We start from the raw sequence: 56,395 nt of genomic DNA on the forward strand, positions 1-56,395 counted from the left end.
TCCGGCCGTCCTTGGCGCTCAGCACAGCGCCTTCGGGGTCGACGAGGACGAGGTCTTCCAGCACCATGTCGGCGTAGTCCACCGACGACGGCGTGATGACGATGTTGCCGTCCTCGCGCCTGGCCGAGATATTGCCCGCGGTGCCTTCGACGAGGCCGCGGCGCAGCATGTCCTTGGCCGCGTTGAGCACCGCGTCCTCGGGGTTGGCGACGTATCTCACCATGTCAGCACCTCCGGGTTGACGATGTGCGCTGGCGTGCGTCCGGACAACAGCATCTCGAGGCCGTCGGCGACGATCTGCGCCTGCCGCGCCTCAGTGTTCCACGTGGCGCCGCCGATATGAGGTGTGAGCACGACGTTGGACATTGCCGTAAGCGGATGATCGACGGGCAGCCATTCGCCGACGAAGTGATCCAGCCCGGCCGCTCCGAGCTTGCCACTGCGCAGCGCCTCAACCAGTGCATCGGTGTTGTGCAGTTGCGCGCGAGCAGTATTGAGGAACACCGCGCCGTCGCGCATCTTCGCGAATTGGTCGGCGCCGATCATGTCCACGGTGTCGTCGGTGACGGGCGCGTGCAGCGAGACGATGTCGGCCTCGGCGAGCAGGTCGTCGAGGCTGTGGGTGGCCTCGTCGTTGTACGGGTCGTAGGCGATCACCGTCAGGCCGAGCCCCTGCAGCCGCCAGCGCAGCGCTCGGGCCACGGCGCCGAGACCCACCAGCCCGGCCGTCATCCCCGCGACCTCCCATGCCCGAAACCGTTGGTAGGGGATGGTGCCGTCGCGAAACACCTCTCCGGCGCGGACGTCTGCATCGGCGGTCAGCACCTGACGGGTAGCCGCGAAAAGCAGCGCGATCGCCATTTCCGCGACGGCGTCGGCATTGCGGCCGGGCGTATTCAGCACCGGCACCTTGACCGCCGTCGCCGCGGCCACGTCGACATTGTTGGGGTCGCCGCGCGTGGACGCGACCGCCCTCAACGGCAGATCGAGTACCGGCCCGCTCACCGAATCAGCCTCGACGACAAGGATGTCGGCGTGCTCGGCGCTCGCACGCTCGGCGAGCTGTTCGGCCGAGTAGATCCGCAGCGGGCGCAGCTCGATCCACGGGTCGTACACGACGTCGACCAGTTGGTTCAGCTTGTCGAGGCCCGGACCGCGCAGTGGTGCGGTCACGAGCGCGCGAAGTCTGCTCACGTATGGACATGCTGGCGTACGGTGGCGCCCGTGTCAGCCAAAGCGGTCACTATCGGCATCGACATCGGTACGACGGCCGTTAAGGCGGTGGCCGCGGACGAGGACGGTCGGGTGGCCGCGCGGGTCCGGATCCCGCATCGACTGCTGGTGCCTGCACCGAATCAGTTGGAACACGACGCCGACGAGGCGTGGCGGCGGGGACCGTTGGCGGCCCTTGTCGAATTGCGTCGGCCCGATGCCGCGGCGTTGGCGGTCACCGCGATGGTGCCGTCGCTCACGGCCGTCGACGTCGATGGGCGTCCGCTCACCCCCGGCCTGCTCTATGGCGATGTCCGCGGTCGACGAGACGCCCGCCCGGACACCACGTTCCTCTCCGGTGAAGCAGAAGAGTTCCTGCGTTGGACGGTGGCCGAGGCGCCCGACGCCCACGGGTACTGGCCCGCGGCGGCGGTGGCCAATCACATGTTCGCGGGTGAGGCAGTCATCGACAATTCCACCGCCAGCACCGCTTATCCGTTGTTCGACGGTGAGCGATGGAGCGAATCGGTCTGCGCCGAGTGCGGTACGGAGCCGGCGGCGATGCCGCGCGTGGAGACGACGGGCGTCGCGGTGGGTCGGCTGCGGGACTCCGACACCGTGTTGGCCGCGGGCGCGGTCGATGCGGTGTGCGAGCAGATCGTCGCGGGCGCCGACCAGGACGGTGACGTGCTGGTGGTGTGCGGCACCACTCTGATCGTGTGGGTGACAACGAGTGAGTTCCGTGAGGTGCCCGGCCTCTGGACGCTGCCGCACACCGCGGCGGGCAAGCTCCAGATCGGCGGGCCGAGTAATGCGGGCGGTCTGTTCCTCGGCTGGGTGGACCGCCTTGTCGGCCCGGATGGCGACGTCGACCCCGGGCGGGTGCCGGTGTGGTCGCCGTACCTGCGCGGAGAACGCGTCCCGCTGCACGATCCCGATCGCCGCGGCGTGCTCGACGGGCTGGACCTCACCCACAACGGCGCATCGGTGCGACGGGCCGCCTATGAGGCGTCGGGATTCGTTGTGCGGCAGATCATCGAGATGAGCGGCGCCCGGGCGACGCGCATTGTCGCGACGGGCGGCGGCACGCGCGTCGCGCCGTGGATGCAGGCCATCGCCGACGCCACCGGGCTGCCCGTGAGCGTGTCGGGCGTCGCCGAGGGCGCCGCGCTGGGTGCGGCGTTCTTCGCACGGATGGCGGCCGGACTCGAAACCGCAGTCGCCGACGCCGCGCGGTGGGCCTCTGTCTGCCGCATCGTCGAACCCGACTCCGCGTGGACCGACCCGGTACAAGACCGTTACGCCAGGTTCCTCGAACTGGCAGGCGGACCTAGCGTTTGATCGCGGACAGGTAGCTCAGGTCGGCGAAGAAGCCCATCGCACTGTCCTCCGGGAATTCGAACCCGTTGGCGGCGTATGCGTCTCGCATCGTCTGAGCCGTGACATCCCAACCTCGCTCGGCGAGGTAGTCGATGACGTCATTGCGCTCGTCGCGATAGATCAGCTCCGACATCTCGATGTCGTGGCCGTACTTCTTGAGCCGGTCCGCGATCTCCTGCGACCTCTCGTCGGAGAATGCGCTGATGTCCGGAATGTGCTCGGTGGCGACACGGCTACCCGGCACGCTGAGCTCGTCGATGCGGTCGAACAACAGATCCTGTGCCTCGGGCGGCAGGTAGATCAGCAAGCCCTCGGCAATCCACGCCGTGGGCTGGGTGGGATCGAAGCCGTTGTCCAGCAGCGCTTTCGGCCAGTCCTCACGGAGGTCGATCGCAATCGGCCGACGGTCCGCGGCAGGCCTGGCACCCAACTGCGCCAGCGTCTCGCTCTTGAACGCGATGACCTCGGGCTGGTCCAGCTCGTAGACGGTGGCCCCCGCGGGCCACGCCAACCGATACGCCCGCGCGTCCAGCCCTGCGGCAAGGATCACGGCCTGCCGCACGCCGGCGGCGGCCGCGTCGGTGAACAATGTATCGAAATGGCGTGTGCGCACTGCCATTCCCTCTGCCGCGTTGCGCACGTTGAACCGAGGGTCGACCTCGTCGAGGTCGATCTCGCCGTCGAGTGCGCGGATGAAGAAGTCCATGCCGACCGCGCGTACCAACGGCTCGGCATACTGGTCGTGGATGAGTCCCTCTCGGTTGCTCAGCGCCCGTTGCGCGGCGATCATCGTCGCTGTCGATCCGACGCTGGACGCCAGATCCCATGAATCGTTGTCGGTGCGTGGCATGGATTCCTACTTTCGAGTCGCGATGACCGCAAGCGAATCGCGGAGTGGCACAAGGGCTTCGGTGTCGGGAAACTCGCGGCCGTACCCGGCGAACACCTCTGGGCGGCGACGGGCTGACACGTTCCAACCGTGCTCGCCCAGGTATTCGACCACCCCGTTGCGCTCACCGTCGTAGAACAACTTCGTGATGTCCATATCGGGGGCGTCACCCCACCGGTCCTTCATGTCCTTGAGCCGCGCGCCGATGCTGGCGGCGGCGTCCGGGTGGTACTCGGTGGCCAGCCGGCTGCCCCGCGCGCTGAGTGCCGTGATGTCGTCGAACAGGCGGTCCTGCGCGTCCGGCGGCAGATAGACCAGCAGACCTTCGGCACTCCAGGCCGTCGGCTGATGTGGGTCGAAACCGCTGGCGCGCAAAGCCTTCGGCCAGTCTTCACGGAGGTCGATGCCGACCGTGCGCTGTTCGGCGGCGGGGGTCGCACCGATGGACTCCATAGTCGCGGACTTGAACTCGATCACCTGGGGCTGGTCGATCTCGTAGACGACGGTGCCGTCGGACCATGACAGCCGGTAGGCGCGCGAATCCAGACCCGACGCCAAAATCACGGCCTGGCGTATTCCGGCCGCGCCTGCCTCGGCGAAGAAGTCGTCGAAGAATCGCGTTCGCACCGCGATCGAGGTGGCGAGGAACGCCGGACCGCCGGGCTCGCCGTCGTCGGGCAATTCGACCTCTCCGTCGGCGAGCTTTGTGAAGAAGTCCAGGCCGACGGCGCGCACCAGCGCTGCGGCATAGGGGTCGTCGAACAGCGGGTCGGCGTCACGGCTTGCCACCGCGCGTGCGGCGGCAACCATCGTGGCGGTGGTGCCGACGCTGGACGCCAGATCCCAGCTGTCGCCATCGGTTCGGCTGTCCGCCCGGCTCATGACTCGAGTATGCCCGTGACGTACTGCAGTTCACCGAAACGGGCGACGTCGTCGTCCTCCTCGGTGATGGGGGGCAGACCGTTCTCGCTCAGCAGTTGCTTGACGCTCTGGAAGGTGATGTGCCAACCGCGATCGGCCAGGTACGCCGACGCCTCGTTGCGGTCACCGAGGTAGATGAGGTCGGCGAAGTCGAGTTCGAAGCCGTGGTCGCGCCACTGCTGGGCGGCTTCCTGCATCCGCTCGATCGCCTTCTCGTGGTCTGCCGCGTCGATGTTCGGCGTGCTCTCGACCGCGACGCGACTGCCGACGGCGCTGAGCTCGGTGATGGTGTCGAGCAGCTTGTCCTGTGCCTCCGGCGGCAGATAGCCCAACAGGCCCTCTGCGCTCCACGCGGTGGGCCTGCTCGGGTCGAACCCGGCGGCGATCAGTGCCGAGGGCCAGTCGAAGCGAAGATCCACCGCGACGGTCCGGCGGTCGGCAGTCGGCTCGGCGCCGAAGTCCGCGAGCGTTCTGGTCTTGAACTCGATGACCTCGGGCTGGTCGATCTCGTAGACGGTCGTCCCCGCGGGCCAGGCCAGCCGGTAAGCCCGGGAATCGAGGCCCGACGCCAGGATGACCGCCTGCCGGATGCCCACCTCACCTCCGGTGGCAGAAGTGAAGAACTCGTCGAAGAACTTGGTCCGTACCGCCATGTTGTCGGTCATCCGCGCCATTCCCACGGAGGCGTGGTCGACGTCGAGATCCTCGGCGCGCAGCTCTCCACTTGCGAGTTTGGTGAAGAAGTCCACCCCGACCGCGCGGACCAGAGGTTCGGCGAACGGATCGTCGATCAGTGCATCGTCGGCCTTCGTCGCGATCGCGCGCGCCGCGGCGACCATCGTCGCCGTCGCGCCGACGCTCGACGCGAGATCCCACGTGTCCTTGTCAGTCCTAGCCATGATCAGCCCCTAGTCGAAAGCCATTTACTTAGTGGATATAACGAGACGAGCCCCACGGTATGTTCCCGGGCTGAGAAGGAACTGTGAGTGCACATCGGGGCAGCAGGATGCAGGGCGAAGGAGCTGCAACTGTTAGTCTCGTAGACTGTTTGACGCGTGACTTCGCAGGCTGCGCGCCTGACGGACGTCGCACCTGATCGATACCCAGACTTAACCAAGAACCCGCTGGTCAGACCAGCCACATTTGCATGCCGCTAGTCACAGGTCGGCTGCGCAGGAGGAAGAGTGCTTTCGGCTTTCATCTCGTCACTGCGGACAGTAGACCTGCGGCGCAAAATCCTCTTCACCATCGGCATCGTCATCCTTTACCGCGTGGGCGCCTCGATTCCGTCGCCCGGTGTCAACTACCCGAACGTTCAGCAGTGCATCGCGGAGGTCAGCGGCGGCGATTCGGGCCAGGTCTACTCACTGATCAACCTGTTCTCCGGCGGCGCACTACTGCAGCTCTCGGTGTTCGCGGTCGGCATCATGCCCTACATCACCGCCAGCATCATCGTTCAGCTGCTGACCGTCGTCATCCCGCGTTTCGAGCAGCTGCGTAAAGAGGGCCAGGCCGGCCAGACGAAGATGACGCAGTACACGCGTTACCTGTCGATCGCCCTGGCCCTGCTGCAGTCCACCAGCATCGTCGCGCTGGCCGCCAACGGTGGCCTGCTGCAGGGCTGCACGCTCGACATCATCCAGGGTCAGAGCGAAGGCCTGAACATCTTCACGCTCGTCGTGATGGTGCTGGTGATGACCGCGGGCGCCGCGCTGGTGATGTGGATGGGCGAGCTGGTCACCGAGCGCGGCATCGGCAACGGCATGTCGCTGATGATCTTCGCCAGCATCGCGTCGGCGATCCCGGGCGAGGGCAAGTCCATCCTGGACAGCCGTGGCGGCCTGGTGTTCACCATGGTCTGCCTGGCGACCCTCGGCATCGTCGTCGGCGTGGTGTTCGTCGAGCAGGGACAACGACGCATCCCCGTCCAGTACGCCAAGCGCATGGTCGGCAGGCGGATGTACGGCGGCACGTCGACCTATCTGCCGCTGAAGGTCAACCAGGCAGGCGTCATCCCGGTCATCTTCGCGTCGTCGCTCATCTACATCCCGCACCTCCTCACGCAGCTGATCACCAGCGGTGACCCGAACGCGGCCAACAGCGGCTTTTCGAGGTTCATTGCCGAATACCTCACGAACCCGGCCGACCCGGCCTATATCGCGGTCTATTTCGGGCTCATCATCTTCTTCACGTACTTCTACGTGTCGATCACGTTCAACCCCGAGGAACGTGCCGACGAGATGAAGAAGTTCGGCGGGTTCATCCCGGGCATCCGTCCAGGTGCGCCCACCGCCGACTATCTGCGATACGTGCTCAATCGGATCACCCTGCCGGGCTCGATCTATCTGGGTGTCATCGCCGTCTTGCCGAACCTGTTCCTGCAGATCGGCAACACCGGCTCAGTGCAGAACCTGCCCTTCGGCGGTACTGCGGTTCTGATCATGGTCGGTGTCGGCTTGGATACGGTCAAACAGATCGAGAGCCAGCTGATGCAACGCAACTACGAAGGGTTCCTGAAGTGAGAGTCGTTCTACTCGGACCGCCCGGCGCGGGTAAAGGCACCCAGGCGCAGAAGCTCTCTGAGAAGCTCGGAATCCCGCAGATCTCGACCGGCGACCTGTTCCGCAAGAACATCAACGAAGGCACCGACCTGGGGGTCGAGGCCAAGCGTTACCTCGACGCCGGCGACCTGGTGCCGAGCACTCTCACCAATGCACTGGTCGAGGACCGGATCGAGCAGGAGGACGCGGCCGCCGGGTTCATCCTCGACGGCTACCCGCGCTCGGTCGAGCAGGCCAAGGCACTCGACGAGATGCTGAAGAACCACAACACCAAGCTCGACGCCGTGCTGGAGTTCGCCGTCTCAGAGGACGAGCTCTTCACGAGGCTCAAGGCCCGTGGCCGCGCCGACGACACCGAAGACGTCATCCGCAACCGGATGCAGGTCTACCGGGACGAGACCGAGCCGCTGCTGGAGTATTACTCCCACAACAACCTCCAGACCGTCGATGCCGTGGGCCCGCTGGACGAGGTGTTCGCCCGGGCGCTACGAGCGCTCGGCAAGTAGTTCGGTCATGGGTCTGCCAGGGCTGCGGAGCCGCCGGGTCGTGCCGCAGCGCACCCCCGCCGAACTCGACGCGATGGCCGCTGCGGGGGCACTGGTTGCGTCCGCGTTGGCCGCGGTCCGCGAAGCCGCGGTCCCCGGTGTGTCCACGCTCGCGCTCGACGAGATCGCCGAAGCGGTGATCCGCGACGGGGGCGGCACCCCGTCGTTTCTCGGCTACCACGGCTTTCCGGCCAGCATCTGCTCGTCGGTCAATGATCGTGTGGTGCACGGCATTCCGTCCGCGGACGACGTCCTCGCATCGGGCGATTTGGTGTCCATCGATTGCGGGGCGATCCTCGATGGCTGGCACGGTGACTCCGCGGTCACCTTCGGTATCGGTCCGTTGATTCCCGTCGACGAAGCGCTGTCCGCAGCCACCCGCGAGGCCATGGAGGCGGGCATCGCCGCGATGGTGCCCGGCAACCGGCTCACCGACGTCTCACACGCGATCGAGGTCGAGTCGCATGCCGCCGAGAAGCGGTACGGCCGCAAGTTCGGGATCGTCGCCGGCTACGGCGGGCACGGCATCGGCAGGCAGATGCACATGGACCCGTTCCTGCCCAACGAAGGGGCACCCGGCAGGGGCCCGCATCTGGCGGCTGGCTCGGTGCTGGCCATCGAACCGATGCTCACCCTGGGCACCACGAAGACCGTTGTGCTCAAAGACCAGTGGACCGTCGTCACGGCCGACGGATCCCGCGCCGCGCACTGGGAACACACCGTGGCCGTCACCGACGACGGGCCGCGGATCCTCACGTCGCTCTAGATTTCGCGCCGAACGTGGGTTACCCGCACGCTTTTGCCGCCTTTTGCGTGTGACAAGTCCACACTGGGCGATGTATGGCAACGCGCCGACACTGAACCGGATGACCCGCAACCTCGTATTACCAACGGAGGTTGAAATTTGGACGACCCGGGGACCGCAGAAAGCCAGGTCATGCGGGTGCTCTATGAGGAGCATGCCGCAGTTCTTTGGCGCTATGTCGTGCGGCTCACCGGGGATGCAGCTCGAGCGGAGGATGTCGTGCAGGAGACGCTACTGCGTGCGTGGCGCCATCCCGAGGTGACCGGCGACAGCGAGAGATCCGCGCGGGCGTGGCTGTTCACCGTCGCGCGTAACCTCGTCATCGACGAAAGACGAAGCGCGAGGTTCCGCAGCGAAACGGGCACCCCCGACATGGAACAAGCGGCGGACCGCGCGGGACCCGATGAGGTGGAGACGGCGCTGGACCGCATGTTGCTCAGCGAGGCGTTGGCCCAGCTGTCCGAGGACCACCGGGCCGTCATCAGCCGCGCGTATTACCAGGGCGCTTCAACCGCCCAGATCGCTGCCGACCTGCAGATCGCCGAAGGCACCGTGAAATCGCGGCTGCACTACGGGATGCGGGCTCTGCGCCTGCGGCTGCAGGAGATGGGGGTGAGGAGATGACACTGTACGGGCTACCGAGGGGTGGTGACGAGGTGGACGACGATCGCTATGCGACGTGGGACGCTGCCTACGTACTCGGCGCGCTGTCCACCGACGAGCGCCTGGAGTACGAGGCGCACCTGCAGACGTGTCCGCGGTGCCGCGCCGCCGTCGACGAACTGGGTGAAATTCCTCCGCTGCTCGCCAAACTGGACAAGGCCGACGTGGCGTCGCTCGACGCAGAACAGTCCGAACCGCAGCGTCGGCCGCAGATGCTGGATTCGCTGTTGCATCGCGTCAACGCGAGCCGCAGGCGCTCCCGCTGGATGACGACCGCCGCGCTGGCCGCCGCGGCTGCGGTGCTGGCCATTGGACTGGTGATCGCCATTCGACCTGATGCGCTGGGTTTTGGGACCGGTACCGACCAGCTCGCCGGATCCGCGATGGAGATGTCGAAGGTGTCCGAGACACCGATCAACGCGACCATCAGCCTGACCGGCTACGGCTGGGGTACCCGCATCGACATGGCGTGCACGTACGGCGACTGGGGCAGGCGCGATGCACCGCCGCAGAATCTGGGCATGGTTGTGGTCGGCCGCGACGGTAGTCAGAGCCAGGTCGCGACGTGGCTGGGCTTGTCGGGCGCGACAGCGCTGCCCAGCGCGAACACGCCCCTCCCGATCGACGAAATCGCTGCTGTGCAACTGGTTTCACCCGATTCGGGCCAGGTACTGCTCGAAAAACAGCTGTGATTCCAGCCACGGGGTGAACCGAATCTCGTAGCCGTTCGTGTCCTCTATATGGCAAGGCATCGAGTTGTCGACCACATCGTCGGGTATCTCGCGTCGGTGGGGGTCGATTACATCTTCGGCGTCGACGGCGCGAATATCGAGGATCTGTACGACGCTGCGTTCTACCGGGCTGACATCACCGCGGTGCTGGCCAAGCACGAGTTCTCCGCTGCCACAATGGCCGACGGCTACAGCCGCAGCGGCGCCGGACTCGGCGTGGTCGCCGCGACGTCGGGCGGCGGATGCCTCAACACAATTCCCGGCCTGGGAGAAGCCTATGCCAGCCGGGTGCCGGTGCTGGCACTCATCGGGCAGGCCCCGACGACACTCGACGGTCGAGGTGCGTTCCAGGACACCAGCGGCCGCAACGGTGCACTCGACGGGCAGGCGCTGTTCTCAGCGGTTTCGGTCTATTGCCGGCGTGTGACCACCGCGGAGGACATCGTCACGGCGCTACCGGAGGCCATTGCCGCGGCGAAGACGGGTGGGCCCGCAGTGCTGTTGCTGCCCAAAGACATTCAGCAGGCAGCACTCGAGTCCGTGAACGGTGCCGACATCTCGCTCACCCAGCGCACCGTACATACCGGTGATCCGCATCCGATTGTTCGCGCACTTCGGCGGGTCGACGGACCGGTCACGATCATCGCCGGTGAGCAGGTGGCCCGAGACGACGCCCGCGCCGAACTCGAACAGCTGCGGGCCCTGCTGCGGGCGCGGGTGGCATGCGTGCCCGACGGCAAAGACGTCGCGGGCACACCGGGAATGGGCTCATCGTCCGCCCTTGGCGTGACCGGTGTGATGGGCCATCCCAGCGTGGCGACGGCCATCGCCGAGAGCGCGCTGTGTCTCGTGGTCGGCACCCGGCTGTCGGTGACGGCGCGGGCCGGTCTGGACCACGCGCTGCGGTCGACGAACGTCTACTCGATCGGCGCCGAGGCTCCCTTTCTCCCGTGGACCCACGTGCATACCGACGACCTCCGCGGGTCGTTGTCCAGGCTCGCCACGGCACTGTCAGGCCGCGGCAGGCCGCCCCGGCTCCGGGTCCCCGATGCGGTGCGCCGCGCGGAGCTGCACCCACCCGCGCACAGCGGGCCGGGGATTCGGTATCGCGACGCGATGACGTTGCTCGACCGGATGCTGCCCGACGGCGTGGACGTCGTCGTCGACGCGGGCAACATCGGCGCCGCAGCGATACATCACCTGCCGGTCCGCCGTGACGGCCGATTCATCGTCGCGCTGGGTATGGGCGGTATGGGGTACAGCTTCGGCGCCGGTATCGGCGTGGCGTTCGGCAACGCCGCCGACCTGCACAGCCGCACCGTCGTCGTCTCCGGCGATGGCTCGTTCTTCATGCACGGCATGGAGATTCACACCGCGCTGCAGTACAGATTGCCCGTCACCTTTCTACTGTTCGACAACCACGCACACGCGATGTGTGTGACGCGCGAACAGCAGTTCTACGGCGACCGGTACAGCTACAACCGGTTCGGGCCGAGCCGGCTGGGCGCCGGACTCGCCGCGATGTTCCCGGAGCTGCGATCCGTGGACGTCGACGATGTCGACGCCCTGCCCGCCGCGCTCGAGACCGCACTCGGCGTGGATGGCCCCTCGGTCGTGAGCATCGAGTGCTCTGCAGATGAAATCCCGCCGTTCGCAGCATTTCTCGGCAACGACGCCGACGCTGACAAGAAGTCCAACATAACCAAGGAGGAGCACTCTTATGTCGCTGCCCGCACTTGAGGACATCGCGGTCGACCGGGGCACCACCGACCCGATCGACGGCGTGATCCGCGTCGAAACCTCTCCGAAGGAGAAGGCGACACCGATCATCATGGAGATGATGCGGTCGGTGTACCCCCACGACGAGGTGTTCGGAACATACTGCACCGTCAACGATTACGTCGACTGTCCGCCCGACGAGCTCTACGAATGGCTGGCGGACACCCGCTGCCTCGAGGAGTGGACCTACAGCCTGCGCGGCTTCGAGCAGACCGATGAACCCGGACTCTGGGTGGCCTACGACAAACTCGGCGGCGACACGGGAAGCCCGATCTACACCCGAACCGTCGCCAACGCCGACGCGCGCACGATCGACTACCACTGCGCCTGGGATCAGGGCAAGCACCTCTGGATGATCTATCTGATGCGAATCGTCGACGCGCAGTTGGTGTTCGACAAGCCCGGCTCGGTGGTGCTGTGGACCAACTGCCATCATCCGTTCTACGACGAAAATCCCTACCCGGAGACCGCACCGCCCAAGCGCCCGGTGTGGGTCGGGGACTTCTGGGACATGTTCGGCCCCGGTCATCTGCTGGAGCTGAAGAACCTCAAGGCGATCGCGGAGTACCGCCACCACAACGGCCTCGCCGTCAAGCCGGATTGGATGAAGTGATGACTGTCAGTCTGATCGACGTGTCGACGTATCTGCCTGGGAAGCCGATCAGCGCCGACTACTACGCCCAGTTCGCCGAATCCGACGACCTGCGCGACAACGTGATGTTCCGGGCGCCGAAGTTCCGTCATCATGTGGCGGAGGACGAGACGGCCATCGACATGGTGGAAAGTGCCGCGGCCGGGCTGATCGAACGCCACGGCCAGGACGCGGTCGTGGACGCCGATATCCTGATCACCCACACCCAGATGCCCGACATGCCGTTCTACGGCGGTGGCGGCGGAATGGCGCATCGCCTTGGGATGAAACCGAATTGGGTTCTCGATCTGCACAACGGCGGATGTGCAGCGTTCGTGCTCGCGCTGAAGGTGGCGCGCAACCTGATCGAGTCGGGTGAAGGGCGCACCGCGCTGATCGCGATCGCTCAGAATGCGGCCGGCCAGGCGTTCGACCAGCCGACGATTCGGCGCAAGGCGCAGGCGTCAGTGCCCGGCGACGGTGCCGCGGTGGGGCTGGTGACGCTGTCCGACCAGTCACCGATCCTCGACATCGAATGCCGCACCTACGGTGAGTTCGCCGGCGATATGACGCTCGCGGTCGATCCGCCCCGCAAGTGGTGGCAGGCCGGTCCTGGGGAGGGCTGCATCGGGTTCACCGAAAGCAAGATCACCAAGGTGCTGGCCCGGGGCAACCGACAGGTGCCCGAGGTGTCCTACGCGGTGTGTGATCGAATCGGCGTGAAGCCAAGGGATCTCGACCTCCTGGTCACCAACCAGCCGAATCGCGCCTTCCTGCGGAACTGGCGCGAAGCGATGGAGCTTCCGAAGGAGCGGCACCGCGACACCTTCGAGGACTGCGGGAACCTGTTCGCCGCGGGTATTCCGATCAACCTGGACCGTGCCATCACCGACGGCCAGCTGAAAAAGGGCGATGTCGTCATGATGTCGGCGTTCGCGCACGCCGGCGACTTCGCGGGAGCCGCGGCGGTCAGGTGGGGTGGCAGAGGCTGATGTCCACCCCCAATCGCGATGTGACGGAGGCAGCCGTGGGCGCGCTACCCGGTGCGGTGAACCCAATGGCGCTGTCCCTCAATGAGAATCCGTTCCCGCCGCTGCCGTCGGTGCGGTCCGCGCTGGTGTCCGCCATCGATGCGGGCAACCGGTATCCGGAGTTCCTGCCCGAGCGGCTTCGTACCTTGATTGCCGGTCATCTCGGGGTACGCGACGAGCAGGTCGTCATCGGGGTCGGTGCCACGGGCGTGATCTTGCAGGTGCTCAACGCTGTCACCCGCCCCGGCGACAGAATGGTGATGACGTCGCCAACGTTCGACGGCTATCCGATCTTCGCCCATATGGCCCGGCTGGAGTCGGTCACCGTCGGACTCGACGAACACGGCCACCACGACCTCGACGCCATGGCCGACGCCGCCGCGAAGGCCCGAGTCGTGGTGGTGTGCCGGCCGCACAATCCGACCGGAACGGTTGAGCCGGCAGCCGACATCGAGCGGTTTCTTCAGCGCATCCCGGCCGACACCGTCGTCGTGCTCGACGAGGCGTATGTCGAGTTCCTCGCGCCTCACCATCGCATCGATGGTCCTGAACTAGTCGCCCGGTATCCGAATGTCGTTGTGGTGCGGACCTTCTCGAAGGCATATGGGCTCGCGGGGCTTCGCGTCGGCTACGGATTCTGTGCGCCCGAGCTCGCCCGTGAGCTATGGACCATGCAGCAGCCGTTCGGTATCGCCATCACCGGCATGGTGGCCGTCGCAGCGTCGTATGACGCGGAAAGCGAGCTGGAACAACGTATCCGGATGATCACCGCCGAACGCCGCTACCTGCGCATGCGGCTAAGGGCGATGGGGGTGTACAGCACCGATGCCCACGCCAACTTCGTCTACCTGCCACCCTGGGGCCGGCAGTGGCGCGAGGTGTTCGACGGCACCGGCCTGAAGGTCCGCGGCTACGCCGACGGCGGTGTACGAATCACCGTCGGCAGCCGTCAGTCCACCCGCGCGGTGGTGAGCGCTGTGCGGGCTGCGCTGCAGTGACTTCCCGGATCAGTATTGGACCCGGAATCCGCCGATCAGGCTGATCGTGTTGCCATCGGGATCGGTGAGTGCCGACAGGTGGACCCCCTTGCTGGCGCGCGCGGCGTCGACGAAGACCTGGACCCACGCACCGGGTAGGACCTGCCATTCGGCGAGGGTGGGCATGGGGTTGTTATCGGCGGGTCGCCCGAAGACCTGGACCCTCGTACCAGCGGCTGCTCACCTGTAGGTCGGACACCGGCACAACGGCGAGTACATGCTGGATGGACATCGATTCCCTTCCTTGTCGTGAGGACAGACTCGTGGAGGACGCGAGAGTCATCGCGCGGACCCGAGCCCGCCAGGTGCGGTATGAAGGGGCGTGCCCTCGCAACCGTCGTGGCCGCGCAAGCGCGACCCCATCGAGTTGGCGCGCGCCAACTGGGAGCGGTTCGGCTGGGGCGAGGTCGCCGACGGCATGGTGGCGGTCACGTCGGTGATGCGGGCCCACCAGATACTGCTGGCCCGGGTCGAGAACGCGCTGCGACCGTACGACTTGAGCTTTTCCCGATTCGAATTGCTGCGGTTGTTGGCCTTCAGCCGCGGTGGCGCGCTGCCGATCACCAAGGCATCGGACCGGCTGCAGGTGCACGTCACCAGCGTCACGCACGCGATCCGGCGGCTGGAGGCCGACGGCCTGGTGGAGCGCACACCCCATCCGACCGACGGCCGCACCACGCTGGTGCGGATCACCGATCTGGGCCGGTCGACGGTCGAGGACGCCACCGTCACGCTCAACAGCGAGGTGTTCGCCGACATCGGTATGTCCGACAGCGAGTCCCGTGCTCTCGCGGCCTCGATTGAGACGCTGCGCCGCAATTCCGGCGATTTCTAGGAGCGCGGAAGCGGGATCGTCGCGGTCACCGCGGTGCCCGAACCCGGGCGCGACCGGATGTTCAATCGGCCGCCGACGATCTCGGCTCGCTCGGCCATCGACAGCAGGCCGTAGCCGCCCATTTCGTCGCTGCCAAGGGGATGCTCGAAAGTGTCGAAACCGACTCCGTCGTCGACGATTTCGAGCCGGGCGACGTCCCCGTTCTCGCCCGCGACGACGGCAAAGGTGAGCCGCGCGGACGTGGCTTTCGCATGTTTGACGACGTTTTGCAGGCATTCCTGCGCGATCCGGTACAGCGCGAGCTCGATGTGGTCGGGCACGCGGGTCTCCACCAGCTCGACGTCGATGCCGATCTGGGGGATGGACCGCGCGAGGCTGGCGAGGCCACCCGCCAGCCCGAGATCGTCGAGCACAGGCGGACGTAGTCCGCTGATAGCGGCGCGCGCTTCCCCCAGCGTGAGGTCGACGAGTTCGCGGGCCTTCTCCAGCTGTTCGGAGGCAGCCTCTGGATCGTCGGACACCGCGCGGCTGGCCGCGTCGAGCCGGTACGACAAGGTGATCAGTCGCTGCGAGATGCCGTCGTGGATATCGCCGGCCAGCCGCCGCCGCTCGAGCTCCTGGGCCTCGATGACCTGCTCGACGAAGTTCTCGTGGGCCCGTTCGCGAGCGACCAGCTGGCGGTGCAAGCGGGCCTGATGGAGCGCACCGGCGATCAGCCTGCCGATCACCAGCAGCAGTTCGACGTCGCGAGCGGTGAAGTCGCGATGCTCGACGGTGTGCACGTTGAGCACGCCGACCAGCCCGCCCGGGTCGGTCTCCATCGGCACCGACACCATCGACGTGAAGTCCTTGCCGCGCAAGGATTCGAACGGCATGTAGCGCGGATCGGCTTCCTTGTCCTGCCTGATCACCACCGGCTCGCGGTGGCTGGCGACCCATCCGGAAATGCCTTGGCCCAACGGCAATCGGATCTTGCCCACCTCGGCGTCGAACGGCGGTGTCGCGCCCGCGAGCGTCAGCGACCGGTCGCTGTCGTCGAGGACGTGAACGAAGCACACGTCGCTGGCGGTGGCAGCGGTGATCATCCGTGCGGCCGCCGCGGCCAGCGGCTCGACCCCGGGCCCTTTGGACGCGGCCTGGATCAGTTCGCGCAGCAGTGCGAGTTCGCGGTCGGTGTCGACGAGGTCGCGGACCGCGTTTGGGGGGTTGGTGTCCGGGCTCATTGGTAGATGCCTTCGCGGAGCGCGGTCGCCACGGCTCCGGTGCGGTCGCTGACCCCGAGCTTGCGGTAGATCGAGCTCAGGTGCGTCTTGACGGTCTCGTCGCCGATCACCAGCTTGGACGCGATGGCGCGGTTGGACAGACCGTTCACGACGTACGAGAGGATCTCGCTCTCGCGCTGCGTCAAGCCTTGGCGCGCACCGGGCCAGAATTCGTCGCGCTGCATCCGCGCGGCGGTGTCGACCGCCCTGGCGGCCATGCTCGGGTCGATCGCCGTCTCACCGCGATGCACGAACTCGAGCTGACGGACGAGCTCGTCGCTGCTGATGCTTTTCAGGAGGTATCCGGAGGCGCCCACCCGCAGGGCCTGAAAGAGGTACTGCTCGTCGTCGTAGACGGACAGCATCACGACCTTGCGCTTGGGGTCGCGCCCGCGCAACGCCACGCAGAGGTCCAGGCCGCTGGACCCGTGCATGCGCACATCGGACAGCACGATGTCGGGGTTCAATTCGTCAACGACGCTGAGCGCACGCTCAGCGCCGATGGCCTGTCCGACGACCTCCACGCGTTCCCGAAACGCCGCGAGCATGGCCTTGAGGCCCTCGATCACCATCTCGTGGTCATCGACGAGCACCAGACGAACCGGTGGGCCCAGCTCTTCGGAAGCCATGTGCACCACCTTATGACCTGGCCTTTTCTGTGGGGAACGAAGTTGGCATCGACGATCCCCCAAATGGGGGAGGTTGGAACGCTGTGACGTGGGCCACCCTAGCTGCATGCCGACAACGCACGAGACGACTTGGCGCGCGGGCCGCTTCTGGTGGGACTCCGCATCGCCGGCAGGAACCCGATGTCCGCTGCGCGCGGTGATCTTCGACCTCGATGCCCTGACGGATATCGAATGCGAGGGCCACCGAGAGGCGTACAACGCCGCGTTCGCGGCGCATGGTCTGGACTTTCAGTGGTCGGTGACGCGATACCGGCAGCTACTCGCGCTCACCGATGAACGTCAGCGCGTCGCGGCCGAGCTGCGCAAGCGAGGGGTGGCCACCGAGTCCGATGTACTGACCAGGCTGTTGGCCGACGACATCTACACGACCAAGACGATGTTGTTCGACGAGCTGATCCTCGAGCGCGATCTCGCGCCTCGCCCCGGCCTTGTCGACTTCGTCGCCGAAACCTTCGGGGCGGGTGTGCAGGTCGCCGTCGTGACGAGCGGACAGCGCAGCTGGGCGGAGCCATTGGTGCGCCAGCTGGTCGGCGAGGGAATCGTCGAGACGGTGGTGACCGCTGAGGACGTCAAGAAGCCCATGCCCGATTCCGAAGCCCATCGCCTGGCACTCGCCGAGCTCGGGATCACCGCCGAGAATGCGCTCGCGGTCAGCGGCTCGGCCTGCGGGCTGCGCGCCGCGACGAAATCCGGGCTGGCCACGGTCGTTATCACCGGTGAAGGCGTGCCCGATATCCCGGCCGCCGTCGCGGTGCGGGAGGACTTCGCCGGCAGCGCTCCGCTGCATGTCGCCGACTGCCAGCGTATGCACGGCCGCTGGTGGGCGACGCACAAGCGGACCGCCGCTTAACCGAAAGTGCCGTTTCGGCACCGTCTGCGCAGATAAAATTCGCGCGCACGGCGGTGTGTCGTTGGCTGAGGCCGCCGTCGAGGCGGTGAACTAGGTCATGGCTCAGAAAACCGGGGTCGCAGCCGAGCTTGTCTGCGGCGAGGTCGACGAAGGCTACGGGAAAGTCGCCGACGCGTTTCGGCTGAACATGGCCGGCGGCGCGGAAATCGGCGCCGCGCTGACGATCTATCGCGACGGCCGCAAGGTCGTCGATCTCTGGGGTGGATTCCGCAATGGGGCCACTCGCGCGCCGTGGACGAACGACACCCTGGTCAACACCTTTTCGACGACGAAAGGTGTTGCCGCGCTGGCCGTCGCGCGAGCCGTTTCACGTGGGCTCCTCGATTACGACGCACGAGTGGCCGACTACTGGCCCGCGTTCGCCCAGGGCGGCAAGGAATCGGTCACCGTGCGGCAACTGCTGGCCCATCAGGCCGGGCTGCCGGTGATCAAGCCGCTGCTGACCCTCGCCGATATCGCGGTGCCGGAGCGTCTCTCGGAGCGCTTGGCCGCGCAGCCGCCCGCCTGGCCGCCGGGGACCCGCCACGGCTATCACGGCGTCACGCTCGGGTGGTATGCGTCCGAACTCATCCGCCACGTGGATCCCGAGCGGCGCACTCTCGGCCGGTATTTCGCCGAGGAGATCGCTCGACCGCTGGGCCTGGACTTCCACATCGGGCTGCCGGACTGGATCGATCGCGATCGGGTTGCGCATCTGCATGTGCCGTCCCAGGTCGCCACGTTGTTGCATCTGCATGTGCTGCCGCCGAGGCTGGCGGCCGCCTGGTTCATCCCGATGACGTTGACCGCGCAGGCCGGTGTCGCATTCGAAGGGGCCAACGGCCTTTCGACCTTCAACCGGGAAGACGTGCGTGTCGTCGAGATACCGGCCGCCAACGGGACCGGCACCGCGGAATCGGTGGCCAAGCTCTACGGCGACGCCGCCATCGGCGGATCGAAGATCGGTTTGACGCCGGAGGTCTTCGCCGCCCTGACGGCGCCCCCGGTGTATCCGACAAAGGGTTTGCGCGACAAGGTGTTGCACGTCGACACGTCCTTCTCGCTGGGGTTCGGCAGGCCCATTCCGAACTCTGCGAAATACGTGATCGGATCCTCGGACAAGGCGTTCGGTGCGCCGGGTGCGGGCGGTTCGGTCGGCTTCGCCGATCCGGATACCGGTGTCGGGTTCGGCTACGTGATGAACAAGCTCGGGTTCCATCTGATCAGCGATCCGCGCGCACTTCGGCTGCGGCAGGCGCTGTTCCGCGACGTATTGGGGGCGAGGCCGCAAAGGTGAGACGAAGGGACGGTCATGGGTGGTGACGCCGACGAGGGCTATGGGAAAGTCGTCGACGCGTTTCGCCGCAACTTCGAAGCCGGCAAGGAAACCGGTGCCGCTGTCGCGGTCTATCGCGACGGGCGCAAGGTGGTCGATCTCTGGGCCGGCCACCGCAACGGTGTCACCCGGGAGCCTTGGCAGCAGGACACCATCGTCAACGTCTTCTCGACGACGAAAGGCGTTGCCTCACTTGCCGTGGCGGTCGCCGCATCGCGGGGGATGATCGACTATGACGCCAAGGTTGCCGACTACTGGCCGGAGTTCGCCCAGGGCGGCAAGGGTGCCATCACCGTGCGACAGTTGCTCAGTCACCAAGCCGGCCTGGTCGCGATCACTCCACCCCTGACGCTCGCCGAGCTCACCGACCCAGACAGGATGTCGGCCAGAATCGCCGAGCAGCACCCCGCATGGCCTCCCGGCACGAGGTACGGCTATCACGCGGCGACGCTCGGCTGGTATCAGTCCGCGCTCATCCGCAAGGTGGACCCACAAGGCCGCACGCTCGGGCGGTTCTTCGCCGAGGAGATTGCCGATCCGCTCGGCTTGGACCTCCACATCGGCCTGCCGGCGTCGGTCGATCGCAGCCGGGTAGCGCTGCTCGAACCGGTGACAAGGCGCGAAATGCTGCTGCATCTCCACACGATGCCCCCGCTGTTCGTCGCGAGCTTGTTCAACCCGAAGAGTCTGCCCGCCCGAGCCTTTGTGGTGGTCGCAGGCGTGAAGGATGCCGGCGACTTCAATCGCGACGAGGTGCGGATACCCGAGATGCCGTCGGTCAACGGGACGGCGTCGGCTGAGGCCGTCGCCAAACTCTACGGTGCCGCCGCAATGGGTGCCCCGGAGTTGGGCTTGAGCCGGACGGTGCGCGACGCGCTCGAGGCACCCGCCGTACCGCCCACACGGGGTGTACGCGACAAGGTGATGTTCCTCGACATGTCGTTCTCCCTGGGTTTCGGCAAGCCCACGGCCAAGTTCGTATTCGGTTCCACCGAAAAGGCTTTCGGATGGCCCGGGCTCGGCGGCTCGTTCGGCTTCGCCGACCCGGACACCGGCATCGGGTACGGGTATGTGCTGAACAAGCTGGGCTATCACGCCCACAGCGACCCGCGAGAACTAGCGCTGCGGCAAGCGCTGTTCCGCGATGTGCTCGGGGCGAGGACTCAGGCCTGACCCTTGCGGATCATTTCGATGACCGCGCTGAAGTCCTTGTCGGCGTGATCTTCGTTGAATTCAGCGTAGATCTCGGCGGCGTGCGTGCCCAGCGGAGCCGTCGAACCCGTCGACTTGACCGCGTCCATCGCGAGGCCGATGTCCTTGTGCATCAACGCGGTCGCGAAGCCCGGCTTGAAATCGTTGTTGGCCGGTGAGGTCGGAACCGGTCCCGGCACCGGGCAGTTCGTGTGGATCGCCCAGCAGTTGCCTGTCGCGCCGGTGATCACGTCGAACAGGGACTGGGCGGACAAACCCAGCTTCTCGGCGAGCACAAAGGCCTCGCCTGCGGCGATCTGCTGCACGGCCAGCACCATGTTGTTGCACAGTTTGGCGGCCTGCCCGGTGCCCGAGCCGCCGCAGTGAATGATTTTGCCCGCCAACGGTTCCAGTACTGACCGTGCCCGCTCGACCGCGACTTCGTCGCCACCGACCATGAAGGCCAGCGTGCCGGCGACCGCGCCCTTCACACCGCCCGACACCGGCGCGTCGAGCTGTGCGTGCCCATGTTCGGCGGCCTGCGTGTTGATGGTGCGTGCATCGTCGACGGAGATGGTCGACGTGTCGATGAACAGCGTGCCTTTGGGCGCCGCCGACAGCGCATCGGCGCACACCGCCTTCACGACGTCGCCATTGGGCAGCGAGGTGATCACTACGTCGGCTCCCGACGCCGCCGCCGCGACGCTGTCGAAGACCTGTGCACCTTTCTCGGCGGCGGCATCCTTCAGCGCGGCAACTGGATCGAAGCCGTGGACGGTGTGGCCCGCGGCGACCAGGTTGGCCGCCATCGGACCGCCCATGTGGCCCAGCCCGAGGAACGCGATCGTCGACATTGACGCCTCCTGATTAAGACGCGCGGGCCCGGGCCGCTTCGGCCCGGCCGATGACCACACGCATGATTTCGTTGGTGCCCTCGAGGATTCGATGCACCCGTAGATCGCGGACGATCTTCTCGAGCCCGTACTCGCGTAGATACCCGTAGCCGCCGTGCAACTGCAGCGCCTGATCGGCCACATCGAAACAGGCATCGGTGACATAGCGCTTGGCCATCGCGCACAGCTCGACCTTCTCCGGGTGGTTCTCGTCGAGCGCGGACGCCGCGCGCCACAACAACGTTCGTGACGCCTGCAGCGCCGTCGCCATATCGGCGAGGGCGAACCGGATGGTCGGCTCGTCGAGCAGCGAACCGCCGAACGCCTGCCGGTCCGCCAGATAGCTGCGCGCCTTGTCGTGAGCCGCCTGCGCGCCACCGAGCGAGCACGCGGCGATGTTGATGCGGCCACCGTTGAGCCCATTCATTGCAATACCGAAGCCGGTGCCCTCACCGTCGGCGCCGCCGAGCATAGCGTCGGCGGACACCCGCACACCATCGAAGATCACCTGTGCCGTCGGTTGGGCGTTCCAACCCATCTTCGCTTCTTGGGCGCCGAAACTCAGTCCCGGGGTGTCTTTTTCGACGAGGAAGGCGGAGATACCGCGGGGGCCGTCACCGCCGGTACGGGCCATGACCACGTACACATCAGAGGAACCGGCCCCGGAGATGAACTGTTTGACACCATCGAGCACGTAGTCTGATCCGGCGGCGTTCCCGCTTCGGACAGCTTTGGTGCTCAACGCGCCGGCATCCGATCCGGCGCCCGGTTCGGTGAGGCAGTAACTCGCGATCGACTCCATGGAGGCCAGCCGCGGTAACCATGACTTGCGCTGTTCGTCGGTTCCGTACGTATCGACCATCCACGCGCACATGTTGTGAATCGACAGAAACGACGCGATCGTGGGGTCGGCCATCGCCAGCTGCTCGAAGATCCGCACCGCGTCCAGGCGCCGTAGCTCGCTGCCGCCGACATCCTCTCGGCAGTAGATGGCGGCCATCCCGAGATCGGCGGCCTCCCGCAATACCTCAGTGGGGAAGTGGTGGCTTTCGTCCCACTCCAATGCGTAAGGCGCAAGGCGCTTCTCGGCGAACGCGGCCGCCGTCTCGGCGATCACGCGTTCGTCTTCGTCCAGCCCGAAGTAGTCCATCTACTTCATGGTCGGGATGACGAACTCCGCGCCGTGGCTGCCCGCGGGCCAGCGCTGCGTCACCGTCTTCGTCTTCGTGTAGAACATGATCGACGAGGGACCGTGCTGGTTGAGATCGCCGAATCCGGAGCGCTTCCAGCCGCCGAACGTGTGATAGGCAACCGGAACGGGAATCGGCACGTTGACACCGACCATGCCGACCTGCACCCGCGACACGAAGTCGCGTGCGGTGTCGCCGTCACGGGTGAAAATCGCGACCCCGTTGCCGTATTCGTGCTCGGAAGGAAGCGCTAAAGCCTCTTCGTAGTCCTTGGCGCGCACGATGCACAGCACGGGCCCGAAGATCTCGTCGGTGTAGATCGACATGTCGGGGGTGACGTGGTCGAACAAGGTCGGGCCGATGAAGTAGCCCTTCGACATGTCAGCCTCGTCGAAAGTCAGCTCGTCGCTGGTGCGTTCGCGGCCGTCGACGACCGCCTCGGCGCCGGCGTCCACACCCTGGGCGATGTAATCCTTGACGCGGGCCAGCGCGGCCTCGGTGACGAGCGGGCCGTAGTCGGCTTTCGGGTCCAGGCTGTGGCCGACGCGCAGGCCGTTGACCCGCTCGATCAGCCTGGCGCGCAACCGGTCTGCGGTCTGCTCACCGACGGGCACCGCGACGCTGATCGCCATACAACGCTCGCCCGCGCTGCCGTAGCCGGCGCCGATGAGCGCGTCGACAGCGTTGTCCATATCGGCATCAGGCATCACGATCATGTGGTTCTTCGCGCCGCCGAAGCACTGCGCACGCTTACCGTTGGCGGCGGCACCGGAGTAGATGTACTGCGCGATGTCGGAGCTGCCGACGAAGCCGACGGCCTGGATCACGGGGTGCTCGAGGATCGCGTCGACGGCTTCCTTGTCGCCGTGCACCACCTGGAACACGCCAGGAGGCAGGCCGGCTTCGAGGAACAGCTCGGCCAGCCGGACCGGCACCGACGGGTCGCGCTCACTGGGCTTGAGGATGAACGCATTTCCGCATGCGAGCGCGGGTCCGGCCTTCCACAGCGGGATCATCGCGGGGAAGTTGAACGGGGTGATGCCGGCGACCACGCCGAGCGGCTGCCGCAGCGAGTACACGTCGATGCCGGTGCCCGCACCCTCGGTGTACTCACCCTTGATCAGGTGCGGGATGCCGATCGCGAACTCGATGACCTCGATGCCACGCTGGATGTCGCCTTTGGAGTCGGCGATGGTCTTGCCGTGTTCCAGACTGAGGAGTTCGGCCAACTCGTCGACGTTCTGGTTGACCAGGTCGATGAACTTCATCATCACGCGGGCGCGGCGCTGGGGGTTCCACGCGGCCCATTCCTTCTGCGCGGCGGCGGCTCCGGCGACGGCCGCGTCGACGTCGGCCCGCGACGCCATCGGCACCTTGGCCTGCACCTCGCCGGTGCTGGGATTCATGACGTCGGCCGTTCGGGTGGATTGGCCGGCCGCGCGCTTGCCGTTGATGAAATGCGGAATCTGTGTGGTCATGATCGTTCCTCGCTGCTAGATACTTGGATATCCTAGTAATGCGCCGACGAGGTGCGCAAGGGGCCTGCGCGGCGTAGTCAGCGGCGGCGCAACTCCTCGGCGAAGGCGCGCGTCTGCTCCCACGTCGGCAGCAGACCGGCGGCCTGGGCATCGGCCAGCGACGGCGCCGCGCGGTCCCGGTCCGACAGAATCGGCCCACCGTCGACGTGAGGCCATGCGATACCCAGCGCGGGATCGAGCACGTTGACGGTGTGCTCCCGGTCGGGGTTGTAGGCCGCGGAGCACAGGTACACGACCGTCGAGTTGTCCTCCAGCGCAAGGAAAGCGTGCCCAAGACCCTCGGAGATGTAGATGGATCGCCGGTCGGTGTCGTCGAGGACCACCGAATCCCACTGTCCGAACGTCGGCGACCCGACCCTGATGTCGACGACCACGTCGAGCACCTTGCCGCGCGGGCATCCGACGTACTTGGCCTGGCTGGGTGGCAGCTGGGCGAAGTGCAGCCCGCGCAGCGTCCCCGCGGCCGATATCGAACAGTTGGCCTGCCGTAGGTCGAACCGGTGTCCGGCCAGCGCGGTGAACTCGGCATCGGTGAACCACTCGAAGAATGCGCCCCGTGAATCGCCGTGGATGCGCGGGGTGATCTCCCACGCGCCGGGGACCGTGAGCTCGCGGAATGTCACTGGTTACGTCCTGCGTAGTTGGCTTCGACGCCCTCTTTCAGCGGAGCCCACCACTTTTCGTTGGCTCGGTACCACTCGATGGTGTCGCGGAGGCCGTCCTCGAAGTCGGTGTGCGCGGGACGCCAGCCCAACTCGTCGCGCAGCGGCGACGCGTCGATCGCGTACCGCAGGTCGTGGCCGACGCGGTCGGTGACGTGGTCGAAATCGTCGGGATCGCGATCCATCAGCCGCAGGATCGTCCGCATCACCGTCACGTTGTCCCGTTCCCCGTCGGCGCCGATCAGATACGTGCGGCCGATCTGTCCGTCCGACAGGATGCGCCATACAGCGGTGTTGTGGTCCTGCACGTGGATCCAGTCGCGGACGTTGGCGCCGGTTCCGTAGAGCTTGGGGCGCCGCCCGGTCAGCACATTGGTGATCTGGCGCGGGATGAACTTCTCCACGTGCTGATACGGCCCGTAGTTGTTCGAGCAGTTCGAGAGCGTGGCGCGCACTCCGTAAGACCGCACCCAGGCGCGCACCAGCATGTCGGCCGCCGCCTTGGTCGACGAATACGGGCTCGACGGGTTGTACGGCGTCGACTCGGTGAACCGCTGCGGGCTGCCGAGTTCCAGGTCGCCGTACACCTCGTCGGTCGAAATGTGGTGCAGCCGAACGTCATGCGCGCGCACCGCCTCCAGGATGGTGAACGTACCGACGACGTTGGCCTGCAGGAAGGGCTCCGGCCCGGACAGTGAGTTGTCGACGTGGGTCTCGGCGGCGAAGTGCACGACGGCATCGGCGTCGGCGACCAACTTGTCGACCAGCACGGAGTCGGTGATGTCGCCCTGCACCAGCCGGATCTTGTCTTCCACCGGCGCCAGCGATTCGCGGCTGCCTGCGTAGGTCAGCGCATCGAGGACCGTCACCGCATGTTCACGTGCAGCGACGTGGACGAAGTTGGCGCCGATGAACCCGGCCCCGCCAGTGACCAGCAACCGCATGGACAAACCCTAACGGTCTGCGTGTCTATACCACCGGCGCCCCGCTCGCATAGGTCCAGTCCGGTGAGCGGCCGAGGTGGGCGAGTAGCCGATCCATATCGCTGGCACCCTCTTCGACGGCGACGGCGCGACGAAACGGGCTGCCCTCATCGGCACGGAACTCGCCATCGGGGACGGCGAATGCGATGGGCAGCACGGCGTCGACGACCGCCTTCGGCAGTTCGTATGCGGCGCCGATGGTGCGAGCGACGTCCCACCCGTGCACGACGTAGTCGACGAAGTGAAAACCGATCGCCATGGCTCCGGGAAACGTTGCGCCGGGCCCGAATTCGGGGAGTGTGAAGACCGCCTCGAGCACGCCGTCGGCCTCGAACGCCCTGAGTACGTCGTCGGCGGCCGACGCGTAGGCGCCGGCGGGATCTGAGGCCACCGCATCGGCGACGGTCGCGGGTTCCCACACTTCGGGGTCGGTGCCGCCGCGGGCCGCTGCGGCGAACCCGTGGTGCTGGACGGTCATGTGCGCGAGCAGGGCTGACAGATTCCAGCCGGCACACGGCGTCGGCCGGGCGAGATCGTCACGTACGACGGCGTTCACCGTGTTCACAGAAGCCTGCACTGCGGCGCGGTGCAGGGGAAGAGCGTTCGAAGTGATATGCATACGCATATCGTAGGCGCATGCATATCATTGGGTCAATCAGCTCTTGAGGCCGAGCGGGCCTGCCAGTTCCTCCAGCGTCGGCAGCAGGGCATCCCAGCCGCCCAGCACCTGGATCGCCACGTGATCGGCTCCGGCCTCGATGTGCTCGGTGAGCTGCTTGGCGATGTCCTCGGGCGTGCCGTGGGCGACGACTGCGTCGATCAGCCGGTCACTGCCGGGCTTGGCAATGTCGTCGTCGGTGAACCCCAGCCGCTTCCAGTTGTTCAGATAGTTGGAGAGGTTGAGGTAGAAGTCCACGGTGTCGCGCCCGATCTTCCGGGACGCCTCGGCGTCGCGCGCCAGCACCACCTTGTGCTCAGGCGCTAGAAATACCGTCGGCCCCAACAGGTTTCGGGCCTCTCCGGTGTGCTGAGGGGTGGTCAAATACGGGTGGGCGCCCGCGCTGCGCCGGGCCGACAGCTTGAGCACCTTGGGCCCTAACGCGGCGATGACCCGTCGGCTCGTCGGCACCTTCAAGCCGTCGAGCACATCGAGGTATTCGACCAGCACGTCGTAGGGCTTGCGGTATTCCTCGGTGTGTTCGGGGTGCCCGATCCCGACGCCGAGCAGGAATCGTCCCGGGTACTTGTCCTCGATGCGGTGGTAGGCCTCGCCGACCTGCTCGGCCGGTGCCTGCCAGACGTTGATGATGCCGGTGGCGACCTGCAGTGTCTCGGTGGCGTCCAGCAGCGGCTCGACGTATTCGAGATCACCTGCCGGTGAGCCGCCGATCCAAATCGCGCCGTAGCCCAGCCGCTCGATCTCGGTCGCCTGTTCGGGCTTGGGTGTGCCGAACGTCCACACCCCGAAACGGCCGAGGTCGGGTTTGAGCTCACTCATGGGTTTCCCTTCACTGAAGTCCGAGCGGGCCCGCCAACTCGGTGAGCGCGGGCACGAGCTTGTCAGTACCCGTCAAGACCTGAATCGGAACATGGTCGGCGCCTGCGGTCAGGTGCTCGGTGAGCCGTGCGGAGATGGCGTCGGTGGTGCCGTACGCCACGACCGCGTCGACGAGCGCGTCGCTGCCCGGCTTCGCGACGTCGGCATCGGTGAAGCCCAGCCGCTTCCAGTTGTTCAGGTAGTTCGCGAGGTTGAGGTAGACCTCCAGCGCCTTGCGGCCGACCGCGCGGGCACGGTCCGCATCCGTGGTCAGCACCACCTTGTGCTCGGGGGCGATCAGGGCGTCCGGACCGACGAGCTCGCGTGCCTGCGCGGTGTGCTCAGGTGTGGTCAGGTAGGGATGCGCCCCGGCGCTGCGGCGCGCCGACAGCTTGAGCACCTGCGGACCGAGCGCGGCCACCACCCGGCGGTCCTTCGGTACGCCGTACTCGTCGAGCTTGTCGAGGTACTCGTTCAGCGCGTCGTAGGGCTTCTTGTACTCCTGGTGCGCTTCGGGATGGCCGACGCCGATGCCGAGCAGAAACCGGCCGGGGTAGGCCTTCTCGATGCGGTGGAAGGATTCGGCGACAGGACCGGCCGCGGCAGTCCAGATGTTGACGATGCCCGTCGCAAGTTGCAGCGACTCGGTGGCGCCGAGGATGGGGTCGATCCAGTCGAGCTCGGCAGGCGGTGAGCCACCGGCCCAGATGGCTCCGTAGCCGAGGGATTCGATGTCCTTGAGCTGCTGTCCAGACAGCTGCTGCCACCCCGAGTAGTGGCCGAAAACGCCGAACTTGCCGAGATCAGGTGTGGTCATGGTTGCTCCAACCGTCCAGGCGCGGGAGCGTATTCCGTTCGGCGCGCAGTGATTTGAACTATTCCGTGCCGGCGGCCGACAGCTCGCCCGGAGTGGGCGCGATCGGGGCGGGCGCCACCAACGGAAGGCAGACGATGAACCGGGTGTCGCCCGGTTCGGACGACACCGCGATGTTTCCGCCGTGCTTCTCGACGATGATGCGCCAGGCGAGATCCAGTCCGAGGCCGGTGCCCTCACCGAACGGCTTCGTCGTGAAGAAGGGTGTGAAGATGCGGCCGATGATCTCCTCCGGAATGCCTGGGCCGTCGTCGCAGATTTCGACGCGGATCATCTCGTCGTTCTCACGCGAAGTGCGAATGGTCAAGGTGCCCTGGCCGCCCATCGCCTGGATGGCGTTCTCGATGATGTTCGTCCATACCTGGTTGAGATCACCTGGGTAGCACTGCAATTCGGGCAGTGTCTTGTCCATTTCCTTGACCAGGGTGACGGGCTTGCCCTTGCCTTCCATGCCGATCTTGTCGCCGAACATCATGAGCGTGCTGCGCAGCAGTTCGTGGACGTCGACGCTGCCATAGGAGCCGCGGTCCATCTGCGAATACTGCTTCGCACCCGCGAGCAGCGCGGAGATGCGCTTGCTGGCCTCGGCGATCTCGTTCATCCGCAGCTCGTTGTCGATCGTGTACTTCAGCCAACCGATCGCGCCCTGCAGCGACGCGGTGTTGTCGACGTCGTCCACCAACGCCGAAACCCGCTCCAGCCAATCGGTGTCCAGGCCCGCCTCCACGAACGTCGGCGCGTAATCCCAGGCGCCGACGATGCCGTGGTCTTCGAGCCATTCGCCGATCTGGTCTTCGCGATCGGAGGTTTCCAGCGCGGTCAGCTCATGATCTCGGGACTTGGCGACCTGCTCGGCGACCTCGTCCTGAATGTTCACCAGAACCCGCAGGGCCTCCGGCGTGAACTTGGCCTCGGCCACCATCGCGAGCTTGTGCCGCATATGCCCGACGCCTTCGCGTAGGTCGGCTACCGCGCGGGCGGTGGCGGCGGCCGGGTTGTTGAGCTGATGGGTCAGGCCCGCGGTGATGGTGCCCAGCGCCAGCAGCTTCTCGCGCTGGCCGATGATCTGGGTCTGTCGGCGGCCACCGACGAGGTGTCCCTCGAGCAGATGGACGGCCATGGGGAACTGGGTTCGCATGAAATCCGCGAACTTGTTGGAGTCCAACACGAAGCAGCGGGCGGGCCTGGTCAGCCGTACCGAGGCCTGATAGGCCTGCTCTTCACCGGGGATGTAGGCCGACCACGCGCCGAAGTACACGCCGCGCTGAGACGTGCGGTTGGTCTGGATGTCGACGCCGCCGGACCGCTTCGACATGATCAGCTCGCCGTCGATCATCACGTAAAAACACGTCGCCGGCTCGCCCTCCTGGACGATGGGGCCCGCGGGGAACGTCTCGATGTGGCCGGCCGCGCACAGAATGTCGAGCTGCGGATCGGACAGGTCCTCGAACAGGAACAGGGTCCGCAGCTCGTCACGCACGCATTCCTCTTCGCCTTGTGCGCCCATCGGTTGTCCTCTCAGCCGGCAATCACGCTTCCGCCAGATACCTGTGCACCAACATCACCGCCATCGACCCTTCGCCGACAGCGGCCGCAACCCGCTTCGCGGACTCCGAACGCACATCTCCTGCAACAAACACACCGGGCACACTTGTTTCCAGGTGGTGCGGCGGGCGATCCAGCGTCCAGCCGACCTTGTCCCGCAGATCGGGTCCCGAAAGGATGAAGCCGTGATCGTCGCGGGCTATTCCCGCTTCCTCGAGCCAATCGGTGCGGGGGGTCGCGCCGATGAAGCAGCACATGCGGTCACAGGTGACCGTCTCGGTCTCGCCCGTCCGCTTGTCGAGGAGCACCAGCCCTGACAGGTGGTCGTCGGAGGCCACGGTGTCGACGACCTCGGTGCAGGTCCGGACCGTGATGTTCGGGGTCTTGAGGATCCGGTCGACGAGGTATTGCGACATGCCCGCCTCCAGGGAGGGACCACGAATCAGCATGGTCACCGATTTCGCGGTCTCCGACATGTACATCGCGGCCTGGCCCGCGGAGTTGGCGCCGCCGACGATGTACACGTCCTCGCCGGCGCATTCACTCTTGTCCGACACCGAGGCCCCGTAGAACACCCCGCGGCCCACGAAGTTCGCTTCGTTGGGATCCTCGGGAGTCGCCCGGCATCCGGTGATCTCCAGCTGGCGGTAGTCCACGCCGGTGGCGAGGATGACGGCGCGCGCGCCAATGGTGTTGTCCCCGTTGAGGCGGATGGAGTGGGCCGCACCGACGCCATTGACCTCGAGCCGGCCGGCCTCCTGGGTCGTGATGACCTCGGCGCCGAAACGCTCGGCCTGTCTGCGCGCCGTCGTCGTCAGGTTGACGCCGGAGATGCCGTTCTCGAAGCCCAGGTAGTTCTCGATCTTCGAACTGCGGCCCGCCTGACCACCGGTGGTGGCCCTCTCGATCAGGACCGTCTTGAGGCCCTCCGACGCGCCGTATACCGCCGCGGCCAGGCCGGCAGGACCACCGCCGATCACCGCGAGGTCGTACATTTCCAGCTGCGGGGTGGTCGATAGGCCCAGCAGCGTGGCCAGTTCGACGTCCGTCGGTTCGACGAGCGTCTCGCCCTTCTCGGTGATGACGACCGGGAGCCTCTTGTCGTCGAGCCCCGCTGCCTGGAGGAGCTGCGAGCCCTTGGGCTCGTCGGAGTTGACGGCGCGGAACGAGTAGCCGTTGCGGGCCAGGAACTGGCGCACCTCCCACGACCGCTCGTTGTATCGATGGCCGATGACCTTGGTGTACGGCATGCCCCGGTCGCCCACCGCGCGCCACTCCTCGAGCAGCCCGTCGATCACCGGATACAACTTCTCCTCCGGCGGATCCCACGGCTTGAGCAGGTAGTGATCGAGGTCGACGACGTTGATCGCGTCGATCGCGGCGTGGGTGTCGGCGTATGCCGTCAGCAGCACCCTGCGCGCCAGCGGGAAGAAGTCCATCGCCTTCTCGAGAAACTCGATGCCGCTCATCTGCGGCATCCGGTAGTCGGCGACGAAGACCGCGACGGCGTCGCCGCGCAGCTTGAGTTCCTTGAGGGTGTCGATGGCGTCGGCGCCGGATTCGGCGCGGACGATGCGGTAGCGCTCACCGTAGTGGCGACGCAGATCGCGGGCCACGGCACGCGACACTGCCGGGTCGTCGTCGACGGTGAGAATGACGGGTTTACGAGCCTGCTCGGCGGGTGCGCTCATCAGTTATAAGTATGCGCCCGTCGTCCAAACCATTTCAGTCCAAGTCGGGTCGACCCCAGACGGGACCAACGTCACCTGCGGAAGGGACTTTCGCCCGCCGCGAACGACCGACGTCGGTGCCTAGCGTTTTCGTTGTGACCTACGTGATTGGTTCGGCGTGCGTGGACGTGATGGACAAGTCCTGTATGGCGGAGTGCCCCGTGGACTGCATCTATGAGGGCGCGCGCTCGCTCTATATCAACCCAGACGAATGCGTCGACTGCGGAGCCTGCAAGTTGATCTGCCGGGTCGAAGCGATCGAGTACGAGACTGACCTGTCCGCGGACGAGGTGGTGCACCTGGCCGACAACGCCGCGTTCTTCACCACGGTCCTGCCCGGGCGGGACGGTCCGCTCGGTGTGCCCGGGGGAGCCCTGCAGCTGGGACGCGTCGGCGTCGACACACCGTTGGTGGCGGCCATGCCTGCGAAACCGCCGAGGGCCGGCTACTCCCCGTTGTGAGTCTCCGACGCGAGGGGCCAGCGCCGGTGGGTGTACGGGATGGCGACCTTGTAGATGAAAGCCAGTAGCAGGCCCAAGACGACAAGGCTCACGATGCTGAACCCCGGTGCTCCGGTGTTGGTCCAGGTCATGAAAAGCCCGGCCACGCCGACGGCCGCGAAGCCGGCTGCCTGGGCGATCAGCCGAAACCCCATTTCGCCCCGGCCGATCTGTCGGAAGACAGCGGAGATGACGAGCATCGCGGCCGTTTCAACGACTCCAACGACCAGTACCACGATGAACAGCGCGGTCATCTTCCTCCAGGGCCTGTCGAGCCTTCGCTGAGCTGCGGGTTCGACGATTTTGGGGACGACGCCCGAGCAGGTAACATAGATCGGCGGTGCGGCTACCGCGCCGACTCTCGGCGTGCCCTGTTCGGAAGTTCTCCGGAACTAGTAGGTCTCGGTTCACGTTAATGGAAGTCGGGGCTGACGCTGCGCCGGAACAGGCGCGAGCATCGATACGAAACGTACGAATAACCAGAGGATCGCTGAAAAGGATTATGGCCAAGAAAGACGGCGCCATAGAGGTTGAGGGTCGCGTGGTCGAGCCCCTGCCCAATGCGATGTTTCGCATTGAGCTGGAGAACGGTCACAAGGTTCTCGCTCATATCAGCGGCAAGATGCGGCAGCACTACATCCGCATTCTGCCCGAGGACCGTGTCGTCGTGGAGTTGTCTCCATACGACCTTTCTCGGGGCCGCATCGTTTACCGGTACAAGTAACCAGAAGCACAGAAGGATCAGACACAGCCGTGAAGGTGAACCCGAGCGTCAAGCCCATTTGCGATAAGTGCAGGGTGATCCGTCGGCATGGGCGGGTCATGGTGATCTGCTCCGATCCTCGCCACAAGCAGCGGCAAGGCTGAGCGCTTGCGCGAAGACCAGAAAACACAGCTGGGTCTTCCGCTCAACACACAACTGAATGACGAAATCCCAGCACCACTGAGCGGATAGGCCGCTCATCTGCGTCCGGCACGGAGGCCGGACCCCGACACCGTCGGGAACGGACTGGGATCAGACCTCCGCAACGAGAAGGAACACACCACTGTGGCACGTCTAGTGGGCGTCGACCTCCCGCGCGATAAGCGCATGGAGATCGCCCTGACCTACATCTACGGCATCGGCCGTACCCGCTCCCAGGAGATCCTGGAAGCTACCGGCATCGACCGGGACCTGCGCACCAAGGACCTGACCGACGATCAGGTCACGCAACTGCGCGACTACATCGAGGGCAACCTCAAGGTGGAGGGCGACCTGCGCCGCGAGGTGCAGTCTGACATTCGCCGCAAGATCGAGATCGGCTGCTACCAGGGTCTGCGGCACCGCCGCGGCCTGCCGGTGCGTGGCCAGCGGACCAAGACCAATGCGCGCACCCGCAAGGGCCCGAAGCGCACCATCGCCGGTAAGAAGAAGGCCAAGTAATGCCACCCGCAAAGAAGGCAGCAGGCGGAGCTCCCAAGAAGGGTCAGAAGACCCGCCGCCGGGAAAAGAAGAACATTCCGCACGGCGCTGCGCACATCAAGAGCACATTCAACAACACGATCGTGACGATCACCGACCCGCAGGGCAACGTCATCGCGTGGGCGTCCTCGGGACACGTCGGCTTCAAGGGTTCGCGGAAGTCGACCCCGTTCGCGGCACAGCTGGCCGCCGAGAACGCGGCCCGGAAGGCCCAGGAACACGGCGTCAAGAAGGTCGACGTCTTCGTGAAGGGCCCGGGCTCGGGCCGCGAGACCGCCATCCGCTCGTTGCAGGCCGCCGGCCTCGAGGTCGGCGCCATCGCCGACGTCACGCCTCAGCCGCACAACGGGTGCCGTCCGCCGAAGCGGCGCAGGGTCTAGGAGGAACTGGAGATATGGCTCGTTACACCGGACCCGCGACCCGCAAGTCACGCCGCCTCGGCGTCGACCTGGTCGGCGGCGATCAGTCGTTCGAGAAGCGCCCCTACCCGCCCGGCCAGCACGGCCGCGCGCGGATCAAGGAGAGCGAATACCGCCAGCAGCTGCAGGAGAAGCAGAAGGCCCGCTTCTCGTACGGCGTGATGGAGAAGCAGTTCCGCCGCTACTACGAAGAGGCCAACCGGCAGCCCGGCAAGACCGGTGACAACCTGCTGCGCATCCTCGAGAGCCGGCTGGACAACGTCGTCTACCGCGCAGGCCTGGCCCGCACTCGCCGCATGGCGCGTCAGCTGGTCAGCCACGGCCACTTCACCGTCAACGGTGTCAAGGTCGACATCCCGAGCTACCGGGTGTCGCAATACGACATCATCGACATCAAGGAGAAGTCGCTGAACACGCTGCCGTTCGAGGTCGCGCGCGAGACCGCGGGCGATCGTCCGATCCCGGGCTGGCTGCAGGTCGTCGGCGAGCGTCAGCGCATCCTGGTGCACCAGTTGCCGGAGCGCGCACAGATCGACATTCCGCTGCAGGAGCAGCTGATCGTCGAGCTCTACTCGAAGTAAACCCTCGGGGGGCGCCGCCCCCCGAGCATCCCCCGAAAGACGTCAAATAGCGGGCGTCAAAAGGAGAAGAAGAAAACATGCTGATTTCTCAGCGACCCACTTTGTCCGAAGAGGTCAAGTCGGAGAACCGGTCCCAGTTCGTCATCGAGCCGCTGGAGCCCGGATTCGGTTACACGCTTGGCAATTCGCTTCGGCGCACGCTGCTGTCGTCCATCCCGGGCGCGGCGGTCACCAGCATTCGCATCGACGGCGTGCTGCACGAGTTCACCACCGTGCCCGGGGTGAAGGAAGACGTCACCGACATCATCCTGAACCTCAAGGGTCTGGTCGTGTCCTCGGAGGAGGACGAGCCGGTCACCATGTATCTGCGCAAGCAGGGCCCGGGTGCGGTCACAGCGGGTGACATCGTCCCGCCGGCCGGCGTGACGGTGCACAACCCCGAGATGCACATCGCCACCCTGAACGACAAGGGCAAGCTCGAGGTCGAGCTGGTCGTCGAGCGCGGCCGCGGCTACGTGCCCGCCGTGCAGAACAAGGCGTCGGGTGCCGAAATCGGCCGTATCCCGGTCGATTCCATCTACTCGCCGGTCCTCAAGGTCACCTACAAGGTGGAGGCCACCCGCGTCGAGCAGCGCACCGACTTCGACAAGCTGGTCATCGACGTCGAGACCAAGAACTCGATCACTGCTCGTGATGCGCTGGCGTCTGCGGGCGGGACGCTGGTCGAACTGTTCGGTCTGGCACGGGAACTCAACACCGATTCCGAGCACATCGAGATCGGTCCGTCGCCTGCCGAGGCCGATCACATCGCCAGCTTCGCGCTGCCGATCGACGATCTGGACCTCACGGTGCGGTCGTACAACTGCCTCAAGCGCGAGGGTGTGCACACGGTGGGCGAGCTCGTCGCCCGCACGGAGTCCGATCTGCTGGACATCCGTAACTTCGGCCAGAAGTCCATCGACGAGGTGAAGATCAAGCTGCATCAGCTGGGTCTGTCGCTGAAGGACAGCCCGGCCACGTTCGATCCGTCCGAGGTCGCCGGCTATGACGTCGCCACCGGCACCTGGAACAGCGATGCGAGCTACGACCTGGACGACAACCAGGACTACGCCGAAACCGAACAGCTCTAAACAAATCTCGAAAGAGAACCGTCCCGGTCCTACCTGATACGGGGGCCGGCCCCATTTAGGAGAAGTCGCAATGCCCAAGCCCACCAAGGGTCCTCGCCTCGGCGGGTCGTCCTCACACCAGAAGGCGCTGCTGGCCAACCTGGCCACGTCGCTCTTCGAGCACGGCCGGATCAAGACCACCGAGCCCAAGGCGCGGGCATTGCGGCCCTACGCGGAGAAGCTCATCACCCACGCCAAGAAGGGCACGCTGCACAACCGGCGTGAGGTGATGAAGAAGATCCGTGACAAGGACGTCGTGCACACGCTGTTCGCCGAGATCGGTCCGTTCTACTCCGACCGCAACGGCGGCTACACCCGCATCATCAAGGTGGAGGCGCGAAAGGGCGACAACGCCCCGATGGCCGTCATCGAGCTGGTGCGGGAGAAGACCGTGACCGATGAGGCCAACCGCGCTCGCCGGTCGGCCGCCTCGAAGAAGGCCGCCCCGGTCGCAGCTGCCGCGGCGCCGCAGGCCGCGGTCGAGCCGGAGGCCGCCGTCGGGCCCGAGGAGACTGTCGAAGAGGTCAAGGCTGAGGACGCCTCCATCGAAGAGGCTCAGGAAGCCGAAGCCGCCGAAGAGGTCGCCGAGGAGAAGGCCGACGACGCCAAGTAGTGACGCTATGAACAAGCCCGCCATCGACAACGGTGGCGGGCTTGTTCGTCTTCGTCTCGACATCGCCTACGACGGAACCGAGTTCGCGGGCTGGGCCACGCAGACCGGGCAACGTACGGTCGCGGGCGTGCTCGACGACGCCCTTTCGACGGTGTTTCGCACCCGGGTGCACTTGCGAGCGGCCGGACGCACCGACACCGGTGTCCACGCCGCCGGTCAGGTCGCCCATGTCGATGTACCGGCCGACGCGCTACCAAACGCATATCCCCGGGCCACCCGCCCCGGTCAACGCGAGTTTCTGCCCCTGGTGCAGCGGCTCGCACGGTTCCTCCCTGCCGATGTGCGCGTGCTCGACATCGACCGCGCGGCACCGGGATTCGATGCGCGCTTCTCCGCGCTGCGCCGGCACTATGCCTACCGCTTGTCGACGGCGCCGTACGGTGTCGAACCGCAGCAGGCCCGCTACGTCACGCCGTGGCCCAGGCCGCTGGACGTCGACGCCATGGTGGTGGCCTCGCGGGATCTGGTGGGGCTTCACGACTTTGCCGCTTTTTGCCGTCACCGCGAGGGTGCGACGACGATCCGTGATCTGCAGCGGCTGGATTGGACACGCGAGGGTGACCGGGTCACGGCGCACGTCACCGCGGATGCGTTCTGCTGGGCGATGGTGCGGTCGGTGGTCGGCGCGTTGTTGGCCGTCGGTGAGTACCGCCGCGAACCCGGCTGGTGCGCGACGCTATTGGAGTCCACGAGCCGGTCCAGTGATTTCGCGGCGGCCCCGCCGCAGGGTCTGACGCTCGAGGGCGTCGACTACCCGCCGGACGACGAGCTCGAGGCGCGCACGACGGTCACCCGCAAGCTACGGGTGATCGACTAGATACGACCCGCGACGAAGTCGGCCGCCTGATTGGCCATCCCCGCGTCGATATACGCGGCGGCGAGGTGGGCGGGCCAGTTGTCTTCCCACGTGTTCGGATCGGCCGGGTTGCAGATCGGGTCGGCACCGTGGCACAGGTCGATGGTCCGATCGCGATAAATCGGGTTGAAATTGCCGATCGGACCAGCCCAGGTGATTCCGTTGCCGAACAACGCGACTGCGGCGATGTGCCTGTCCGCGCCGGGAGGCAGCGGGGAATCGAAACCGAAGAAGTTGAACGGCAGGGCGAGCACCACGTCGGTGACCGCGGCGCCGAGCGAATACCCGCCGAGCACCAACCGGGTATCGGGGCAGGTGTTCATCATGTACTGGATGTGGCCGCTCATATCGTTGGCGCCCACATCGAGCTCGTTGTCCGCGGGATACTGCACCGCATAGACGCCGACGTTCTTGTTGGACTTGGAGCGCAAAGCACTGATGAACGCATTGCCGAGCCTGCCGACCCCCGCCGACTCCAGACGCCCGCGGGCGAAGATCACCTCCACAGGCGGGCACGATTGAGCATTCGCCGACGGCGTCAGCGATGTGAAGGTCTGGGGTGCGATGAGCAGGGCGCCGGAGATGACTGCGGCGACGAGACCGATGACGAGGTGGCGGCGAATCACCACACGAATCCTAGTAGAAACTAATCAACGCACTCGTCGATAAGCGTGTAAGCCCATTTCAGAGGTGCCCCGCGACGAAGTCGGCCGCCTGATTGGTCGGTCCGCCCGCGTAGGCGCGGTGCGCGGCGACGTCCTCACCGTTGGTCTGGCAGATCGGATCTCCCGGATTACACAGATCGATCGACCGGGCACCCCAGACCGGACTGGCGGTCAGGGGCAGACCGAGTTTGGCGGACGGGTTGCCGAACACGGCGATCGCTGCGACGTGCTCGGGCACATTGGGCGGAAGCGGGTTGTCGAATCCGACGCCCGGCACGGGGACGGCACTGATGACGTCGATGACCGCGGCGCCTTGTGAATACCCACCAAGGACCAGTCGCGAGTTGGGGCAGGTGTTGACCAGGTACTGGATGTGGGCGCTCGCGTCGTTCGCTCCGGCGGCCGCCTTGAGGAAGTCGAAGGTCGCGGGGTAGTTGACCGCGTACGCGCCGACGGACCTGCCGCCGACCTTGCCCCGCAACTGGTCGACGAAGGTGCCGCCGACCACGCCGAGTCCGGCGTCCTCGTTGGTGCCCCGCGCAAACACGACCTCGATGTCGTGGCAACCTTGGGCCGATGCGGTCCCGGCGCCGCCAATCGGTGTGGGGGACAAGGCAGGTGCGATGAGCACGACGGAGGCGGTCAGAATGGCGGCTGCTGTGCCGATGAGCCCGCTGCGGAGTCGATCGAAGGTCACAAGATCAACAGCGTAGCGGCTGTTGCCGTCAGACCCGGCCGGCGACGAAGTTGGCGGCCTGCTGAACCAGGCCGGCAGACACGTAATCGTTGTGTGCGAACGGATTCCTGCCGCCCGAGCAGATGGGGTCGCCGTCCTTGCAGAGGTCGATGGCCCTACCGCCGAAAACCGAACTGGTCAGCGGATTGCTGAACTTCGTTGCGGGGTTGCCGAACACGGCTACCGCGGCGATGTTGGATTGCAGGCTTGCGGGCAGCGGGGTGGCCGAACCGATGTCGCCGATCTTGTTGCCCAGCGGCGGGATACCGGCCAGCATGTCCATCACTGCGGCGCCCTGCGAGTATCCGCCGAGCACGAGCTTCGTCGATGGGCACTGCTGCGACATCATGGCGATGCGGCTCTGGGCGTCACGGGCGCCGTCGGCTGCGGCCAGGAAGTCATAGGACGCCGGATAGTTGACCGCGTAAGAGCTGACGGTTTGACCGCCGACGAGTGGGCGCAGCGCACTGACGAATGCCGAGCCGGGCGTTCCGAGACCCGGTGTGTCGTCGGTTCCGCGCGCGAAGATGACCTCGATGTCGGGGCAGGCCGATGATTGGCTCGCGACGGGACCGGGGGCGTTGGCCGCGATCGGTCCTGGCGCCGGTCCCGGTCCGGGTACTCCGGGCTGATGGCCGGGCTGGGCCGGCGCCGACGGTGCGAGGACGAGCGTCGAGGCGGCGCAGACAACGGTCGCAGTGACCGCGGCCAGTCGTGACGACATGCGGAGCAAATTCACGTCGGCTATTTTTCCACATCGGGGGTGGTGGCAGCCAACCTCTTGGGATCGACGCTCGCGTCAATTATTGAGGTCAGCGGCCTGCGACAGAGTTCGACGGCACGGCATCGGGCAGCGTCACGTCGCCCGACTCCTCGCTGCGGTCACCCTGACGGGCGAGCGCCAGGCCCATCAGGACGATGGCTCCGCCGACGGCCTGCATCGTCGTCATCGCCTCGCCGAGAAGAATCCAGGCGGCCAGGACGGCGAACATCACCTCGGACAGGCCGACCAGTGAGGCGAACCGCGGCCGCAGCATCGAGATGCCCACGATGCCGAGCGTGTACGCGACCGCGGTGGCCACGACGCCCAGCGCGACGACGGGCACGACCCATGAGGTGGTCCATCCGGCGATGACGGTGTCGTTGGTCGTGAACGTGAGAGGCATGATGCCGACGACGCCCAGCAGCGTGACCGCGGCGGCACCGACCACCAGACCGGCTGCGGCCAGGGTGATGGGGTTGACGCCGTCGCTGTCCGCGGAACCGTTGCTCGCGTTGGCCGACATCACGAAGTAGCAGGCGGCGCACACCGCGGCGGCCAGTCCCCAGCCGACGCCGATCAGGTTGATATGGGCGCCACCGAAGCCGCCGGCATCAACAATCCCGAGCACCAACATGATTCCGGCCACCGCCAAGGCGACGCCGGCGAGCGTGACGTTGGTCGGCCTGCGACGCGTGGTCATCCAGACCCAGGCGACGACGATGATCGGCGCGGTGTACTCCAACAGCAACGCGACGCCGACGGACAGGTGCGCTACCGCGTTGTAGTAGAACAGCTGCGCGCCCGCGATCGGGATCGCGCCGTAGAGCACGACGGTCTTTGCGTGGCCCAGCGCCTCGCGGACCCAGCCGGGGCGCGCGAGCGTCGCGAAGACGGCCATCACCAGGGCGCCGCCTGCAAGGCGCGCGACCACAGCTGCCGTCGGGCTCCAGCCGGCTTCCATGAGCGCCTTGGCGAAAGGTCCGGATGACCCGAATGCGAACGCGGAGCCGACGGCGAACAGCAGGCCGAGCCGGAAATGGTCGACCGACGCGCGGGCCTGATTCGCGGTCACGGGTGCACCTCCGGCATGTAATGAGTAAAATCAACTTTGGTCATGACGCTAGCCGGGAGGGGGGTCAGGAGTCAAATGCTTTTCAGTCATGACACCGAGCTCACACTGCGGGCGGCATGTGTGCTGATCAACAGCGATCGGATCGACGGCGAGCAGCTTGGGAGCCTTGCGGAACTCGATGTCTATCTCGACGGTTTCGGCTGGACCGGCAGGCGCGACCGCGACGATGCCGAACTCGATTCGGTGCATCGCCTGCGGAAACGGCTCGGCATGATCTGGGCGGTCGCCGGCGACGAGGAACAAGCCGTTGGTCAGGTGAACGCTCTGCTGAGTGACACCGAGGCGTCACCGTGGCTGACCCGCCATCCGGAGATGCCGGAGTGGCATCTGCACCTCGCGTCCGTGCACGATCCGCTCTGGCAGCGGATGGGTGCGGAAATGGCCATGGCGCTGGCCGACCTGATTCGTATCGGAGAGCTGCGCCGCCTCAAAATCTGCGCGGCGTCCGATTGCGACGCGGTGCTGGTGGACCTTTCGCGAAATCGCTCAGGGAAGTTCTGCGACACCGGTAACTGCGGCAACCGTCAACACGTCGCGGCTTATCGGGAGCGCCGCGCGAAAGAGAATTAGGGCGAGGGTGTGTCGCCGATCGAGAACAGCGACTTCGTTTCGGGTTGCGCCAACGGATCGTGTGTGACGCGACCCATCAGGTCGAGATGCGCGGAACCGACTGGAGGTGTCGCGCCTAAGTATCGAGACAATTCGCCGATTTTGCCCATGTCTTGAACTAGCGAAATGGTTTGCCTCTGGGGCGGTTCCAATTCACTCCGTCTCACAAGTTGAATTCCCGGGCTGTCCGCGGGTATGTCCGTGGGATTCTGGCTGACGTCTACTTTGTAGGTCGTTTTTTCTGACTTTGGTGGCCAGGATGGGGGGGTCGAGTCGTTGCTGACTAAGACTCCGAGGGGGCCCCTCGCCAGGTCGGGCTTGGGAGGCGGCGTGATCGGATTTTGGGGCCGCACAGGAGGAGCTTGACCACTCCCACTGGCGTTGGCGGGTGGTGTTGGCGGCGGCTGCGACACTCCAGGCTGTCCCGCGGCCATCTGCTCGAGGCGCTGCCGCCATTCTTGAAGAGAGCTGAACAGCTGCTGCGTGTAATCACCCGGCATGGACGACGTTGGCGCGCTGGGCGGCATCGGCGGCATCGCGGACGGAGCGGCCAGCGAGGAAAGTCCTGCCGCCATCGTCGTCCACTGCTGAAGCAAATGTTGCCAAGCCTGGAGATAGGCGAACATCTGCTGGTTGTAATCAGTTGTGGGCGTGAACATTTGTTGACCTCCTAAGAGATGGGGGATCGGGGGCACGGCCGGGGTGTCCAGCGGATGGGGCAACGACTGTTGACACAGTTGTGTGTCGAGTATGCGCAAAGGGCGCGTATCGGCCGGCTCGCGGTTCTCGATGTCGAATACGTAGCAGTAGTCACCCGCAGGTGTCGGCATCCTGACGGGACTCGAAAGGCCTTGATCGAGAAAGCCGTAGGGAAACTCCCAGTCGAGTGACGTCATCTGCTCTCGACGATCGAGGCCACCCGATTCAACCCAAATGTAGTGGTCGAGAATTGCATTGACGGCATGGCGCCCTGACTCGCACGCGGACTCCATCGACGTCACCCGCGTGAACGTCTTAGTCCACGTACCCGCGAAGACCACCGAATTGTTGTGCACCTGATAACCGCCGTGGCGGGCCTGCCAGACGTTCCACTGCTCGAGATCCTCGAGCCACACGTCCTCGGGCGGCACGTCGATCAAGGAGGATCCGTGCGGGTTCCATGGTTCGGCGCCTGGCCGATTACTCCAATCTCCCACGATGGGAACGAGATACGGTGATTCGTTGCGAAGTACGCGACCTTGGCCTTGGCCGGGGCCGCCAGACATGATCAGGCTGCGATCGAGCGCGTACCAGGCGGGACACGGCATGACCTTGTCGCCGGCGGATTCGGCATCGTCGCTCGTGAGCGCCGAGACAATCTGGCGCCACACCTCCGCGGCGATTTCGTCGGCCGTGCAGTCGCGCGCCGCCTTACCTCGGCCGAACTCGTCGACCAGGTGACGGGAGGGCGTATTGAAATCGCCGATGTCGACTGAGAGCACCGAGATGTGGCCGTCGGGGTCCAAGACCCTTTGCGCCTCCCATAATCCGCTCTGGTTTATGGACGACAACGCCCATTCCGTGCTGGTCAGCAAGAGGTGTCCGCGAAGCAACTGAAATTCCGTGTCGAAGTAGTACTGGATACCGCACAGCGTTTGGAACCGATCCCACGGCACCCGTCCCATCTCGTCCATCGAATAGGGATCCCGCCGCTGCCGGGGACGGGTCATGACGGGTTGCAGCGGCCCGTCGGGCGGCGGAGGCAGGGTGGTGAAACCATCGAGGCCCGCCACAGCGCCGCCGGTGCCCGCCGCGCGCAGCGGCGCGGTGATGTATTCAGCGCCCGGGGCGTCGACGGCCACGACCGTGTAGTCCGGAGCCACCCGGGTCCCGTCGGCCAGTGTGATCTGCGCCCGGGGCCGCAGATGCGGTGGCTGGGTCGGGTCGATCGCCGGTGGGTCGAGGCGAGCCGCCGCATTGTGAACGAAGCTGACGCCGAGCGCGTCGAGGTAGCGGTACCAGTGGTCCAGCCACGCTTCGCTGGTAGGGCCGTTGAGCACGCCGTCGGCCTTGTTGTCACGGCGGTCCATGTTCAGGTACAGCTGGAGATAAGTGCTCATGTTGGTGCGTGCGTCGCCCCAGAATGAATCGAGAGCGACCAGGATTCTTGGCATTTGACGCAACATGGCGTCGCAACGTGGGGTGTAGGGGAACCGGTTGGTCCCGGTCTTGCTGTCGTATCCGACCAAGTAGTCGTAAGCGGATATGTTCTGCAGTTCCTCCGCGCGGCGCAAAGGGCTCGTGGTCAGGTAGTGGACGAGCCTGCCCAGATAGGTGGCGATGTCGCGCGCGGTGAAGCCGAGTATCGCGAGTTCTTTGAGGATTCCCAGAACCTCGCCGGGGCTGCGCGGGAGCTCGCTGGGGAAGACCAGCGTCGGCTGGTTTTCGACCGTGATGCCCTTGGTGACGACCCGCCGGACGTTGTCATAAACCGTCCGTGAAGTTGGTGTCCAGCAGGGAGTGCCGCCGCTGTTCTGTGTCTGTTGATAGACGGGGATGCGCTGGAACAGGTCCCAGATGTGTAGGTAGAACGCCGGGAAGAAGCGAAAACCGTGTTCGCCCGCGACCGCTCGTCGTGGGGCACATGGCCGGCCCAGTCGACCGGGGAACGGACGCAGCTCTGCGTGGCTTCCGTCGTGCGTGCCTACTGTCGAATACTGAGAGGCGGCAAGACCGCCGAGTTTGATCGGCGGATAAGTTCCTGTCGGTGAGGATCCCAGCCCGTTGCGTTCATCCTTTTTTGACTCGTAGACCGTGACGACGAAGCCGCGCTCTGCGAGTTCATGCGCTGCGGTGAGTCCGGCGATCCCACCGCCGAGCACCGCTACGGTGGGGCGTCGTTGGTGTGACGCCGGCGTCGTGATGCGCTCGGTCATGTTGCTCCCGAGCGAAGTTCGGTCAGCAGGGCGGGCTGCGAGGGTGCTCGGACTGCCGCGTGGACATACGCGCGCAGCGATTCGTGCGCACGCTGGATGTCATCGAGTGAACCGCGAACGGATATTGTGCCCGCCTCAACGGAATCGCCAAGCCCCACCCGAGCGTCGACAAGATCGAGGATTGCGGCTCGGGACGTGCCGATCCTGACACCGGCCGTCTGCGCTTCACCATCCGACACGTCGAGTCGGCCGCCGCCGCGTAGTGAAAACACCTCGCCGTCGACGTCGAGTTCGACGACCATCGGGCCGAGCTCTGCGGCCAACAAGTGATAACTGTCGGGCACCTCGTCCTCCAGGTGCTCGATCGAGCGCCGCAATAGCGACGAAATTCGCTCAGCCATTGAGGAACTCGAATACGCCAGTGCCGACGAAATCGAAGGGTTCATCGTTGATTATCCCACTTACGCGCGTGGTACCACCCGCTTCACAAAGCACGGTCGATCGATCGAGGTGCACCTCGCTCGGCTGCGCCAGACGGGCATAAGATCGCGAGCGGAACTCAGCATGCACGGTATCGCCGCCCCGCGTCGATGTGATGGTCAAACGTTCGGGCACACCGGGTACATCGCCGTCGAGCAGCAGGCGCATCGGGGGTGGCAGGGTGCAGCCGGCCGCGCGGGCGAGCCGACCTTCCGAGTGTGTCTGCACCGCTGCGTGCCGGAATATTGCGGCGGGCTCGTCGTGGTGCCAGACGTAGAGCGCCTGGGAAAGGCAGCGCAGCCGATCTCGGTCCGTCGTCTGCAGAAACACCATCGACCATGGGTTTCCGGGCTCGGCGGGCAGTAGGGTGCCCCATACCCAGCCGAAGTCGTCGCCCCATCGGAACCGACCCCAGTTGTGGTCGTGATAGGCGAGTTCGTCGTCCAAACGATGCTCCCGGCCACCGATGCGTAGCCATCCCTGCGCGCGCAGCCTCGGCACGAAGAGCCAGTTGATCCGCCCCTCGCCCAGCGGCTGGTTGCGAACCACGAACGGCTTGCTCGTCGGGGTGAAGCGCAACTCACCCTGGATATCGTTGTCGGGCAGATCAATTGCCACGCGATAACCATTACGGTCGATCATCATCCGATTGCCGCCGATGGTCAGTTCACCCAGATCGGCTGAGGTATTCAGCGCGTGCTCATCGAATCGCTCGATCGCACCGGTCCAGTCGTCGTCGTGAGCGATCACGATCACGCGCGGCGCAAGCCGAGATTGGCCCTCGCCGAAGCTTTCATTGTTCAGGCTGAAATTGATCAGGAGTCGGACGTCTCGGCCATGGACCACGAAGTGATGCCATTCCTTGAAGTCCGTCGGTCGGGCGTTTGCCACCACCGGGGCGCGGAGGAAGTCGTTGCGTGCGAGCAGCGCGCTCATCGCAGCCACCGAGTGATCGGCGCAGCTGACGGATCTGCGACTGAGTTCTGTTGTTTCGCAGGACGATTAGCGAGTCGCTCGACCGCCGCGCCGACGCTTGCAAGTCCCAGTAGGGCGTACACGAAGTCGTCCGGATCGCGATGCGGACCTGAGGTGCGATCGCCTTCGGTGGCCAGCTGCCTAACGACACGGCCTAGTCCCGCCAGACCAACCAGATAGCCGATGAAGTTGCTCTGATCTGTGAGTGCTTCGCGTGGGTCGGTGAGGGTCATGCGAACCCCTCGGGCCGCAGGCGAGCGAGGACGGAGTCGTCGAGGCCGTGCCCAATCACAGCGTCGGCCAACAGGTCTGCCCATGCGTCTGGGGCGGCATTCGGCTCGGCGGGGCCGTCGAGAACGTTGAGGCTCACCATCTCCCAGGCGCGCCGCAAATTCTCCACTGCCTCGGAGGCGATCAACGCGTCCCGTAGTCGCGACCCGCGGGGTGTGTCGGCGTAGCGCTGGCCTTCGGCAACGAGTAGGTCGTGCAGTCGTCGAGCGGCCGCGGGGTTGCCAAGGACGGCGCGGCGCGCGCCGAGAAGCAGATCGACCGCGGATCGCTCGGTGTCACTTGCTTCCTCCGACAGGGTCGGCCGTAGCTGCGGGGCTTCTTGGTCGATCACGTCGAGTGTGAGCTCGCGGATTCGTTCGAGCTCCGCGAGCATGCCGAGCAATGCTTCGGGCGTCATCGGGTCCGCCCGTGCACGTAGTCGACCAGGTCGGCAAGCATGTCTCGGTGTCGACTGCGCGGGAACCAGTCGAGGCCCACCAGCGCAGTGGATGCCTTTCGGGCATGCCAGGCGGCGACATCCCGCGCATGCTTGAGCGAGCCGATCCGGTTCATCAACTCGTAGAGCCATTGAACGTCGTTGAGGCTCTTGGACTCCGAACGACGATGGCCGTGTAGCTGAGTCTCGATTTCGGCCCGGCCCACCTGGGACAGTTGCCCGCGAGCCGTGAGTCGATCCAGCAATTCGGTCAGCTCCAGTTCGCCATCCGAGCCCGGTCGGCGCTTGGCCAGAATCGCGACCGCGTGTTCTCGATCGTCCGGTTCGGCACATCGCAGGGTGTGCAACAGCATCAAAGTTCGTTTGCCTTCCCAGAGGTCGCCGCCGATCTCCTTGCCGTACTCCTCCGGGTCCCCCCGCAGGTTCAGCAAGTCGTCCGTGATCTGAAAGGCGGCGCCGAGGTGGCGGCCGAGTGCCTCCAATGGGGCCATCACCTCGGGGGCGGCACCCGCTGCGATCGCACCGGCCTGCAACGGCGTGATGAACGAATACCAGCTTGTCTTGAGTTCCACCATCCTGAGGTAGTCGTCGTCATCGAGCCGCCAGGTGTTGGATCGGATCCACTCGAGCTCCAACGCCTGGCCATCGACGGTGAGGCGGGTCATCTTGGCGATGGCCCGCAGTATCCGCAGGGCGGGTCCGAGCCCCACCCGCTCGACATTGTCCAGCAGCGGTTGCAGTGACAGGGACAGCATCGCGTCGCCGACGTTCACAGCGATCGGTACGCCGTGGTCGACGTGGAGCGTGGGTTTCCCTCGCCGCCACCATGATTCGTCCTCGATGTCGTCGTGGATCAGGAACGCGTTGTGGTACAGCTCGAGCGTCGCTGCGGTTGGAAGGACTGCTTCGAGGTGGCCGCCGAGGCCGAGGCAGGTCGCGATGCTCAGTGCCGGCCGCAGTGCCTTTCCGCCGCGCATGGGGTAGTCGAGGATGAGGTCGTGTAGACCGTTCGTACCGTGTGCACCCGGCCCGTACAGCCGTTCGATCTCGCCGTCACAGGATTCCTTGCACAGTGCAAGATAGTCGTCCAGCGGATTGCAAGCCGTCGTGATCGCACCGCCTAGTCGATCAGGGATTGTGGATATTGACGAGGCCGTTGGCATCCGTGATCCTCAGTGCATATCGGATCCGCGCGGTGAACTGTACGTTGCCCCCGGCGGTCTCACCGTCGATCTCCAGACTGGGCGGGAGGCTGACTGCGATGTCCACCGGCTCTTCTCCGGGTGACGCTTCGGGTGCCGCGCCTTGGGGGATCCGTCGTCGGCGGCCGATCGCAACCAACCGCGTGCTGGCATCGGCTGGGTCGAGGACCGATGTCCGATGCAGGGCATTGATGTTCCCTGCTTCGAGTAGCTCCTTGAGGATTGGGGTTGTACCGGAAAACTGGGTGAGCTTCAGGAGGCCCGCCGTGTTGGCGATCAGGCACGACGGTGCGCGATACCCGGCATCCTCGACCTTTGCCCGGGCGTTGATCAGCTGGTCCTGCAGATTCTGGAGGGTGTTATTGGTCCCCAGACTTGCGGCGGCGCCCGTGTAGAGGTCCGGAAGGATGTCGTCGTCAAATTCCTTCGCGAGCTTCCTGGCGACTGCCATCACTTCGGTGAGTAGCGCGTCGGGAGTCGGCCCATTCGCCTGTGCCAGCGATACGTCGAATATCTCTTCCTGCGATGTCATCGGAATGAAGCCGGGCGGGGCGAATTTGCCGTCCGCGACCCTGATCTGACCGGGGTCACCGGTATTCCAATACGGGATCGCTTGCCAGGCAATGCTGCACTGCTCGAACGTCTCCATTACCGCTTGGTTGGCCAGGGCCAATCGGTCTGCGCTCAGATACATGCCTGCCACCCCTCGACGGCTCCCGAACTTCCGCTCAGATCATGGCAGAGATGACCACCACCTGCGCAGAAACTCCGCTGATGTCTGGAAGTGGGGTAGTGCACTACTTGTTCGATAGTGCGATGTCTTGACCAGGGGTCATCTCCCCGCGCGCCACCGCGTCGCAGTGGGCCAGGTGCAGTGGTGCGACAGGGTCATCGGGTAGCAACTCGCGGCACCGTTCGAAGGCAGCGCGCGCCCCGTCAACGTCACCAGCATCAAAGAGGGCAAACGCTTCGTCGAACGCGGGCTGCGCCGCGCGCTTCGTCGCGCGCAACGAGGCCGAATCCTCGTCGTACACCTCGTAAATAGTCACCGGCCGGCGCCGGTTGACCACCATGACCCGCTCCATGCGACGGACGTCGAAATGTGCCGATTCAGCGAGGCGCTTATACGTGCGATCGGAAATGAGTAGCGCCGAGCCGTAGCGCTTATTGGTGCTCTCGACGCGTGCCGCCAGGTTCACCGCGTCGCCAATGATGGTCAGCACCATGCGGTTCACTCCACCAACAAGCCCGACCGCGATCGCGCCGGTATTGATGCCGATGCCCGCCCGCAACTCCATCGATCCCAGCGCCTTGCGTTCCTGGTTGTGCTCCCGCATCGAGCGAAGCATGGCCAGTCCCGCCCTTACCGCGTCGGGCTCGGACTCGAAGACGGCGACGATTTCGTCCCCGCGGACATCCTGGATCATGCCGTTGTAGCTGATGATCGGGAGCTCGACCGCGCGTAGAAAGCCCATCGCCAAATTGCCGGCCTCGGCGACGTCCATGTCCTCGAGCATCGTTGTATAACCCCGGATATCGCTGATGAGCACCGTCATCTCGCGTTCGACGCGGTATCCGCTGCGGACCCGGCGCAGGTCGTCGATGTCGAGGATGCGCAGCAATTCGTTGGGTACGAACCTCGACTGAACATCCATCAGCGACTGTCGGTGCTCGTCGGCGGCCCGCAGTCGAGCCTCCAGTTGAAGGTTCCACAGGGGTGCGGCGGCTTGAGCGCTCAGGAAGGCGACCGCCTGCTCGTGCCCGGCACCGAAATTCCTGCCTGACTCGCCCTGCTCGGCATAGATCACGCCAATCATCCTGTCCTGCACCGTTATCGGGACGGCGAGGATCGACGGCTTAGCGGTCAGACCTGACGGATGGTCAGCGGTGACGATGACCGGCGCGCCGTTGTCGACCACGCGGCGCACGACCTCCCTGTCATAGGGCACCTCGGTCCACGGCCCGTCCACAATCGAGATGTCGCCGTGGTCGTTGATGGCGCGGACCGACAGGTTCTCCGCGTCACCGGTGAGGAACAGAACGCGACCTGCGCCCGTCGTATCCGCCACCGTGCCCAGAATGATGTTCGCCAACCCGTCGGGGGTCCGCGCGCCCGACAGCGCGTGCAGTAGCTGATGCGCGCCGACGGGGTCGATCCCGGCCGAATCCGTCGTCAGGTCGCGTCGGAGAAGCCATGGGTGTTCCCGTGCAAGGAAGTCCGTGCGGACTGTGTACCCCAGGTTCAGCCAGCGCTGGTACGCCGAACGCAGCATGTGCTCGGCAAGCGTCGTACGCCCGATCTCGGCGTAGAGGGTGGCGGCCTCCTCGTGCGCGCGCGCACTCATCGCGGGAAGCTGGTTTCGCTCGGCGAGCTCGATCGCTTCGTGAATGTGTCCCTCCGCCTTGGCGGATTGACCGTGCGCCCGTGCCCACGCCCCCTGGATCAGGGCATACGGCGCCGCGTAGTTCTCCGGGGCGCCCACGGCCCACTTGCGATGCAACGACAATGCGCGTCGTACGAAGCCGGCCGTGGAACGGTCCCGCGGCGCGCTATGGATCATGCTGAGGGCGCCGACAAGGTAGACCAGCTGCGACGCCGTGGTGCCGTCCAGACCGCCGAGATACTCGATGGCCTCTGGCGTGGCGGCGGCCGCGCCGACGTGATCGCCGGACCAGAAGTGCACTCCTTGCTTCGCCGCCGCGCCAACGCCGAGGGTCACCTCGTCGCCCTCGAGGCGGGCGGCAGGCAGCACGTCCCGCTCGTCGTAGCCGCTCTCGCCGGCAAGGAGAAAGGGATCGGCGCTGCGGCCCATCAGGTTGAGGCATAGCTGTTGCATGGCCTGGCACAGAGAACTCGAAACGGGCTGGGAGCGGATGTGGGGGATCAGCGAGCTGGCGAGTGCGTCGATCTCCGCCAGCGGACGTCCGACCCAAAACGAGTGCGAGAGCAGGACCGCGGCCAGCAGCCCGGCGTTCTCCTGGTCGCCTTGGTCGAGCGCCTCCTCCACGGCGTCACGCAGAGGCCCCAGGCCGTCGCGGATCGGGTGGCGCCAGTGGTTGATGTAGTCCAGGTGCATGAACACCGTCTGCGGCCGCGCCTCGCGGAACTCCGGGCGCTCGGCAAGCTGCATGCCCACTTCGCCGAAACGCTGGCTCCCCGCGTGGTCACCGGTCAGCACGAGGACGATCCCGTAACCGGTGATGACCAGCGGTGAGGAAGGTGTGTGGCCGTAGGCCAACGTGAGATCGAGTTGCTTTCGTACCAGCAGCGGCAGGAGATTGGGCCGGACGAGGACCGCCATGTTGCACAGCTCGGCAAGAATCGGGTGGAGCGCGACGACCCGCTCGTCATCGCAGTGCGCCAGCGCCAACAGCCGTTCGTTGCTCCAGCGGCGCATCGTCAGCTTCATCCGGACCACCGCGTTGCCCATGCGCGGCTTTCCCGCGTCAGTGGCGACCCGTTCGCCGAGTTCGTCGAGCGCTTGGAGCCCGATTTCGAGCGCTTCCCGGAGACGGTTCTCGACGACCCGCCCCTTCAGCCGCAGGTAGGCTAGCCGGGCGCGGTCGGCGGGCTCGTGGAGGTACCCCTCGGCCTCGTCGAGAAGCGCATTGAGCGCGGGCACGTCGCCGACCAGTAACGCGGCGTGGGCGGCGTCGAGCTGTAGTTCCCGAGTCAGCGCAAAGTGTGAGTCCCACCGGTTTGTGCCGAGCAGATCCAGAGCGTTCCGGCTGTATCCGAGGGCCAACGGAAAAGAGGTCTGGGCCCGGGCCTTTCGTGCTGCGCGCCGCACCACCTCGACGAACCTGGTGCGTTCGACGTCGTCGGGCAGCTCCAGGCCGCCGATGCCGACGTGGCGGGCGGCCTCGAATACGCGGTCGTCGCCGAGCTCGACAAGCCGTCGTCCGATACGGAGGTGAACGACGCATGCTTCGGCATCGGAGAGCCCCGCGCGCGCCGTCTCGGTGACGCGGTCGTGGCTGAATCGGTAGCGGGCATCGCGGCTGATCGCGTTGGTGATGCGCTGGCCGTTGGCGTCGAGCGCCTCGAGCAAGCGAAGTTCGAGGCATGCCCATAGGGCGTGAGCCACGACGTCTGGGGACTTCGCGGCCGCGGCCGTGGCGTCGTCGAGGTCGAACTCTCCACCGATGCACGACAGCGAACCCAACACCTCGCGGTCGGTTGGACCGAGTTGGTCGAGGTAGCGGCCGAGGAACTCAGCGGTCGTGGCGGATACCTCGATCGACGTGAGTACGCGCAAGTCCCATCTCGGATGGCCGTCTCGACCGAGCGGGATGAGCGCGCCTTCGCGTTGCGCGCGGTGCAGCAGCTGACGAACCTGCAGCGGGTTGCCGCGGGTCCGGTGGTGGAACTCCGCGGCCACGTCGCCCAACTCCACGCTCTGCCCGCATACTTCGGCGAGCAGCTCCTTGACGTCCGCGAGCGCCAGCGGTTCGAGCTCAATGGTGTTGAGGCGTGCCGATTTGATGCCGGCCGCGTCGGCATCGAACTCACCCGCGCGATGGGTACCGACGACCAGGACGTTGCGCAGCGACACCGTCAACAGCTCGGACAGCATCAGCAAGGTGTCTCGGTCGGCCCACTGCAGGTCATCGATCGCCAGCACCACAGGGCGGTAGGACGCCGTGGTCGACACCAATCGGATCGCGGCGCGATGCAAGCGGCGGCGAGCATCCGCTGCATCGAGTTCGGCATCGCCGGAGGGGTCCCCGAGTAACGGCGCGAGTTCGGGCACGAGCTCGGAGAGGACGCCGGCAAACCCCGACATCTTGTCGACGAGATCGGCGCGCCAGTTTTCGCGCTCGGCCGGGCCGGTGGCCTCCATGGTGCCGACAATCGAGCTGAGCGCGTCTGCCAGCGCCGAGTACGGCGCTGGTGCACCATCCCGACATCTTCCGTATGCAAAGACACAGTTGCGCTGCGCGGCGTCGGCGCCGAAGGCCTGCATGAGCGTCGACTTACCGACTCCGGAAACCCCGCTGAGCAGGGCACATTCGCCACCCGCGCGGGCGGCCGAATCGATGGCGGATCGGAGTTGGGTGAGTTCCTGCTTTCGGCCGACCATCCGACCGTCGAGGTCGAGCAATGGAGCGGTCATGGCGGGGGGCACACCGTCTCACGCGCCGTCCTGGAAACGGCGCGGCAATGGGATCGCAAGGCGTACATACCTGGTGACCCTCCCAACCGCCAGTAGTTGCCCCATGTTAGTTAGTCGCTCTGCGATACGCCTGCGATAAGACAATCCCGTCGGCCCCGAAAATCGGTGACATAGCGGCCCATCACCGGCCATTAGGCTGACTGCGGGGGAGGGATGGCTGGGCAATCAACGAATAGGCTGCAGGTCAGCGGATATCGCTTCCTGGCGCGTCGGATGGCACACGCACTGGTACGAGGCGATGTTCGCATGCACGACGATCCGCTACGCGCACAGTCGCTTTCACTGGCTGCCGGGTGTGTGCTGGCGGCGATCACGGTCGCGGTGTGTGCGATCCTCGCGTTCCTGCAGCCAAGTGGGAATGTCGGCGGCGCGGAGGTCGTCATGGCCCGCGAATCCGGCGCGCTGTATGTGCGCATCGGCGACACCATGCACCCCACCTTCAATATCGCCTCCGCACGGCTGATCACCGGGGTGGCCGGCAAACCCGAACTCGTCAGCACCTCGGCACTGAACCGAGCCAAGCGAGGGCCCATGGTCGGCATTCCCGGAGCCCCGGACATGATCGGCGCACCACTCGACGACACTGAATCGGCGTGGGCGGTCTGCGAAGATGCCGACTCGCGAACCACCGTCATGATGGGTCGCCCACCCGCACAACTGGATTCGGGGAAGAGTGCGCTCGTCACTCCACGAGGTGAGAGCGCGGCGACGACCTACCTGCTGTACGAAGGGCGCCGAGCCCGGGTGGACCTGCGGAACCACGCGATTGTCCGCGCGCTCAGGCTCGACGGCGTTGCGCCCCGGCAGGTTTCGCGTGCACTGCTCGACGTTCTACCCGAGGCGCCGGAGATCACCGCCCCTGCCATCGCTCGGGATGGCGACTCACCGTCTGTGCTTCCTGGGGTGTCGGTAGGCACCGTGGTGCGACTGACCCGCGCCGGATCCACGGAGTATTACGTCGCGCTCGCGGCCGGTGTTCAACGAGTCGGCGAGGCCGCGGCAGATCTCATCCGATTCACCTACCCGAGTCGACGTGATATCGCCAGCGTGGCTCAGGATCTCATCGGCCGAGCGCCGATCGTCGACGATCTTCCGGTCACCACCTTCCCCGACCGCGGTGGCGCTGACGAGAGTCCGGTGCTCTGTGCGCAATCGGAAGCGGTCTTGGTGGGTGACTCGCTGCCGTCCGACGACGATGCGGGCGTGCAGCTGGCGCAGGGCGACGACGCAGGCCCACGTGTCGACCGCTTCGCGATGCCGCCGGGGCGAAGCGCATTCGTGCGTGCCACAAGTGTGTCCGGCGACAGCGCAACGACAGGAGCGCTGTTCTTCGTCAACGACTCCGGAGTGCTGTTCGGCGTACGTGACACGGATGCGGCCACCCGCCTGGGGCTGACCAACCCGGTGCCCGCTCCATGGGCTCTGCTTGCTCAACTACCGCGCGGCCCCGAACTCAGCATCGAGGCTGCATCAGTCGGGCGGGACAGCGTCGGTCCGTCGGCGTAGCCGAGTCGCCGACGCCGCCATCGCCACCATTGCGATTGACGCGGTGACGCAGACCGCGGCAGCACGCATTGCGAAGTCTGCGGACGGTTCGGGCGGCCCGGACGGGGGAATCGCCGTCGGTTGCGACGCGTTAGAGCGTCGTCCCGGTTCAGAACCCGGGCCTGCGCTCACCGCGGCCACCGCGTCGACGGTCCCGTGGCCGACGGTGGGATCCCAGCCCGCCGTCGGCCCGTGCGCGGTGTCTTCGATGCGTTGCATGACCTGTCGCGCAGTCAGTTCGGGTGATCGCGACCGCACCAGCGCGACGATTCCGCTCACGACCGGTGCGGCATAACTCGTGCCAGAGATCGGTGACTCATCACCGCTTGTCGCGAGCCGGTCGATCAATCCCTCGCCGTCGGGGTCCAATGACACGACGTCTTCGGCTATCGCGGCGACGTCGACCCACGGTCCTGCGAGGCTGAACGAAGAAGGGCTGCCGTCGCGGCCCACCGAGCCCACCGTGAGCACGTAATCGTCATACCAGCCGGGTGTCACCACCGTATTCACGTTGGACCAGTCGGGGCTGCCTGGTCTGAGGGGATCGGTCGTCGGATTCTGTTCGGGGCACTGGCCGGCCGACCCCACGTTCCCGGCGGCGGCCACCACCACTGCGTTCTTGACGTCGACCGCGTAAGCCAGCGCCGCACCGAGGGCGCGGTCATCCAGGACGTCATCGGCGGCCAGGCAGGCGACGGTCGACAGGTTGATCACCGTCGCACCCATGTCGGCCGCGGTGCGTACGGCCATCGCGAGGGTGTCGACATCGCCGAACCCTAGCCCGAACGGATCATCAGCTGCCCGGAACTTGTTGCTGGACTGACGGATACCGATGATCGTGGCGTCGGGTGCGATGCCGCTGAATGCGCCGTCCGTGTCGGGCGAGGCGCCGATGATGCCGGCGACAATCGTGCCGTGGCCGTCGCAGTCCGCAGTGCCGTCACCGGATGACACATAGTCGCCGCCGGGGACGAGGCGGGGGAGCAGGCGGTGTCGCGATACTCCGGTGTCGATGACCGCGATCGTTTGGCCCGCGCCGCGCGTGAGTGGCCAGACATACGGTAAGCGGAGAGCTCTCAGCGGTCCGTCGGCCGGGCTCTCGACGCGAATGGTGCCGCCGGCACATTGCCCCTGCTGTTCGGTGAGCTGCGGAGGTGCGGGAGATCCCGGCTTGGGCAGTATCGACATATCGACGGCCGGTGGTGTCACCGCGGCAGAGGCCGGCGCGGTCCACAGCGGCCAGACCGCAAGCGCGCTGGCGGCGACAAGTCGTGCGACCGTCGTCATATGAGATTCATTCCCCGCGCCCAGCCGTAGATCCCCCCGACCCAGCAGGCCATGGGGATGACTGCCGCGATCGCGACGCACTCGATGACCTCGACGGTGCGCAGCGCGATCGGACTCACCGTCGGCCTGACGATGCCGCCCAGTGCGGCGGCACCCATGGACACGGCAAGCACACTGGCCACATGCGCGTGGGCCGGTGCGGCAACCGCGGCCGCAGCGAACCCCGCGAGGAGACAGAGCACTCCAGCGCCTGCGAGGCTCGCGCGGCGGGTCGCATCGACATGGGTGCGCACGCGCAGCAGCAGCACCAATGCGACGATCGCGATGAAGGACGTCCCGCGGAGCGCCGAGCCCGCATCACAGACCTCCGCGACGACAACCGCTATCGCACCGAGGGCAGCGGCCGCCGACGATCCCGCCACCAGTCCAGTCAATGTTTGGTGACAACGCCTGACGTTGGGCGCGGTGTCTGGTGTGATACCGGTGAAAGCCATCGCCAGCCTGGGCGTGAAACCCAGCGTGGCGAGGGACAGGCCGACGACCATCGCGCCGCCCGCGCTCAGCTGCAGACGCCACGACACGGCAGCGGCCGCGGTGGCCGACACCAGCACGGCCAGTGTGGCTATCGCCGTCAAACATGTTCTGCCGCTGGTCGTCACACGCAGCAGGAGAATCGCTACAGCGAAAATGGTCGCGGATGCCAGCAGGAGGCCGGCTACCGCCGTGCTTGTCCGCACCGTCAGAAATCCGGTAGCCCCCGCGTAGAGCACCGTGATCATACTCAGCGTGACGCATATCAGGGGGTCGCCGCGTAGCCGCGGAATGACGACCGCCCCGACCCCGGCGGCGACCGCCAGGCACGCGCCGACGACGATGCGGCTGCTCATCGCGACGCCCGCTGCCGGCCAAGCCAACGCCGCCGCACCGCAGCCGCCGAGCAGCACGCACGCGATGGCGGGAAGCATCCGCGGCGCGGTAGTTCGGTCCGCCGCCACGGCGTGGCAGGGGTCGCACGGGGACCATTCGGCCGGCGCGGGCTCGGTTGTCGTCAGTATCAACAGGTCACCGTCGCGAACGTCGTTGTCGTTCAGGGATTCCGACTCGGTCATCGGAGGTTCGCCGAGCTTCGACAACACCCAGTCGAGGCCTGGTTCCTGCGTGCCATCGCGGTGGACGAGATCGA

General features: G+C 66.0%; 57 protein-coding genes and 1 pseudogene (2 of these 58 cut by a window edge). 25 read left to right on the plus strand and 33 right to left on the minus strand.

Going from position 1 to position 56,395, the window contains the following annotated elements; translation table 11 throughout:
- Together BST47_RS07025 and BST47_RS07030 are read right to left on the minus strand one after the other, a co-directional pair.
- Positions 1-223, minus strand: partial view of an L-fuculose-phosphate aldolase gene (locus BST47_RS07025; protein WP_420094023.1) — the beginning only. The gene continues 431 nt to the left of window position 1, outside the view; 223 of the gene's 654 nt are visible here — the first part of the coding sequence; its start codon is at positions 221-223; its stop codon lies beyond the left edge, outside the window.
- Positions 217-1,194, minus strand: a complete 978-nt coding sequence (locus tag BST47_RS07030) for an NAD(P)-dependent oxidoreductase (RefSeq protein WP_207568554.1) — start codon at positions 1,192-1,194, stop codon at positions 217-219. Before BST47_RS07030 ends, BST47_RS07025 begins: the two co-directional genes overlap by 7 nt.
- Before the next feature lie 30 nt (positions 1,195-1,224).
- On the opposite strand from BST47_RS07030, the gene BST47_RS07035 reads away from it, so the two are divergent.
- Positions 1,225-2,553, plus strand: coding sequence for a xylulokinase (locus BST47_RS07035; protein WP_083124683.1), 1,329 nt, complete (start codon positions 1,225-1,227; stop codon positions 2,551-2,553).
- On the opposite strand, the gene BST47_RS07040 is transcribed toward BST47_RS07035, so the two are convergent.
- Genes BST47_RS07040 through BST47_RS07050 form a run of 3 tightly spaced genes read right to left on the minus strand, consistent with a single transcriptional unit; the run spans position 2,543 to position 5,301 of the window.
- Complete coding sequence (locus tag BST47_RS07040) at positions 2,543-3,442, minus strand: class I SAM-dependent methyltransferase (protein ID WP_083124685.1); 900 nt, start codon at positions 3,440-3,442, stop codon at positions 2,543-2,545. The genes BST47_RS07035 and BST47_RS07040 overlap by 11 nt on opposite strands.
- A 6-nt stretch (positions 3,443-3,448) precedes the next feature.
- Complete coding sequence (locus BST47_RS07045) at positions 3,449-4,363, minus strand: SAM-dependent methyltransferase (protein ID WP_083124687.1); 915 nt, start codon at positions 4,361-4,363, stop codon at positions 3,449-3,451.
- Complete coding sequence (locus tag BST47_RS07050) at positions 4,360-5,301, minus strand: class I SAM-dependent methyltransferase (protein ID WP_083124689.1); 942 nt, start codon at positions 5,299-5,301, stop codon at positions 4,360-4,362. The genes BST47_RS07045 and BST47_RS07050 overlap by 4 nt, the downstream gene beginning before the upstream one ends.
- Positions 5,302-5,586: 285 nt before the next feature.
- On the opposite strand from BST47_RS07050, the gene secY reads away from it, so the two are divergent.
- The 9 genes from secY (at position 5,587) to BST47_RS07095 (ending at position 14,146) form a co-directional block, all read left to right on the plus strand.
- Positions 5,587-6,924 (plus strand): preprotein translocase subunit SecY, encoded by a 1,338-nt coding sequence (gene secY, locus BST47_RS07055; protein WP_083124690.1) that lies wholly within the window; start codon positions 5,587-5,589, stop codon positions 6,922-6,924.
- A complete protein-coding gene (locus BST47_RS07060; RefSeq protein WP_083124692.1) occupies positions 6,921-7,469 on the plus strand; it encodes an adenylate kinase in 549 nt (182 codons plus the stop codon). Before secY ends, BST47_RS07060 begins: the two co-directional genes overlap by 4 nt.
- 7 nt (positions 7,470-7,476) lie before the next feature.
- Entirely contained in the window at positions 7,477-8,274 is a 798-nt protein-coding gene (map, locus tag BST47_RS07065) for a type I methionyl aminopeptidase (RefSeq protein WP_083124694.1), read from the plus strand.
- A gap of 138 nt (positions 8,275-8,412) precedes the next feature.
- A complete protein-coding gene (locus tag BST47_RS07070; protein WP_083124696.1) occupies positions 8,413-8,937 on the plus strand; it encodes a sigma-70 family RNA polymerase sigma factor in 525 nt (174 codons plus the stop codon).
- On the plus strand, positions 8,934-9,668 hold the full coding sequence (locus tag BST47_RS07075; protein ID WP_083124698.1) for a zf-HC2 domain-containing protein: 735 nt from the start codon (positions 8,934-8,936) through the stop codon (positions 9,666-9,668). The genes BST47_RS07070 and BST47_RS07075 overlap by 4 nt, the downstream gene beginning before the upstream one ends.
- 48 nt (positions 9,669-9,716) lie before the next feature.
- A complete protein-coding gene (locus BST47_RS07080; RefSeq protein ID WP_083124700.1) occupies positions 9,717-11,447 on the plus strand; it encodes a thiamine pyrophosphate-binding protein in 1,731 nt (576 codons plus the stop codon).
- Positions 11,428-12,099, plus strand: coding sequence for an SRPBCC family protein (locus BST47_RS07085; protein WP_083124702.1), 672 nt, complete (start codon positions 11,428-11,430; stop codon positions 12,097-12,099). Before BST47_RS07080 ends, BST47_RS07085 begins: the two co-directional genes overlap by 20 nt.
- Positions 12,099-13,109, plus strand: a complete 1,011-nt coding sequence (locus tag BST47_RS07090) for a 3-oxoacyl-ACP synthase III family protein (RefSeq protein ID WP_083124703.1) — start codon at positions 12,099-12,101, stop codon at positions 13,107-13,109. Before BST47_RS07085 ends, BST47_RS07090 begins: the two co-directional genes overlap by 1 nt.
- Entirely contained in the window at positions 13,109-14,146 is a 1,038-nt protein-coding gene (locus tag BST47_RS07095; protein ID WP_083125107.1) for a pyridoxal phosphate-dependent aminotransferase, read from the plus strand. The genes BST47_RS07090 and BST47_RS07095 overlap by 1 nt, the downstream gene beginning before the upstream one ends.
- A 9-nt stretch (positions 14,147-14,155) precedes the next feature.
- On the opposite strand, the pseudogene BST47_RS07100 reads toward BST47_RS07095, so the two are convergent.
- Positions 14,156-14,417: pseudogene (locus tag BST47_RS07100) on the minus strand (VOC family protein).
- A 90-nt stretch (positions 14,418-14,507) separates the two neighbouring features.
- On the opposite strand from BST47_RS07100, the gene BST47_RS07105 reads away from it, so the two are divergent.
- Positions 14,508-15,020 (plus strand): MarR family winged helix-turn-helix transcriptional regulator, encoded by a 513-nt coding sequence (locus BST47_RS07105; protein ID WP_083124705.1) that lies wholly within the window; start codon positions 14,508-14,510, stop codon positions 15,018-15,020.
- Here BST47_RS07105 and BST47_RS07110 read toward each other — a convergent pair.
- The gene (locus tag BST47_RS07110) at positions 15,017-16,243 is read right to left on the minus strand and encodes a GAF domain-containing sensor histidine kinase (RefSeq protein ID WP_083124708.1); all 1,227 of its coding nucleotides are present in this window, start codon (positions 16,241-16,243) and stop codon (positions 15,017-15,019) included. The genes BST47_RS07105 and BST47_RS07110 overlap by 4 nt on opposite strands.
- Positions 16,240-16,911 carry a response regulator gene (locus tag BST47_RS07115; RefSeq protein ID WP_083125108.1) on the minus strand — a complete coding sequence of 224 codons (672 nt, stop codon included), beginning with the start codon at positions 16,909-16,911 and terminating at the stop codon, positions 16,240-16,242. The genes BST47_RS07110 and BST47_RS07115 overlap by 4 nt, the downstream gene beginning before the upstream one ends.
- 106 nt (positions 16,912-17,017) lie before the next feature.
- Here BST47_RS07115 and BST47_RS07120 point away from each other — a divergent pair, with 106 nt between their 5' ends.
- From BST47_RS07120 to BST47_RS07130, 3 genes are all read left to right on the plus strand, one after another.
- Positions 17,018-17,821 carry an HAD family hydrolase gene (locus BST47_RS07120; RefSeq protein WP_083124710.1) on the plus strand — a complete coding sequence of 268 codons (804 nt, stop codon included), beginning with the start codon at positions 17,018-17,020 and terminating at the stop codon, positions 17,819-17,821.
- 97 nt (positions 17,822-17,918) lie between these two features.
- Complete coding sequence (locus BST47_RS07125) at positions 17,919-19,157, plus strand: serine hydrolase domain-containing protein (RefSeq protein ID WP_083124712.1); 1,239 nt, start codon at positions 17,919-17,921, stop codon at positions 19,155-19,157.
- A gap of 15 nt (positions 19,158-19,172) precedes the next feature.
- A complete protein-coding gene (locus BST47_RS07130) occupies positions 19,173-20,369 on the plus strand; it encodes a serine hydrolase domain-containing protein (protein ID WP_083124715.1) in 1,197 nt (398 codons plus the stop codon).
- On the opposite strand, the gene mmsB is transcribed toward BST47_RS07130, so the two are convergent.
- The 10 genes from mmsB to BST47_RS07180 all read right to left on the minus strand — a co-directional run bounded on the left by mmsB (position 20,360) and on the right by BST47_RS07180 (position 31,300).
- On the minus strand, positions 20,360-21,241 hold the full coding sequence (gene mmsB / locus BST47_RS07135) for a 3-hydroxyisobutyrate dehydrogenase (RefSeq protein ID WP_107528903.1): 882 nt from the start codon (positions 21,239-21,241) through the stop codon (positions 20,360-20,362). The two genes, BST47_RS07130 and mmsB, sit on opposite strands and share 10 nt — an antisense overlap.
- A gap of 13 nt (positions 21,242-21,254) precedes the next feature.
- Complete coding sequence (locus tag BST47_RS07140; RefSeq protein ID WP_083124719.1) at positions 21,255-22,430, minus strand: acyl-CoA dehydrogenase family protein; 1,176 nt, start codon at positions 22,428-22,430, stop codon at positions 21,255-21,257.
- Positions 22,431-23,948: a CoA-acylating methylmalonate-semialdehyde dehydrogenase gene (locus tag BST47_RS07145; protein ID WP_083124721.1), complete on the minus strand. Its 1,518-nt coding sequence runs from the start codon at positions 23,946-23,948 to the stop codon at positions 22,431-22,433.
- 77 nt (positions 23,949-24,025) lie between these two features.
- A complete protein-coding gene (rfbC, locus tag BST47_RS07150; protein ID WP_083124723.1) occupies positions 24,026-24,631 on the minus strand; it encodes a dTDP-4-dehydrorhamnose 3,5-epimerase in 606 nt (201 codons plus the stop codon).
- Positions 24,628-25,614 carry a dTDP-glucose 4,6-dehydratase gene (gene rfbB, locus BST47_RS07155; RefSeq protein WP_083124725.1) on the minus strand — a complete coding sequence of 329 codons (987 nt, stop codon included), beginning with the start codon at positions 25,612-25,614 and terminating at the stop codon, positions 24,628-24,630. The genes rfbC and rfbB overlap by 4 nt, the downstream gene beginning before the upstream one ends.
- A 25-nt stretch (positions 25,615-25,639) precedes the next feature.
- The gene (locus BST47_RS07160; protein WP_083124727.1) at positions 25,640-26,272 is read right to left on the minus strand and encodes a TIGR03086 family metal-binding protein; all 633 of its coding nucleotides are present in this window, start codon (positions 26,270-26,272) and stop codon (positions 25,640-25,642) included.
- Positions 26,273-26,308: 36 nt separating this feature from the next.
- A complete protein-coding gene (locus BST47_RS07165) occupies positions 26,309-27,151 on the minus strand; it encodes an LLM class F420-dependent oxidoreductase (protein ID WP_083124730.1) in 843 nt (280 codons plus the stop codon).
- A gap of 10 nt (positions 27,152-27,161) precedes the next feature.
- Positions 27,162-28,007, minus strand: a complete 846-nt coding sequence (locus tag BST47_RS07170; protein ID WP_083124732.1) for an LLM class F420-dependent oxidoreductase — start codon at positions 28,005-28,007, stop codon at positions 27,162-27,164.
- Between the two features lie 58 nt (positions 28,008-28,065).
- Positions 28,066-29,571 (minus strand): ATP-binding protein, encoded by a 1,506-nt coding sequence (locus tag BST47_RS07175; RefSeq protein WP_083124734.1) that lies wholly within the window; start codon positions 29,569-29,571, stop codon positions 28,066-28,068.
- Between the two features lie 22 nt (positions 29,572-29,593).
- Positions 29,594-31,300: a response regulator gene (locus BST47_RS07180; protein ID WP_083124736.1), complete on the minus strand. Its 1,707-nt coding sequence runs from the start codon at positions 31,298-31,300 to the stop codon at positions 29,594-29,596.
- A 134-nt stretch (positions 31,301-31,434) separates the two neighbouring features.
- Here BST47_RS07180 and fdxA point away from each other — a divergent pair, with 134 nt between their 5' ends.
- Positions 31,435-31,800 carry a ferredoxin gene (gene fdxA, locus BST47_RS07185; protein WP_083124739.1) on the plus strand — a complete coding sequence of 122 codons (366 nt, stop codon included), beginning with the start codon at positions 31,435-31,437 and terminating at the stop codon, positions 31,798-31,800.
- Here the strand turns inward: fdxA and BST47_RS07190 are convergent.
- Positions 31,785-32,093: a hypothetical protein gene (locus BST47_RS07190; protein WP_083124741.1), complete on the minus strand. Its 309-nt coding sequence runs from the start codon at positions 32,091-32,093 to the stop codon at positions 31,785-31,787. The two genes, fdxA and BST47_RS07190, sit on opposite strands and share 16 nt — an antisense overlap.
- Positions 32,094-32,341: 248 nt before the next feature.
- On the opposite strand from BST47_RS07190, the gene infA reads away from it, so the two are divergent.
- The 8 genes from infA to truA all read left to right on the plus strand — a co-directional run bounded on the left by infA (position 32,342) and on the right by truA (position 36,960).
- Entirely contained in the window at positions 32,342-32,563 is a 222-nt protein-coding gene (gene infA / locus BST47_RS07195) for a translation initiation factor IF-1 (protein WP_003418601.1), read from the plus strand.
- 29 nt (positions 32,564-32,592) lie between these two features.
- Positions 32,593-32,706, plus strand: a complete 114-nt coding sequence (rpmJ, locus tag BST47_RS07200) for a 50S ribosomal protein L36 (RefSeq protein ID WP_003879483.1) — start codon at positions 32,593-32,595, stop codon at positions 32,704-32,706.
- Between the two features lie 181 nt (positions 32,707-32,887).
- The gene (gene rpsM / locus BST47_RS07205) at positions 32,888-33,262 is read left to right on the plus strand and encodes a 30S ribosomal protein S13 (RefSeq protein WP_083124744.1); all 375 of its coding nucleotides are present in this window, start codon (positions 32,888-32,890) and stop codon (positions 33,260-33,262) included.
- Positions 33,262-33,681 (plus strand): 30S ribosomal protein S11, encoded by a 420-nt coding sequence (gene rpsK / locus BST47_RS07210; RefSeq protein WP_083124746.1) that lies wholly within the window; start codon positions 33,262-33,264, stop codon positions 33,679-33,681. Before rpsM ends, rpsK begins: the two co-directional genes overlap by 1 nt.
- 14 nt (positions 33,682-33,695) lie before the next feature.
- Entirely contained in the window at positions 33,696-34,301 is a 606-nt protein-coding gene (gene rpsD, locus BST47_RS07215) for a 30S ribosomal protein S4 (RefSeq protein ID WP_083124749.1), read from the plus strand.
- 77 nt (positions 34,302-34,378) lie between these two features.
- Positions 34,379-35,431 carry a DNA-directed RNA polymerase subunit alpha gene (locus BST47_RS07220; protein ID WP_083124751.1) on the plus strand — a complete coding sequence of 351 codons (1,053 nt, stop codon included), beginning with the start codon at positions 34,379-34,381 and terminating at the stop codon, positions 35,429-35,431.
- A gap of 70 nt (positions 35,432-35,501) precedes the next feature.
- Positions 35,502-36,083, plus strand: coding sequence for a 50S ribosomal protein L17 (gene rplQ, locus BST47_RS07225; RefSeq protein ID WP_083124755.1), 582 nt, complete (start codon positions 35,502-35,504; stop codon positions 36,081-36,083).
- Positions 36,084-36,090: 7 nt separating this feature from the next.
- Entirely contained in the window at positions 36,091-36,960 is an 870-nt protein-coding gene (gene truA / locus BST47_RS07230) for a tRNA pseudouridine(38-40) synthase TruA (protein WP_083124757.1), read from the plus strand.
- Here truA and BST47_RS07235 read toward each other — a convergent pair.
- From BST47_RS07235 to BST47_RS07250, 4 genes are all read right to left on the minus strand, one after another.
- Positions 36,957-37,625: a cutinase family protein gene (locus BST47_RS07235; RefSeq protein WP_083125109.1), complete on the minus strand. Its 669-nt coding sequence runs from the start codon at positions 37,623-37,625 to the stop codon at positions 36,957-36,959. The two genes, truA and BST47_RS07235, sit on opposite strands and share 4 nt — an antisense overlap.
- A 58-nt stretch (positions 37,626-37,683) precedes the next feature.
- Positions 37,684-38,361 carry a cutinase family protein gene (locus BST47_RS07240; RefSeq protein WP_083124759.1) on the minus strand — a complete coding sequence of 226 codons (678 nt, stop codon included), beginning with the start codon at positions 38,359-38,361 and terminating at the stop codon, positions 37,684-37,686.
- A gap of 28 nt (positions 38,362-38,389) precedes the next feature.
- Positions 38,390-39,148 carry a cutinase family protein gene (locus BST47_RS07245; protein WP_234809621.1) on the minus strand — a complete coding sequence of 253 codons (759 nt, stop codon included), beginning with the start codon at positions 39,146-39,148 and terminating at the stop codon, positions 38,390-38,392.
- 64 nt (positions 39,149-39,212) lie between these two features.
- Entirely contained in the window at positions 39,213-40,235 is a 1,023-nt protein-coding gene (locus BST47_RS07250; RefSeq protein ID WP_083124761.1) for an EamA family transporter, read from the minus strand.
- Positions 40,236-40,310: 75 nt separating this feature from the next.
- On the opposite strand from BST47_RS07250, the gene BST47_RS07255 reads away from it, so the two are divergent.
- A complete protein-coding gene (locus BST47_RS07255; protein WP_083124763.1) occupies positions 40,311-40,865 on the plus strand; it encodes a CGNR zinc finger domain-containing protein in 555 nt (184 codons plus the stop codon).
- Here BST47_RS07255 and BST47_RS07260 read toward each other — a convergent pair.
- The 8 genes from BST47_RS07260 to BST47_RS07295 all read right to left on the minus strand — a co-directional run bounded on the left by BST47_RS07260 (position 40,862) and on the right by BST47_RS07295 (position 52,308).
- Positions 40,862-43,819, minus strand: a complete 2,958-nt coding sequence (locus BST47_RS07260; RefSeq protein WP_083124765.1) for an FAD-dependent oxidoreductase — start codon at positions 43,817-43,819, stop codon at positions 40,862-40,864. The two genes, BST47_RS07255 and BST47_RS07260, sit on opposite strands and share 4 nt — an antisense overlap.
- On the minus strand, positions 43,816-44,220 hold the full coding sequence (locus BST47_RS07265) for an SCP-2 sterol transfer family protein (protein ID WP_083124767.1): 405 nt from the start codon (positions 44,218-44,220) through the stop codon (positions 43,816-43,818). The genes BST47_RS07260 and BST47_RS07265 overlap by 4 nt, the downstream gene beginning before the upstream one ends.
- On the minus strand, positions 44,213-45,235 hold the full coding sequence (locus tag BST47_RS07270; protein WP_083125111.1) for a hypothetical protein: 1,023 nt from the start codon (positions 45,233-45,235) through the stop codon (positions 44,213-44,215). Before BST47_RS07270 ends, BST47_RS07265 begins: the two co-directional genes overlap by 8 nt.
- Positions 45,232-45,507 (minus strand): hypothetical protein, encoded by a 276-nt coding sequence (locus BST47_RS07275; RefSeq protein WP_234809605.1) that lies wholly within the window; start codon positions 45,505-45,507, stop codon positions 45,232-45,234. The genes BST47_RS07270 and BST47_RS07275 overlap by 4 nt, the downstream gene beginning before the upstream one ends.
- Entirely contained in the window at positions 45,504-45,962 is a 459-nt protein-coding gene (locus BST47_RS07280; protein ID WP_083124769.1) for a hypothetical protein, read from the minus strand. Before BST47_RS07280 ends, BST47_RS07275 begins: the two co-directional genes overlap by 4 nt.
- A complete protein-coding gene (locus BST47_RS07285; protein ID WP_083124771.1) occupies positions 45,959-47,164 on the minus strand; it encodes a polyprenyl synthetase family protein in 1,206 nt (401 codons plus the stop codon). Before BST47_RS07285 ends, BST47_RS07280 begins: the two co-directional genes overlap by 4 nt.
- Positions 47,130-47,876 carry a hypothetical protein gene (locus tag BST47_RS07290; RefSeq protein WP_234809606.1) on the minus strand — a complete coding sequence of 249 codons (747 nt, stop codon included), beginning with the start codon at positions 47,874-47,876 and terminating at the stop codon, positions 47,130-47,132. The genes BST47_RS07285 and BST47_RS07290 overlap by 35 nt, the downstream gene beginning before the upstream one ends.
- Positions 47,877-48,000: 124 nt before the next feature.
- On the minus strand, positions 48,001-52,308 hold the full coding sequence (locus tag BST47_RS07295) for an AAA family ATPase (protein ID WP_083125112.1): 4,308 nt from the start codon (positions 52,306-52,308) through the stop codon (positions 48,001-48,003).
- A gap of 225 nt (positions 52,309-52,533) precedes the next feature.
- Between BST47_RS07295 and eccB the strand changes: the two genes are divergently transcribed.
- Positions 52,534-53,886, plus strand: a complete 1,353-nt coding sequence (gene eccB, locus BST47_RS07300; protein ID WP_083124775.1) for a type VII secretion protein EccB — start codon at positions 52,534-52,536, stop codon at positions 53,884-53,886.
- Here eccB and mycP read toward each other — a convergent pair.
- Together mycP and eccD are read right to left on the minus strand one after the other, a co-directional pair.
- Positions 53,851-55,212, minus strand: coding sequence for a type VII secretion-associated serine protease mycosin (mycP, locus tag BST47_RS07305; RefSeq protein WP_083124777.1), 1,362 nt, complete (start codon positions 55,210-55,212; stop codon positions 53,851-53,853). The two genes, eccB and mycP, sit on opposite strands and share 36 nt — an antisense overlap.
- A protein-coding gene (eccD, locus tag BST47_RS07310) for a type VII secretion integral membrane protein EccD (protein WP_083124779.1) crosses the window boundary here: on the minus strand, positions 55,209-56,395 show its 3' portion. 115 nt of this gene lie beyond the right edge of the window; only the last 1,187 of its 1,302 coding nucleotides appear in the window; the start codon falls outside the window, past its right edge; the stop codon is at positions 55,209-55,211. Before eccD ends, mycP begins: the two co-directional genes overlap by 4 nt.

Source organism: Mycolicibacterium tusciae, assembly GCF_002086795.1.
Lineage (GTDB): Bacteria > Actinomycetota > Actinomycetes > Mycobacteriales > Mycobacteriaceae > Mycobacterium > Mycobacterium tusciae.

Bases quoted from the DNA above. Each gene is read 5' to 3' on its own strand.
- BST47_RS07040 (WP_083124685.1), bottom strand. From the start codon at position 3,442: ATGCCACGCACCGACAACGATTCATGGGATCTGGCGTCCAGCGTCGGA.
- BST47_RS07045 (WP_083124687.1), bottom strand. From the start codon at position 4,363: ATGAGCCGGGCGGACAGCCGAACCGATGGCGACAGCTGGGATCTGGCG.
- BST47_RS07050 (WP_083124689.1), bottom strand. From the start codon at position 5,301: ATGGCTAGGACTGACAAGGACACGTGGGATCTCGCGTCGAGCGTCGGC.
- map (WP_083124694.1), top strand. From the start codon at position 7,477: ATGGGTCTGCCAGGGCTGCGGAGCCGCCGGGTCGTGCCGCAGCGCACC.
- BST47_RS07075 (WP_083124698.1), top strand. From the start codon at position 8,934: ATGACACTGTACGGGCTACCGAGGGGTGGTGACGAGGTGGACGACGAT.
- BST47_RS07080 (WP_083124700.1), top strand. From the start codon at position 9,717: ATGGCAAGGCATCGAGTTGTCGACCACATCGTCGGGTATCTCGCGTCG.
- BST47_RS07085 (WP_083124702.1), top strand. From the start codon at position 11,428: ATGTCGCTGCCCGCACTTGAGGACATCGCGGTCGACCGGGGCACCACC.
- BST47_RS07090 (WP_083124703.1), top strand. From the start codon at position 12,099: ATGACTGTCAGTCTGATCGACGTGTCGACGTATCTGCCTGGGAAGCCG.
- BST47_RS07095 (WP_083125107.1), top strand. From the start codon at position 13,109: ATGTCCACCCCCAATCGCGATGTGACGGAGGCAGCCGTGGGCGCGCTA.
- BST47_RS07110 (WP_083124708.1), bottom strand. From the start codon at position 16,243: ATGAGCCCGGACACCAACCCCCCAAACGCGGTCCGCGACCTCGTCGAC.
- BST47_RS07115 (WP_083125108.1), bottom strand. From the start codon at position 16,911: ATGGCTTCCGAAGAGCTGGGCCCACCGGTTCGTCTGGTGCTCGTCGAT.
- BST47_RS07120 (WP_083124710.1), top strand. From the start codon at position 17,018: ATGCCGACAACGCACGAGACGACTTGGCGCGCGGGCCGCTTCTGGTGG.
- BST47_RS07125 (WP_083124712.1), top strand. From the start codon at position 17,919: ATGGCTCAGAAAACCGGGGTCGCAGCCGAGCTTGTCTGCGGCGAGGTC.
- BST47_RS07130 (WP_083124715.1), top strand. From the start codon at position 19,173: ATGGGTGGTGACGCCGACGAGGGCTATGGGAAAGTCGTCGACGCGTTT.
- mmsB (WP_107528903.1), bottom strand. From the start codon at position 21,241: ATGTCGACGATCGCGTTCCTCGGGCTGGGCCACATGGGCGGTCCGATG.
- BST47_RS07140 (WP_083124719.1), bottom strand. From the start codon at position 22,430: ATGGACTACTTCGGGCTGGACGAAGACGAACGCGTGATCGCCGAGACG.
- BST47_RS07145 (WP_083124721.1), bottom strand. From the start codon at position 23,948: ATGACCACACAGATTCCGCATTTCATCAACGGCAAGCGCGCGGCCGGC.
- rfbB (WP_083124725.1), bottom strand. From the start codon at position 25,614: ATGCGGTTGCTGGTCACTGGCGGGGCCGGGTTCATCGGCGCCAACTTC.
- BST47_RS07160 (WP_083124727.1), bottom strand. From the start codon at position 26,272: ATGCATATCACTTCGAACGCTCTTCCCCTGCACCGCGCCGCAGTGCAG.
- BST47_RS07165 (WP_083124730.1), bottom strand. From the start codon at position 27,151: ATGAGTGAGCTCAAACCCGACCTCGGCCGTTTCGGGGTGTGGACGTTC.
- BST47_RS07170 (WP_083124732.1), bottom strand. From the start codon at position 28,007: ATGACCACACCTGATCTCGGCAAGTTCGGCGTTTTCGGCCACTACTCG.
- BST47_RS07175 (WP_083124734.1), bottom strand. From the start codon at position 29,571: ATGGGCGCACAAGGCGAAGAGGAATGCGTGCGTGACGAGCTGCGGACC.
- BST47_RS07180 (WP_083124736.1), bottom strand. From the start codon at position 31,300: ATGAGCGCACCCGCCGAGCAGGCTCGTAAACCCGTCATTCTCACCGTC.
- BST47_RS07190 (WP_083124741.1), bottom strand. From the start codon at position 32,093: ATGACCGCGCTGTTCATCGTGGTACTGGTCGTTGGAGTCGTTGAAACG.
- infA (WP_003418601.1), top strand. From the start codon at position 32,342: ATGGCCAAGAAAGACGGCGCCATAGAGGTTGAGGGTCGCGTGGTCGAG.
- rpsK (WP_083124746.1), top strand. From the start codon at position 33,262: ATGCCACCCGCAAAGAAGGCAGCAGGCGGAGCTCCCAAGAAGGGTCAG.
- rpsD (WP_083124749.1), top strand. From the start codon at position 33,696: ATGGCTCGTTACACCGGACCCGCGACCCGCAAGTCACGCCGCCTCGGC.
- BST47_RS07220 (WP_083124751.1), top strand. From the start codon at position 34,379: ATGCTGATTTCTCAGCGACCCACTTTGTCCGAAGAGGTCAAGTCGGAG.
- rplQ (WP_083124755.1), top strand. From the start codon at position 35,502: ATGCCCAAGCCCACCAAGGGTCCTCGCCTCGGCGGGTCGTCCTCACAC.
- truA (WP_083124757.1), top strand. From the start codon at position 36,091: ATGAACAAGCCCGCCATCGACAACGGTGGCGGGCTTGTTCGTCTTCGT.
- BST47_RS07255 (WP_083124763.1), top strand. From the start codon at position 40,311: ATGCTTTTCAGTCATGACACCGAGCTCACACTGCGGGCGGCATGTGTG.
- BST47_RS07260 (WP_083124765.1), bottom strand. From the start codon at position 43,819: ATGACCGAGCGCATCACGACGCCGGCGTCACACCAACGACGCCCCACC.
- BST47_RS07265 (WP_083124767.1), bottom strand. From the start codon at position 44,220: ATGGCTGAGCGAATTTCGTCGCTATTGCGGCGCTCGATCGAGCACCTG.
- BST47_RS07270 (WP_083125111.1), bottom strand. From the start codon at position 45,235: ATGAGCGCGCTGCTCGCACGCAACGACTTCCTCCGCGCCCCGGTGGTG.
- BST47_RS07275 (WP_234809605.1), bottom strand. From the start codon at position 45,507: ATGACCCTCACCGACCCACGCGAAGCACTCACAGATCAGAGCAACTTC.
- BST47_RS07280 (WP_083124769.1), bottom strand. From the start codon at position 45,962: ATGACGCCCGAAGCATTGCTCGGCATGCTCGCGGAGCTCGAACGAATC.
- BST47_RS07285 (WP_083124771.1), bottom strand. From the start codon at position 47,164: ATGCCAACGGCCTCGTCAATATCCACAATCCCTGATCGACTAGGCGGT.
- eccB (WP_083124775.1), top strand. From the start codon at position 52,534: ATGGCTGGGCAATCAACGAATAGGCTGCAGGTCAGCGGATATCGCTTC.
- mycP (WP_083124777.1), bottom strand. From the start codon at position 55,212: ATGACGACGGTCGCACGACTTGTCGCCGCCAGCGCGCTTGCGGTCTGG.